The organism is Glycomyces xiaoerkulensis (assembly GCF_002798405.1).
Lineage (GTDB): Bacteria > Actinomycetota > Actinomycetes > Mycobacteriales > Micromonosporaceae > Glycomyces > Glycomyces xiaoerkulensis.
Map to the genome: position 1 here is coordinate 113,236 of NZ_PGGV01000027.1, position 57,368 is coordinate 170,603.

Genomic DNA, 57,368 nt, shown 5'->3' on the forward strand with positions numbered 1-57,368 from the left:
GACATGGTCGTCCAGATGCTCCGCCAGGCCGGCGCCGAAGTCGACGACTCCGAACCGGACCGCTGGCGCGTCGCCCCGGGCGAGCTGCACGGCCGCGAATGGGTCATCGAGCCCGACCTCCAGAACGCCGCGCCGCTCCTGTGCGCCGCGGTGGCCGTCGGCGGCCGCGTCACCGTCGTCGACTGGCCCACCGAGACCACGCAGGCCGGAGACCGGATCCGCGACATCCTGGTCGAACTCGGCTCCCGCGTCGAATGGAGCCGCGGCGGGCTCACCGTCGTCGGTGCTCCCAGCATCCTGACGGCCGACCTCGACCTGTCCGACGCCTCCGAACTGACCCCGTCGCTGGCGGCCCTGTTCGGCATCAACCGCGGGCCGTCCACGATCCGCGGCGTCGGCCACATCAGGGGCCACGAGACCGACCGCATCGCGGCCCTGGCCAAGGAGCTGACCAAGCTCGGGGCCGAGGTCACCGAGCACGACGACGGCCTCACCGTCTCCGGCCGCAACACCCGCCCGATGACCTGGGAGACCTACGCCGACCACCGCATGGCCCACGCCGGCGCCCTCGTCGGCCTGGTCACCCCCGACTTCCGGCTCTCGGACGTCGGCTGCGTGTCCAAGACCTGGCCCGAGTTCGCCAGCGTCTGGGAGCAGACGATCCTCGCCCGCGGCAACGCCTACGGAGCCGAGGCGTAGTGCCGGCGCGGGACTGGGACGAGGACGACGTGCGGGTGCGCCCCGGCCGCCGCTCCCGCCCCAGGACCAAGATCCGCCCCAAGCACGAGAACGCCCGCGAGGGATTCGTCACCGCCGTCGACCGCGGCCGCTACACCTGCCTGGTCGACGGCACCACCGTCGTGGCCATGAAGGCCCGCGAGCTCGGCAGGCAGTCGATCGTCGTCGGCGACCGGGCCGCGCTCGTCGGCGACCTGTCCGGCGGCCCCGGCACCCTCGCCCGGATCGTGCGGATCGCCCCCCGCCACGGCCAACTGCGCCGCTCGGCCGACGACGAGAGCGCCGCCGAACGGGTCGTGGTCGCCAACGTCGACCAACTCGTCATCGTCGCCAGCCTCATCGACCCGCCCCTGCGGTACGGCTTCGTCGACCGCTGCCTGGTGGCCGCCTTCGACGCCGACGTGGCCCCGGTGCTGTGCCTGACCAAGACCGACCTGGCCGCCGACCGGCTCCCCGAAGTCGAGCGCTACTACGCCGGCCTCGACCTCACCCTGGTCACCACCCGGCCCGACGAGCCGCTCGACCGGCTCCTGGAGCTCCTGGACGGCCGGCAGAACGTCTTCTTCGGACACTCCGGGGTCGGCAAGTCGACCCTGGTCAACCGGCTCGTGCCCGGCGCCGACCGGGCCGTGGGCGAGGTCCGCGCCATCGGCAAGGGCTCGCACACCTCCACCAGCGTCGTCGCCCTCGGTCTGCCCGGCGGCGGCTGGGTTATCGACACCCCGGGCGTCCGCTCGTTCGGGCTTGCCCACGTCACCCCCGACTCCGTCCTCCGGGCCTTCCCCGAGCTCGAGGAGATCGCCGCCGACTGCCCGAGGGGCTGCACCCACACCCCCGAGATCGGCGACTGCGCGCTCGACGCCGAGATCGGCGACGCCGACCCCCGGGCGGGGCGCCTGGCCTCCTACCGCCGCATGCTGGGCTCGCTGGCCGAGGCCGACGCCAGGGACTGAGTAGGATCGAACGCATGGCCTCCTCCTACAACGACGACCTCGGGCTCGCACATATGCTCGCCGACAGCGCGTCCCGGATCGCCACCGAACGGTTCCGCGCCTCGGACCTGCGGATCTCCACCAAACCGGACATGACCGAGGTCTCCGACGCCGACACCACCATCGAGGAGGTCGTCCGCTCCACGCTCACCCGGGCGCGCCCCCGCGACGGCGTCTTCGGCGAGGAGTTCGGCGACAACCCGGGCGCCTCGGGCCGCAAATGGGTCGTCGACCCGATCGACGGCACCCGCAACTACGTACGCGGCGTCCCGATCTGGGCCACCCTGATCGCCCTGTTCGACCGCGGCGAGCCGGTCGTCGGCGTCGTCAGCGCGCCCGTGCTCGGCCGCCGCTGGTGGGCGATGAAGGGAGCCGGCGCGTTCGCCGGCCGCGACCAGCGATCGGGCAAGAAGATCCGGGTCTCCGGGATCTCCAAGCTCGGCAACGCCTCGGTGAGCATCTCCTCGATCACCGGCTGGACCAAGGTGGACCGGCAGGGCGCGATGCTGGCGATGCTGCACGAGGCCTGGCGGGAACGCGGCTTCGGCGACTTCTACTCCTACTGCCTGCTGGCCGAGGGATGCGTCGACATCGCGGCCGAGCCCGAGGTGGCGGTGTGGGACCTGGCACCGCTGGCGCTCCTGGTCGAGGAGGCCGGCGGGACCTTCACCGACCTCAAGGGACGACCGGGGCCGGACGGCGGCAGCGCGCTGGCGACCAACGGCCTGCTGCACGAGCCGTCGCTGGAACGCATCGGCCTCCGCTGACCCGGCCCCTTCGACCGGCTACCGGTCGGCGAGGAACCGGAGGTGCTCGCCGCGCTGGTGGACGCCGCCTCCTTCGTGCTTGTTCCACGGCCACACGGTGATCCGCTTGTCCCCCTGCCAGCGGTTGTAGGCGGCGAAGACGGTCGAGGGCGGGCAGACGTCGTCCATCAGGCCCACCGAGTACAGCGCCGGGGCCGTGCCGCGGGCGGCGAAGTTGACGCCGTCGAAGTACGACAGGGTCCCGAAGACCTCCTCCTCGCGCATCCGCTGACCGGCGAGGAACTCCACCAGCTCCTGGTAGGGGTAGCCGTCGGTGATCTCGACCGCGCGCCGGAAGTGGGTCAGGAACGGCACGTCGATCAGCGCCCCGGCCAGGTCCTCGCGCAGGCCGCCGACGGCCTGGGTGATGCCGCCGCCCTGGCTGCCGCCGGCGACGACGATCCGGTCGGGGTCGATCGCCTCGTGGCCCTTGGCCACGTCGACCGCGCGGTAGGCGTCGGTGAAGACGCGCCGGTAGTAGTAGTGCTCGGGCGACTCGACGCCCTGGGTCATCCAGCCGCCGCGTGTCGGCCCGGTGCCGCCGTAGGGGTCGCCGGTGTCGCCGGGCTGCCAGTTGCCGTAGCCCTGGCCGCGGGTGTCCATCACCAGGTGCGCCCACCCGGCGGAGGGGTACATCGTGTGCGCCCACGGCACCGAGCGCCCGCCGGAGTATCCGATGTACTCGACCACGCACGGCAGGGGGCGGTCGGCGCCGCGGGGCAGCACCAGCCACCCCTTGATGGGGTGGCCGGCGAAGCCCGCGAAGGTGAGGTCGAGGACCTCGACGGCGGTCAGGCCGGTGTCGACCGGTTCGAGGCGGACGTCGAGGCCGTGGGAGGCGGCCTCGCTGAGCGTCTGCTTCCAGAATTCGTCGAAGTCGGAAGGTTCGAGCACGTCGGGGCGGTAGGAGCGGAGCTGCTCGAGCGGGAGGTCGAAAAGTGCCATGTGGCGTTTTTAGCACATCTGTCATCAGAAAGCTACACGCGTAAACATCAGGAGTCTCCTCAGACTCCGTCGCAACCGATTCGGCCGAGGGTATTGCAAGCGATTTCATGCAAACGGTATTATCTTCGTATATCTAGATGCCTAAATATATGGGCGTCTCTCCCTCAGCCTCGAAAGGTTCATCAATGGAGCAGAACATTTTCAAAGGCAAATACTCCCGGCGCGGCTTCTGGAAGGTCGCCGGGCTAACCGCGGCCGGCGCCGGTGCCGCCACCGGCGGCCTGCTGGCCGCCCAGCACGCGAACGCCCTCCAGACCGGAACGTGGTACTACATCGAATCCCGGCACTCCGGTCTGGTCCTCGACGTCCTCAACGCGAGCACCGACCCGGGCGCCGAGATCATCCAGTACAACAACACCGGCGGGAGCCACCAGCAGTTCCGGTTCCTCGACTCCGGGGACGGCTACTACCGCATCCAGGCCCGCCACTCCGGCCAGGTCCTGGACGTGTGGGAGTGGAACGCCGACAACGGCGCCACCATCGCCCAGTACGACGACGTCGGCGGCGAGAACCAGCAGTGGCAGGTCGACGAGAGCGGCGGCTACGCCACCTTCGTCAACCGCTTCTCCGGCAAGGCACTCGACGTGTGGGAGTGGTCGACCGAACCGGGCGACCGGATCTCCCAGTACGACCCCACCGGCGACGCCAACCAGCAATTCCAGTTGGTCCCGGTCGACGACGACGGCGGCGGCGGAGATCCGAGCCCCGGCGGCCTGGAGGGCTGGGCCACCCAGAACGGCGGCACCACCGGCGGCGGCAACGCCTCGCCCCAGACCGTCACGTCGGCCTCGGCGCTGGTCTCGGCGATCAGCGGCAGTTCCCCGAAGGTCATCCGCGTTAGTGGATCGATCAACCTCTCGGGCATGAACGACGTCGGCTCCAATACGACCATCATCGGCGACTCCGGGGCCACGATCACCGGCGGCGGCTTCGACGTCGACGGGGTCAGCAACGTCATCATCCAGAACCTGACGTTCGACGACTGGGGCGACGACGCGATCAACGTCCAGGAGGGCTCGACGAACGTGTGGATCGACCACAACACGTTCGGCGTCGGCGACGACGGCTCGGTCGACATCAAGCGCGAGTCCGACTTCATCACCGTGTCCTGGAACCGGTTCAACGGCAGCCAGAAGAACATGCTGCTGGGCCACTCCGACGGGCACACCGCCGACATCGGGCACCTGCGGGTGAGCTACCACCACAACTACTTCAACGGCACCAACTCGCGCAATCCGCGGGTCCGCTTCGGCGACCCGGTGCACGTCTACAACAACTACTACCGCAACGTGGACAGCTACGGCGTCGCGACCACCATGGACGCCGGAGTGCTCTTCGAGGGCAACTACATCGAGAACACCGACACCCCGACCGAGGTCGGTTACGCGGCCAGCGACCCCGGCCGGATCGTGTCGCGGAACAACCACCTGGTGAACTCGGGCACGCCCGACAACAGCGGCTCGGTCGGCGGAGTGCCTTACGGCTACTCCCTCGACACGCCGTCGCAGATCAACTCCATCGTCAGCGGCGGCGCGGGCGCGAGCTGACCCTCGCGGCCCCCGGATCGGGCCGGCCGGAGCCGCACCGGACTCCGGCCGGCCCGGCGCGGTCAGAACCGGATCGTCGGACGCTCGGGAGGGTCGCATTCCTCCGAACGGGGCGCAGGCCGGTCCAGCCGGAGCGTCGGCCGCCCGTCGAAGGCCCCGATCCACGCCTCCGCGCCGCATCGCTCACCGTCGGCCACCCGGCGCACCAGATCGCCGATCCGGTCGCCGAGAGCGTCCATGGCCTCCCGGTCGCTGGCCACCTCCGCGGGCGTGGCCTGCTTCCGGACCAGCAGCACGCGGACTGCGATCAGCGCGAGCTTGTACCGGTCCGACTCGAAGCTCGCCGGGCCCGACCGCGGGTCCGGATCGATCCAGTCCGGCGTCTGCGCGGGCTCCATCGGCGGCCGGTAGCCGTTGACGCTGAATCCGTCGCAGTCGAGCGCGTACACCGCCGCGTCGGGCGCGTGGCTCCACAGGAAGTTCTTCGAGGACACGTCGCCGATGACGATGTCCCGGTCGTGCAGCGCCCGGAACAGGCGGGCGTAGGCGCGCGCGATCGCCAGCCGGCCGTCCCGGTCGGGCAGGTCGAGATCGCTCCACTTCAGCTTCGGGGGGTGGGTCAGGTACTGCAGCTCCCTGAGCCCCGGTTGCCCGCCGATGACTCCCGTGAACCGCTCCGGCGCCTCGGACATGAGCATCCCGCTGAACCGCCCTTCGTGCGCCACCACGGCGGTGGGCCAGGCGGTGGAGGCCAGCAGCAGTTCCCGGTCGCCCTCGGGCATCGGGTCGTCGCGGACCCGCCGGATGAGGCGTTCGAGCTCCTCGACGTCGCACCGCGAGGGGTCGAGGTACTCCTTGTACAGCACGCCGTCGAAGCGCTCGGTCCGGTAGACCTTGCCCTGGCCGCCTTCGCCGATCTTGGTGAGCGCCCCGAGCTCGTCCCGGCCGACCGGGCGGTCACCGGCGGTCATCGGGCACACCCCAGACAATGACCGCGCAGCGGTCGCGCGCCGCTTCGCCGGAGTCGAGGAGGCCGAGGGTCCGGAGCGGGCCGGGTGCGGGCCGTCCCCGCATCCGGGCCAGACCCGACGGGTCCGCCCCGCCGCCGATCATCAGCGTCTGGTCCGGCCGGAGCCGCTCGCTGTAGAAGTGCAGCTCGGGTTCGCCCGGCCGGTTGCGGATCCCGTAGGTCGTCGGCGAGTACATCCGCGGCAGTTCGCTGTGGAGCCCGGCACCGCAGACCGCCGCGCCGATCGGTCCCATCAGCCCGACCGACCAGTCGAGGCCACCGTCCGGGTCCGCCGAGGCGCAGAGCGCCGCGCACGCCAGCGCCGACTCGTCGAATCCGGGCCGATCGGCCAGTCGGCGCAGCACCCTGGTCCAGACCACCTTGATCCACTCGTCGGGCCGTTCGGTGGGCGGATACCGGTCCACGACCTCGAGCATCTCCTCGGTCCACAGCTCGGCGTCCCGGTCCGGCGCCTCCTCCCCCACCGGCCCGGCCACGGCGGCGACGAAGTGCGGGCCGGCTTCCACGGCCGCCACCCGCACGGCCCGGGGTCGGCCCGCGGCGGCGGAGTCCGGTCCGCGCCTCGCCGCCGCCCGGAACTCGATGCCGCCGGCCCGCGCCGCCCGCAGTTCGAGGTCGCGGGCGAGCGGCGGTCCGTCGGGCGAGGGAGGCCGGGTCCGCAGCGACGCCGCCCGGCCGGCGTCGCGGCCGGCCCCGGCCCAGAGCGCGGCGGCCGAGCGGTCGTCGTCGAACGAGCGGGACCGCAGTTGCACGTGCCGCATGAACTGCGACGGTTCGGGCGGCCCGGCTGCCCACTGCCGGGCGAAGTAGTCGCTGGCCTCCTCGGACTCCATCAGGCCGCCGATGCCGTCGCTGGCGAGCACCAGCACCTCGCCGAGCCGCAGGTGCCCTTGGAAGCACCGGTAGTGGCGGTCGAGTTCGTGGGACGGCATCGGGTCGACCGCGTTGGAGAACTCCTCGTCGCCGTCGGGCGCCAGCAGCTCCTCGAAGCCGCCGGTACCGAGCACGTAGGCCGGGCTGTCGCCGACCTTGCCCACCCAGAACCGGTAGCGGCCCTCGGCGTCCGGTTCGGTCGCGACCGCGGCGGCGGTCAGCGTCGTCCGCGGGCCGCCGAGCTTCTCGAGGCCGCGGTTGGCGTCGGCGAACACTCCCCTGCCGTCGCCGATGGCTTCGTCGCCGTTGAGTTCGATCCTCGCGGTCAGTCCCCCGATCACGGTGGCGACCGCGGTTTCGGAGGCGAGGTGGCTGTCGGGCACCGAGCCGACGCCGTCGGCCACCGCGGCCAGGGCCCACCTCCCGGCCGCGCCGGCCATCGAGGCGTCCTGCCTGCCGGTGCCCTCGTACCGGTGCTGCGCGCCGCGGACGGAGCAGGCGATGACCTCGATGTGGCCGGCGCCGCCGTGGTCGAGGACGGAGTCGGGGTAGTGCGGGTCGGGGTCGAGCCCCCACACGGCCTCGGCGGCTTTGGCTCGGCGCCCCACGGTGTCCGGAATCCACGGTCCGTCGACGTCGCCCCACGGCGGAGGCGGCTGGACCGTCGTCGGGAGGTTGCGTTCCCCGGTCACTGGCGGCTCCTAGATCTCGTCTGCTTTCAGTTCGGTGTAGCCGGGCACCTGGTCGGGGACGCGCAGCCGCACGTCGCCGTCCTCGGTGACCGTCGTGGCCGACTGGACGATGGACTTGGTCAGCGCGGAGGCGAACTCCCGGAGCGCCTCGCCGTGGCTGAGCGAGGCGTCGGCCTTGAACGATTTGAAGGTCCCTATCGAGCTGACGGTGTCCTCGTCGACGTCGCCGTGGCCGAATGCGACGATGTTCGGGCGCGGTTTCCAGGCGGGGTCGGTGAGGCGGTCGAACGACGCCTGCCAGTCGCCGGCGTTCGGCAGGCCGTCGGACAGGAAGAAGACGGCCGGGCGGTAGACCTTGCAGCCGCTGCTCTTGAGCCGGTTCACATCGGATTCGATGGTCTGCTTCAGGAGGGTGAACGCGGCCTCGTAGTTGGTGCTGGACTTGACGGTGAGTCCCTGCATCTCGGTCACCTCGCTGAGGTCGGACAGCTCCAGGAGGACCTCGGCGTCCTCGGAGAAGCCGATGACGCAGAAGCGGGCCTTGTCGGCGACTACCGGGTCGCGGCCGACCTGCTGGTGGAGGTCGATCAGGCCGTTGTTGAGGTCGTCGATGACGTCGGTCATGGAGGCCGATTCGTCGCAGACGACGTAAAAGGGCAGTATCTGCTCCATACGTGCGGGTTCCTTTCTATCGGGCGGTTATCGGCGTCCGAAGGGCCAGCGGCTCCTCCGGGTGGTCTTCGATTGCCGTGCGGGCAGCCGTCGTGCTCCGAGCAGGCGGGCCAGTTCGTCGACGGCACGGGTGAGGTCGGCGACGGTCCGGGTGAGCTGCCGATTGGTGTCGTCGATGGTCCGGAACTGCGCCAGCATGGTCCGGTCGACACCGATCTCGACGGTGTCGGCCAGTTCGGTGGTGACGGCCCGGCCGGCCTGGTCGAGCCGGTCGGTGAGTCCCGCGAGTCCCTCGACGACCCGCTCGGCGACCCGTTCGGCGGCGGCCTCCTGCGAGTCGCGGACCTGCAGGGCGAGGTTGAGGCGGTGGCGTTCGCCCGCACCGACGGCGTCGGTGACGGTGCGGCCGACCTCGGTGAGGACGGTCGCGGTCCGTTCGTAGTGGTCGGTGGTGGTGTCGTGGAGGTCGGCCGCGATCCGGCGGGCCAGGTCGGCCGACTGGCGGTGCTGATCGGCGAGGCGCTGTTCGATGTCGGCGAGGGCGGCGCGGAGGTCCCCGGCGGCCGAGGTGATGGCGCCGGCGCCGTCGGCGATCTCGGCGACGGTGGCCCGGAAGGCGCCTCCGGCGGCGCCGAGGTCGCTCAGTTCGGCGCTGACGCGGTCGGCCGACTCGGTGAGTTCGCCGGTGAGTTCGGCGGCGCGGTCGGTGATCCGGCGCAGTCGGTCGGCCGCGGATTCGGGCGTTTCCGGCGGACGGCTTCGCAGGTGGAGAGCGGCGTCGGTGAGGGCCGCGTCGAGGCGGTCGCGCAGCCGGGCCTCGCTCCGGGCGGCTTCGGCCTCGAGCTTCCGGTGCTTGAGCTCGATGCCGACCGACACCGCGATGATGCCGGCGATGCTCAGCAGGACCAGCACCGCCATGTTGCCGAAGCTGAACCAGATCGTCCCGTCGAAGCCGCCGAGCCATTGGCGGAAGAACGACTGGGCGCCGGGTTCGGCGCCGCCCTCGAGCATTCGCCCGTAGGCGCCGGCCGCCTGGTGGATGCCCCACCAGGTGCACAGCAGCGGGATGAAGACCAGAGTCACCCGCGCCGCGTACCACCATCTGAGCGGGCTGGTCCCCTCGCGGACCACGGCGTCGAGCACGACGTTGGCGAACGCCTCGTGCAGGCGGATCTCGCTCCAGGGTCCGGGCGGTTCGGGCCCGCGGAGCGCGGCGGCCAGGGAGTTGAGCTGGCGGGCGCGCTGTTGGAGTTCGTCTCGTCCGGCCAGCGCTTCGAGCTCGTCGGCGACGTCCCGGGCCTCGGGGGTTCCCGGGCCGTATCGGGTGGTCGCCGGGGCGGGTGCGGTGGCGGCGGAGCTCGTCTGGGACATGGCGTTCCAATCGGGTGAAGGGCGAGGCTCAGGCGACCAGGAGGTAGAGCTCGATCTGGAGGGTCCCGGTCGATATCGCCTCCTTGCCGCTGGAGGTCCAGAAGTGGCGGGTCGGCGCGTCGCCGAACAGGTCGGGGTAGGCCTCGGCCATGACCTCGTTGGCGGCTGCGGCGATGCTGCCGCCGTAGCCGGGGTCGGAGGCCCCGCCGAAGGTCAGCATGAAACCGACTCGGGAGCCGTCCTGGATGAGCGGTTCGAAGTGCTCGGCCACATCGTCGACCAGGTCGCGTTCGGCGGATTCCGAACCGTCGACGAGGCCGGCCGCGTCGCTGTCGACGTAGAAGACGAGGGGTTCGGGTTCGACGCCCGGGTCGGCGGTGGGTTCCGGGGTCGGCGAGGGGGTGGGGCTCGGTGAGGGGGCGGGCGCGGTCTCCTCCGGCCCGTCGTCCAGGGCGGCGGCGGGGAAGTCGGAGACCACGACGATGGTGATGATGAACAGCAGCAGTGCCAGGTCGGCGAAGAGCCATCCGGCGAGCGAGACCGGGCTCTGCGACTCGACCCGGCGTGAGGCGCGGGGTCTTAAGGCCAAGGGGCACCTCGCACGGGAAGGTTTCAACGGACGATGAAGCTGCTAATACTACCAAGACCCGTCGAAACCGTCAGACCCGTCGGAAGGGGCGCGGAAGCGTCCGGGATCCGCGCCCGGGCTCACGCCCAGGGGAGGGCGAGTTCGGAGAACAGCCTGCCCTCCTTCGCCGCCCGCTCCACGGCCGCGTCGGCGCCGTCCAGGACGGTCACCGGGTCGGCGCCGACCCGCTCGAGATGGGCGTCGTCGACCAGGGGCGGGACCGGGTCGTTGAGGACCCTCTCGAGCACGCCGGTGAAGGTCTTGGAGCGCCGCAGGCCGCTGATGAGCCCCACGCCCCGCTGGCGGTGCAGCAGCAGGTTGTCGAACAGGTCGGTGCGCCCGTACTGCTTCGGCTCGGCGTCGCCGGGGAGGCTCAGCCGGTCGGTCGGGTACTCCAGCCAGGCCTCGCCCTCGGTGCCGCGCACGTAGATGTCGCCTTCGAGCTTGCGGTCCCCGCACAGGGTCACCGCCACGGTGATCGACACCCCGCCCTTGTTGGACCCGCGCCACACCGCGGTGTCGTCGACCTCGATCCGGTCGCGGCAGCGCAGCCGCTCCAGCTCGATCTCGCCGTCGAGCGGCCAGTCGCCCGCGATCGCCAGGGCCTGCTGGGTGGCGTGCGCGAACGGGTTCGCCAGCGCGCCGTCGGCGACGAGCGTCCCGTCGAGCTCGCGCTTCCCGGCCCAGGCCGAACGCCGGTAGTAGGAGTCGGGGCGCTGCCAGGAGCCGGCGACGCCGACCGCTTCGAGGGTGCCGATGCGGCCGGATTCCATCGCGTCGCGCAGGGCGGTGAAGGCGTGCGAGCCGAGGGCCTGGAAGCCGACCTGGACGGCGCGGCCGGTCCCGATCATCTCGGCGTAGAGCCGCTCGTACTCCTCCAGCGAGGCCACGGGCGGCTTCTCGAGGTAGAGGTCGCAGCCGTGGCGCATGGCGTCGGTGGCGATGGGCAGGTGGGTGGGGGGCGGGGTGGCGATGACGACGATGTCGGGGTCGGCATCCTCAAGCATGCGCCGGTAGTCGTCGAAGACCGCCGCGTCGCCGATGGGAACGTCGGGGTCCTCGCTGACTTCGGCGGTGTCGCAGAGTCCGACGAGCTCGAGTTCGCCGCGGCGGCGCTTGGGTTCGAGGTTTCGCCGGTGGTGCAGGCCGTAGCCGTTCGCTCCGACGATGGCGATGCGGGGGATGGTCAGGTCCATTCAGGCATTCTCCAAGGTTCGGGCCACTCCGTGCCGGTCCAGGGCGTCCAGCCAGGCCGCTGCGGCCCGGCGCACTTCGTGATTGGAGGCTACCGGTTCGGGGACGACCGCGCGAAGGCCGAGTACGGCTTCCACGCGGGCGTCGGCGTCGCCGCCTGCCGCGTCGAGGCGCTCCCGCAGTTCGTGCGCCAGCGGGTCGTCGAGCGGCAGGGGTGTGCCGTCGTCGGCGGTTCCGCCGCAGAAGCGGATCCAGGCCGCCAGCGGCAGGGCGATGAGTTCGGTCTCCCGTCCGAGGTCGGCGATGGTGGCGAACAGGCGCTGCGGGAGCTTCTGGCTGCCGTCCATGGCGACCTGGAGGCAGCGGTGCCGGATGCCGGGGTTGGCGAAGCGTTCGAGGACGCTCCGGCCGTAGGCGATGGCGTCCTGGCCTTTCGGTGGCGTGAGGCTGGGCGCGATCTGTTCGGCGATGAGGCGTTCGGCGACCGCGCGCGCCCCGGGCAGTCGGAGGGTCTCGCTGATGGTCTCGGCTCCGGCGAGCGCGCCGAGGTAGGCGAGGGTGGAGTGGACGCCGTTGAGGGTGCGCAGCTTCAGCCGCTCCCAGGCGGCGACGTCGCTGGTGAAGGTGGCGTCCCAGTCGGGTCGGGGTCCGGCGAAGTCGTCCTCGATGACCCACTGGGTGAACGGTTCGGCCTCGACGGCGGCGCGGTCGGACAGGCCGAGGGCCCGTTCGGCCCGCTCGTAGGTGTCGGGTGTGGAGGCGGGGACGATGCGGTCGACCATGCTGGAGGGGAAGGTGACGTGGTCGTCGGCCCAGGCCCGGGCGTCGGCCCCGAGCAGCGGTTCGACTGCCGCGCGGGTGGTCTTGCCGTTGTCGGGGAGGTTGTCGCAGCACAGGATCGTGAGCGGCTCGCCGCCGCGCGCGGCCCGGCGGGCGATGCCGTCGGCCAGGATCGTCGGCACGCCGTCGGGGTCGCGGTAGGCCTTCTCGGTGACGGTGAGGGTGACGACGACGATGTCGTCGGAGGCGATCAGGTCGAGGGCGCGCTCGCGTTCGCCGGCGAGGTGGAGGGTGTCGACGATGGAGCCGACGACGCGCAGGTTCGCGCCGTCGGGGCCGAGGGTGGCGACGGTGTAGAGGCCGTCCTGGGCGGCGAGGGCGTCGACTACCTCGCGGGAGCGCGGTGCGGCGCAGATGATCCCCCAGTCGGTGCCGTCGGTGTAGACGGCCTGGTGGGCGCGGTGGAAGGCGCCCGCACCGAGGTGGAGGATCCGGGCCCGGGCGGGGCGGGTGTGCGGGAGGCGCACGTCGCCGGGCACCTGGTCCAGGGTGGCGTCGGTCAGGAGCGGTTTTCTCAGCGCAGCCATGCGACTCCGTCGGGGTAGCGGTAGGCGGCGATCGATTCGTCCTTCAAGGTGACCGAGTATCCGGGCTGCGTGGGCGGCCGGTAGCGGCCGTCGACGACGGTGACCGGGTCGGTGTAGTGCTCGTGCAGGTGGTCGACGTATTCGATCATGCGGCCTTCGAGGGTCTTGCCGATGCGGAGGTATTCGAACATCCCGAGGTGCTGGACGTATTCGCACAGGCCGACGCCGCCGGAGTGGGGGCAGACCTCGATGCCGTGCTTGGCGGCCATGAGGAGGGTGGCCAGGACCTCGGGGATGCCGCCGACGCGGCAGGCGTCGATCTGGCAGACGCGGATGGCCCCGGCCTGCAGCAGTTGCTTGAAGATGACGCGGTTGGCGGCGACCTCGCCGGTGGCGACCCGGATCGGGTCGACGGCCCGCGCGATCGCGGCGTGGCCGAGGATGTCGTCGGGGTGGGTGGGCTCTTCGATCCAGTACGGGTCGAAGGCGGCCAGTCGGCGCATGTTCTCGACCGCTTCGGGGACCGACCAGATCTGGTTGGCGTCCATCATCAGCAGCCGGTCGGGGCCCAGGACGTCGCGGATGATGCCGGCGCGGCGGACGTCGTCGGCGATGTCGGCCGAGCCGACCTTCATCTTGGCGGCGGTCCAGCCTTCGGCTACGGCCTGCTCGGTGAGGGAGCGGACCTTGTCGTCGGGGTAGCCGAGCCAGCCGACCGAGGTGGTGTAGGCGGGGAAGCCGTCCCGCTCGAGGGTCTGGAGGCGCTCTTCGTAGCCCTTGCGGCCTTCGTCGAGGAGGGACTCGGCCTCGGCGGGGGTGAGCTCGTCGATGATGTGGCGGTAGTCGATCTGGGCGGCCAGTTCGGCGGAGTCCATTTCGGCCAGGAGTTGCCACATGGGTTTGCCCTCGAGTTTGGCGCGCAGGTCCCACACGGCGTTGACGATGGCGCCGACGGCCATGTGGGTCGCGCCCTTCTCGGGGCCGAGCCAGCGGATCTGGGGTTCCTGGACGATCGTGCGCCAGAACTCGACGGGGTGGGCGAAGATCTCCTCGACGGTCTTGCCGACGACCAGGTGGGCGTAGGCGCGGCAAGCGGCGGCGCAGATCTCGTTGCCGCGGCCGCCGGTGAAGGTGAATCCGGTGCCGGTGGGGCCGCCGTCGGTGTGCAGTTCGACGTAGCAGGCCGAGTAGTCGGCGCGGTTGATCGAGTCGGAGCCGTCGGCCTCGGCCGCGGTCGGGAAGCGGACGTCGTGGACTTCGAGCCGTTCGATCTTGGTCGGCATCTACTTTTCCAATCCGTAGATCTTGCGCGGCAGGTGGTAGGCGAGGTCTACGGCGACTTCGCCGGCTTCATCGTCGGTCATGCGGTGCTCGGCGACGAGGCGGGCCAGGAACGAGGCGTCGATGCGGCGGGCCACGTCGTGCCGCGCGGGGATGGAGCAGAAGGCCCGGGTGTCGTCGACGAAGCCGGCGGTGTTGTAGAACCCGGCGGTCTCGTGGACGGCCTCGCGGAAGCGGCGGATGCCCTCGGGGGAGTCCAGGAACCACCAGGGGGCGCCGATGAAGACCGACGGGTAGCCGCCGGCGAGCGGGGCCAGTTCGCGGCTGAAGGAGGTCTCGTCGAGGGTGTAGACGACCATCCGGAAGCGCGGGTCGTTGCCGAAGGCGTCGAGCAGGGGTTTGAGGTCCCGGGTGTAGGTGGTGTGGTCCGGGATGTCGCCGCCGACGTCGCGGCCCCAGCCTTTGTGGAGCCAGTCGTTGTGGTTGCGCCACGATCCGGGGTGGAGCTGCATGACCAGGCCGTCCTCGACGCTCATGCGGGCGAATTCGACCAGCATCAGCGCGGGGAAGAGCGCCGCGTCCGCCGCTTCGGTCTTGCCCTGGAGGGCCTTGTCGAAGATCTCGGCGGCCTTGGCCGGGTCGTCGACCGTCATGGCCGTCCGGTTGCCGTGGTCGGAGCAGGTGGCGCCGGCGGCGATGAAGTCCTGGCGGCGGGCGCGCAGGGCTTCGAGGAAGCCGTCGAAGGTGGAGGTGTCGATCCCGGTGATCTCGCCGAGTTTCGCGACGCGGTCGGCCCAGCCGGGCCAGTCGGGTTCGACCAGGTTGTCGGGCCGGAAGGTGGTGACGACCTTGCCGCCCCGGCCGCCCCACTTGCGGCCGTCCTGGGCCGGCAGGGCTTCGAGTTCGGCGTGGGGGTCGAGCGAGTCGATCGGGGACTCGGTGGTGGCGAGCACTTCGAGGTTGAACCGGTCGAACAGGGCGCGGGGCCTGAAGTCGGGTTCGGTGAGGCGGGCCGAGAGGTGGTCGTAGAACTCGTCGGCGGTCTCGCCGCTGAGCGGCTTGTAGATCCCGAAGACCTCGGCGAAGGTGTAGTCGAGCCAGAGCTTCGAGGGCGTGCCGCGGAACAGGTGGTAGTTCTCGGCGAAGCGGCGCCAGATGACCCGGCCGTCGGTCTCGGAGGGGCTGCCGTCGGCCGAGGGCACGCCGAGCTGGTCGGGGGTGTAGCCCTGGCTGTAGAGCATGCGGGTGAGGTAGTGGTCGGGCACGACGAACAGCCGGGCGGGGTCGGGGAACGGCCGGTTCTCCGACAGCAGGCGCGGGTTGACGTGGCCGTGGGGGCTCACCAGCGGGAGGTCGGCGGTGCGCTGGTGCAGCTTGCGGGCGATGGCTCGGGTGCGTTCGTCGGCCGGGAAGAGCCGGTCGGGGTGCAGTGTCACGGTAGCTCCTACTGGTTTTTGAACAGGTCGGCGACAGCAACCGGTTGCCCGGTCGCGATGGAGGCATTCGAGGCCAGGCCGGCCGCCAGGGCGTTCACGCCGTCCCGGGCGGTCGCGGAGCGGTCGTGCGGGTCGCTCTCGCCGTCGAAGAGGACCGCGAGCATCCGCTGGTCGCCGCCGCCGTGGCCCTTGCGCTGGTACTCGCCGACGTCGATCGACCGCGGCTTGGTCCAGAAGGGGTGGACGGTCAGCTCGTACCGGCCCTCCTCGGGGGCCTCGTGCGAGCCGTGGACTGAGGCGCCGTTGGGGCCCTTGAGGTCGGGGTTGACGTGGTCGTTCTCGACCACGAGCAGTTCCAGCCGGCCCTGGGTCCCGTTGAAGTGGACCCGGTAGCCCTCCCAGGGCGAGTAGGCGGTGAGCCGGTAGGACAGCGTGGCCCCCGATTCGTAGTCGACCAGGGCCATCATGTCGTCGTAGATGGTGGCGCCGGGCGCGAAGACGTTCTGGTCGCGCAGGTAGCCGTCCTCGGATTCGGCGTCGAGGTAGAGCTCCTTGAGCCCGGGGTTGTCGTCGAGGTGGAGCGCGAACGGGTCGTCGGCCGAACCGGCGGCGCCGGTGGCACGCTCGTAGCCGCGGTCGTGGCCGGTGCGGCGGCCGTTCTCGCCGTAGAAGGCGAGCTTCCCTTTAGCAAACGCTTGCATCGGCGCGGAGTCGAGCCACCAGTTCACCAGGTCGAAGTGGTGGCCGGACTTGTGGACCAGCAGGCCGCCGGACTTGTCGGCGAGCCGGTGCCAGCGGCGGAAGTAGTCGGCGCCGTGCCGGGTGTCGAGCAGCCAGTCGAAGCCGACCGAGATGATCTCGCCGACCGCGCCTTCGCGGAGGAGGTCGGCGACCTTTTCGTGCAAAGGGTTGTACCGGTAGTTGAAGGTGACGGTGACGCTGCCGGCGCTGCGCCGCTCGGCCTCGAGGATCGCCGCGGCGTGCTCGCCGGTGGTGGTCAGCGGCTTCTCGCAGATGACGTCGAGGTCCCGCGCGAGGGCGGCGAGGATGTACTCGTGGTGGTGGGCGTCGACGCAGGTGACGATGACGGTCTGGGGCTTCGCCTCCTCGAGCATCCGCTCGAAATCCGTTGCGGCGTAGAGGTCCGGGGCGGGGGCCCCGGCGGCCTCGACCGCCTCGGCGTGGACGCCGAGCCGGTGGCGGTTGGTGTCCGCCAGCGCGACCAGCCGCGCCTTGCCGGAGCGCTCGACGACGGCGTCGACGAACATCTTCGCGCGTGCGCCAGTGCCGACCAGAGCATAGCGATGCGGCGTGACTGACATGTGACTCCTTCGTCTGCGAGGTTCTGGTAAACGCTATCGAACGCGGACGGCGAATACAAGGCCCAGGGATCGATGCAATCGATTGCCGAGCATGCTAGCAGCAACGACGCCCGGGCCTCTACGGGCATCGGACCTCGCCGCATCCGCAGCGGATCGGCCCCGAAGGTGGAGCCTTACCTCCATTCCTTGATAAACTCGTGTTCATCTTAGTTAGATCTGATCTAACTAAGATGAACACGAGTTTCTGAGGATCGGAGTACATGGAGTTTCGCGGGCGCGCGGCGGATCTGGGACTGCTGGCCGGACAGCTCCGAGCGGTCGAAGCCGGATCAGGCACCACCCGCGGCAGGGCCGTGGTCATGACCGGACGCCGCCGGGTCGGCAAATCCCGCCTCGCCCAGGAATTCTGCGACCGTTCGGGCAGACCTCATCTGGTGTTCCAGGCGACCCGGGGCCGCAGCCCCGGGGCCGAACGCGCGGCCTTCGGGAAATCGCTGACCGCATCGGCGCTGCCCGGCCTGCCCGAGGACGCCGAGAGCCGGCCCGCCGACTGGAACGCCGCACTGACACTCCTGGCGGCGGCCGCTCCGGACGACGTCCCCAGCATCGCCGTCCTGGACGAGATCCCCTGGCTCATGGAGCAGGACAAGGAGTTCGAAGGCGCACTCCAGACCGTCTGGGACCGCCACCTCTCGCGGAAGCCCATCCTGCTGATCCTCATCGGCAGCGACCACGGCCTCATGGAATCGCTGCAGAGCTACGAGCGGCCCTTCTTCGGCCGGGCCGCGAAGATGAACGTCCGTCCGCTCCACTTGGCCGACGTCCGGGAATTGACCGGCCTGCCTTCCGCCGAAGCGGTCGACGCCCTGCTCATCACCGGCGGCCTTCCGGAGGTGGTGGAGTCCTGGGACTCCGGCATGAGCAGGCGCGACTTCCTGTCGGAGGCGCTCTCGCACCCGCTGACACCACTCCTGGCATCGGGAGAGCTGTCGCTGCTCGGAGAGTTCCCCGAGCCGTCCCGGTCGAGGGCGATCCTCCGCGCCGTCGGCACCGGGGAACGGACCTTCACCGCGATCGCCACCGAAGCCGGCGGGGACGGTCCGCTCCCGGCCGGCACGCTCGCTCCGCTGCTCGCCTCCTTGCAGGAGAAGCAGGTCCTGGAATCGGATCTGCCGCTCTCGACCAAAGCCGACACCAAGAACAAGCGGTACCGCATCGGCGACACGTACCTGCGGTTCTGGCTGCGCTTCCTGGAGGGCGCCATCCCGTTCGTCGAGCGCGGCAGGAGCGACATTCCGATCGGCCGCATCGAGCGCTCCTGGACCACCTGGCGCGGCCGGGCGGTCGAACCGCTGATCCGCTCCTCCCTGCTCACCCTGCTTCCCGACTCCGGATGGGAGGAGACCGGTGCGGTGGGCGGATGGTGGAACCGGCAGAACAACCCCGAGATCGATCTGGTCGGCGCCGACGCCGGGCCGGTGGCCAAGCGGGTCGACTTCCTCGGCTCGGTCAAGTGGCTCGAGAACGAGACCTTCGGCTGGAAGGACCTCAACCGGCTCGCGGCCGACGCCCGGGCGGTTCCGGGAGCGACCGGCGAGACACCGCTGGTGGCGGTGACCCTCAACGGCGCCGATCCCGACCTCCCGCTCGCGGCGCACTGGGGCCCGGACGATCTGGTCCGGGCCTGGCGCACGGCCTGAGCGCCCGCCGCCCTCAGGCCTCCGACGAGGCCTCGGCGAACGGCGGCTTGACCACACGCACCGGCAGGCGGCGGCCCCGCACGTCGAGCTCGAGTTCGGCGCCGGGCCGGTACCCGGTCTCCAGCAGGGCCAGGGCGATGCCCCGCTTCAGCGAGGGCGCGAACGTGCCCGAGGTGGACCGTCCCACCTCGCGGTCGCCGTCGAGGACGGCCATGTCCGCGCGCGGCACGCCCTTGGCGAGGGCCTCCAGGCCCCACAGGCGCCGCGCCGGGCGGGCCTCGCGCTCGGCGACCAGGGCCGGCTTGCCCCAGAACTCGGGCTTGTCCCAGCCGACGGCCCAGCTCAGCCGGGCCTGCACGGGCGTGATCTCGCGGCCGAGGTCCTGGCCGTGCAGCGGAAAGCCCATCTCCAGGCGGAGCGTGTCGCGCGCGCCCAGCCCGCAGGGGCGGGCGCCGGCGGCGAGCATCCCGTCCCACAGGTCCCCGGCGGCCTCGGCGGGCGCGACGAGCTCGAAACCGGTCTCGCCGGTGTAGCCGGAGCGGCACACCAGCACCGCCGCACCGTCGACGATCCGTTCGGCGAGGGTCATGAACCGGTGCTCGTGCGGCAGCCCCAGGTACTCCATCACGCGGGGCGAGTCCGGGCCCTGGACGGCCAGCACCGCCAGCGACCGGTGGGCGTCGCGGACCTCGATCCCGGGCGGCGCGGCGTCGGTCAGGCGCCGGGCCACCTCGGCGGCGTTGGCGGCGTTGGGGACCAGCAGGACCTCGTCGTCGGCGAGCCGGTAGGCGATGAGGTCGTCGACCACGCCGCCGGCGGCGTCGCAGCACAGCGTGTACTGGGCGCCGCCGGCGCCGATCCGGTCGAGGTCGTTGGTCAGGCACCGGTTGACGAACGCGACCGCGCCGGCCCCGGTCACCCACACCTTCCCCAGGTGCGAGACGTCGAAGACGCCCACCGAGGTGCGCACCGCCCCGTGCTCGGCCAGCACCCCGGAGGCGTACTGCAGCGGCATCCGCCACCCGGCGAACGGGGCGAGCTTCGCTCCCTGCTCCAGGTGGCGCGGGTGCAGCGGGGAGACCAGAAGTGACGGCGCAGGCTCGGACATGGCTTAGACGATATCGTGATCGTCCCAGCCCGTAGGATCGGTCCGTTTGCACCCGCACACGTAAGGATTGACCATGACCGAGCTTGTCCACGGATCGGGCGATATAGCCGGGGCGCGGGCCGAGGTGATCGTCGTCGGCGTCCACGCCGGTGACGAGGCCCCGGTCGTCCCCGGCAGCGCCGCCGGCGTCGACGCCGCCTTCGGCGGTCGGCTGGCCGAGACGCTCGCCGCCTTCGACAACACCGGCAAGACCGGCGCCCTCACGCGCCTGCCGGCGCCCGCCGACCTGCCCGCGAAGCTGGTGTACGCCGTGGGCCTGGGCGGGGCCGCGGAGGTGGACGACGAGACCCTGCGCCGCGCCGCGGGCTCGGCCGTGCGCGCGGCCTTCGGCCGCGAGAACGTCGCCATCGCCCTGGAGGGCGACCCCGTCGCGACCGCGACCGGCGCGGCGCTCGGCGCCTACAAGTTCGACGGCTTCAAGACCGAGGGCGGGGGCGACGGCCCGCCGGAGTCGATCGCCGTCTACGGCGCCACCGAAGCCGACGCCGAGCGCGCGGCGATCCTCGCCGAGGGCGTGGCGATGACCAAGAGCTGGGTCAGCACCCCCGCCAACCTGCTGCGCCCGCCGACCTTCGCCGCCGAGATCGAGCGCGCCGCCGCCGAGGCCGGGATCGAGGCCGAGGTCCTCGACCCCGAGGCGCTCTCGGCGGGCGGCTACGGCGGCATCCTCGCCGTCGGCGGCGGCTCGGCGGCCGGGCCGCGGATGGTGCGCCTGTCCTACCGGCCCGAGGGCGCGGCCAAGCACGTCGTCCTGGCGGGCAAGGGGATCACCTTCGACACCGGCGGCATCTCCCTCAAGCCGCCGGCGGGCATGTGGGACATGAAGTCCGACATGGCCGGGGCCGCCGCCGTGGTCGGCGCGACCGTCGCCGCCGCGAAGCTGGGGCTGGGCGTCAACGTCACCTGCCTGGTGGGGCTGGCCGAGAACATGCCCTCCGGCTCGGCCTACCGGCCCTCCGATGTGATCACCGCCCGCAACGGCAAGACCATCGAGGTGCTCAACACCGACGCCGAGGGCCGGATGGTCCTGGCCGACGTGCTCTCCCGCGCCGCCGAGGACGAGCCGGACGCCGTCTACGACGTGGCGACGCTGACCGGCGGGCAGGTCATAGCGCTGGGCCGGCGCACCTTCGGGCTGATGGGCCGCGAGGCCGAGACCGAGCGGGTCGCCCGCGCGGCCGAGGCGGTCGGCGAGTCCGGCTGGCCGATGCCGTTCCCCGAGGACCTGGTGGCGCTCATGGACTCCCCGATCGCCGACGTCTCCCAGTGCGCCTCCGGGCTCAAGCGCGACGGCCACATGATCCAGGGCGGGATCTTCCTGTCGAAGTTCGTGCCCGACGACCTCCCGTGGGCGCACATCGACATCGCCGGACCGGCCGACTCCGGCGAAGCCTACGGCTACACCGCCAAGGGCCCGACCGGCGTTCCGGTGCGGACACTGGTGGCGCTGCTGGAGGGGTTCGAAGGCTAGACCGGCGCCGCACCGCCCCGCCCGCGGGCCGGAATCGGGCCCTCACGACCATGTGGCGGGACGGTGCGGCGAACGTTGTGCAACCGTTATCCGGCCGTTTACGTGCGGCGCTGCCGCTCGAGCTTGCGCCGCTTGTCGAAATCGCGCTTCCGCTGGGGGTAACCGGTCTTCGCGACCTCGTAGACGGGGATGCTGTGCTTCTGCCCCAAGGCGAAAGCACCGGAGGGGCCGTCCACGCGCCGCCGCGTCCACTCGCCGTCGTGGGCGATGAGCATGACCGTCGTCTCGGTGACCGTGGTGCGGGGCTCTATATAGGCCTCCACGCCGGTCCGGGACTTGATGAACTCGGTCAGGTGCCGCTGGTCCACGTTGTCGGAGGCCCTGTCCAGCGTGCCATTGTTCTTCTTCTTTCTGCGTGCAAACCAGCCCACTGCGGCTCCTTCCGCACCGTTGAGGTGTCGAGTGTCAAGCGTACACACGACCTACCGAACCTGTGTCCAGCCGCACACGGGCCTGACTTTCGGAAGCCGACGACAGGGAGTTCAATGGTGTTGCACACTCCAATCCATCGGGTCTGGTCGACTGCGAGCCGCCCCCGGTGGAAGGATGGACCGCGTACCTAAGCATCGTTAAGTGGGGAGACCAATGAGCGACCCGAACGCAGGATACGACGTAGTGATCCTGGGTGGCGGCAGCGGCGGCTACGCCTGCGCATTCCGCGCGGCGGCGCTGGGCCTGTCCGTGGCCCTGATCGAGAAGGACAAGGTCGGCGGCACCTGCCTGCACCGCGGGTGCATCCCCACGAAAGCGCTGCTGCACGCCGGCGAAGTCGCCGACACCGCGCGCGGCTCCGAGCAGTTCGGCGTCCTGGCCGACTTCAAGGGCGTCGACATGAAGGCGGTCAACAAGTACAAGGACGACATCGTCTCCAAGCTGTACAAGGGCGTCCAGGGCCTGTTCAAGGCCCACCGGATCGAGGTCATCAGCGGCGCCGGCAAGCTGGTGGGGCCGAACAAGGTCCAGGTCGACGACGGGCAGACCGTCACCGGCCGCAACATCGTCCTCGCCACCGGCTCCTACTCCAAGACCCTCCCCGGCCTGGAGATCGACGGCGACAAGGTCATCGCCTCCGAGCACGCGCTGGAGCTCACCGAGCTGCCCGGCAAGGCCATCGTCATCGGCGGCGGCGTCATCGGCGCCGAGTTCGCCTCCGCCTGGAAGTCCCTGGGCGTCGAGGTCGAGATCGTCGAAGGTCTCCCCCGCCTCCTCGCCGCCGAGGACGCCGACACCTCCAAGCAGATCGAACGGGCCTTCCGCAAGCGCGGCATCAAGTTCCACACCGGCAAGTTCTTCGAGAAGCTCGAGCGGACCGCCGACGGCGTCCAGGTGACCGTCCAGGGCGGCACCGTCATCGACGGCGACCTGGTGCTGGTCGCGGTCGGCCGCGGCCCGGTCTCCGAGGGCCTGGGCTACGACGAGCAGGGCATCGAGCTCGACCGCGGCTTCGTGCCCACCAACGACCACCTGCAGACCAACGTGCCGAACGTCTACGCCGTCGGCGACCTCGTCCCCGGCGTCCAGCTCGCCCACCGCGGATTCCTGCAGGGCATCTTCGTCGCCGAGCACATCGCCGGGATGAACCCGGTGCCGATCGACGAGGCCGGCATCCCCCGCGTGACCTTCACCGAGCCCGAGGTCGCCTCGATGGGTCTGAACGAGGACGTCGCCAAGGAGCGGTACGGGGCCGACCGCATCAAGACCGTCAACTACAACCTGGCCGGCAACGGCAAGTCGAACATCCTCAAGACGCAGGGGTTCATCAAGCTCGTCTCCGTCGAAGACGGACCCATCGTCGGGGTGCACATGCTGGGCGCCCGGATCTCCGAGCAGATCGGCGAGGCCGAGCTCATCTACAACTGGGAGGGCTACGCCTCCGACGTCGCGCAGCTCATCCACATGCACCCCACCCAGAACGAAGCGATCGGCGAAGCGGCGATGGCGCTGGCAGGCAAGCCGCTGCACGTCCACGACTAGGTCTCTCTACAGCCAAGACAGGAGCTGAACAGAACGATGCCGACATCGGTAACGATGCCCGCCCTCGGTGAGTCCGTCACCGAGGGGACCGTGACGCAGTGGTTGAAGAAGGAAGGCGACACCGTCGAGGTCGACGAGCCGCTCCTGGAGGTGTCGACCGACAAGGTCGACACCGAGGTGCCTTCGCCGGCGGCCGGAGTGGTGGTCAAGATCGTGGCCCCGGAGGACTCCGAGGTGGAGGTCGGCGGCGAGCTGGCCGTCATCGGCGACTCGTCCGAGGCCGGTGAGGCCCCGGCGGCGCCGGCGCCCGCCGAACCGGCCGCGCAGGAATCCGAGCCCGAGCCCGAGCAGCCCGCGGCACAGCCCGAGCCCGAGCGGCCCGAGCCCGCCGCGGCGGCGTCCTCCTCGGGCGGCGCCGAGGGCACCGAGGTGCCGCTGCCCGAACTGGGCGAGTCGGTCACCGAGGGCACGGTCACCGCCTGGCTGAAGTCGATCGGCGACACCGTCGAAGTCGACGAGCCGCTCCTGGAGATCTCGACCGACAAGGTCGACACCGAGATCCCGTCGCCGGCGGCCGGGACGCTGCTGGAGATCCGGGTGAGCGAGGACGAGACCGCCGAGGTCGGCACCGTGCTGGCGGTCGTCGGCAGCGGCACGGCCGCCCCCGCCGCCTCGAGCGAACCCGAACCCGAGCCGGAGCCCGCCGCCGAGCCCGAGCAGCCCGCAGCCCAGCCCGAGCCCGAGGCTCCGGCCGCCGCCAAACCGGCGCCGCCGGCCCCCGAGCCGTCCCGGCCCGCCGCCGAGACCGCCACCGCCCCGTCCGCGGGACCGGCCCCGACCAGGCCGGCCAGCTCGTACGTCACGCCGCTGGTGCGGAAGCTGGCCTCCGAGAACGACGTGAACCTCGACGAGGTCACCGGTTCCGGCGTCGGCGGCCGCATCCGCAAGCAGGACGTGCAGGAGGTCATCGACCGGCGCAAGGCCGCCGAGCCGGCCGCGAAGGAGGAGGCCCCGGCCCCGGCCGCCCCGGCCGAGGTCAGCCCCCTGCGCGGCCGCACCGAGAAGATGAGCCGCCTGCGCCAGTCGGCCGCCAAGGCCCTCCTCGAGTCGATGCAGACGATGGCTCAGCTCACCACGGTGCGCGAGGTCGACGTGACCAAGGTGGCGAAGCTGCGCGCGGCCAAGAAGGACGAGTTCCTGGAGCGGCACGGCGACAAGCTGTCGTTCCTGCCGTTCTTCTCGATCGCCGCGATCGAGGCGCTCAAGCAGTACCCGGTCATCAACGCCTCCATGAACATGGAGGAGAAGACGATCACCTACCCGGAGGCCGAGAACGTGGGCTTCGCGGTGGACACGCCGAAGGGCCTGCTGGTTCCGGTCGTCAAGAACGCCGGGGACCTGAACATCCCGGGCCTGGCCAAGCGGATCGCCGAGGTCGCGGACAAGGCCCGCAACGGCAAGCTGGCCCCGGACGACCTCACCGGCGGGACGTTCACGATCACCAACACCGGCTCGGTGGGCGCGCTGTTCGACACGCCGATCGTGCCGCTGGGCCAGTCGGCGATCCTCGGCACGGCCGCGATCGTCAAGCGGCCCCGCGTCATCGACGACCCGGACCTCGGCGAGATCGTCGCGGTGCGCTCGGTCATGAACCTGACGCTGAGCTACGACCACCGCCTGATCGACGGCGCCGACGCCGCCCGCTTCCTGGCGGCGATCACGAAGCGCATCGAGGAGGCCAACTTCGAGCACCAGCTCGGCCTCTGAGCGAAGCGACCCGAGCGGGTGGCGCGGCCGGCGAGTCCGGCCGCGCCACCCGCTTTCCGCATCCGGCCGAAGGTGCTTATCATCAGAGTTCCCCTGTTGGAGCCCCGTCCCCGGGCCTGCAACCTTCGGAGACCTGATGACGAACCGCCCGACCTTAAGATTTCCCTCGCCCCCCGGTCCGCCCGCGCCGCCCCGGCCGCCGAGCCCTCCCCCGGCACCGGCACCACCGTCGCCGCCTCCCCCGCACGTGCTCCCCTGGTGGCTGGTGATCGGATACGAGCAGCCGGGACCGGTCTACGGCTGCTCCGATCCCGGCTGCGCAGTAGCCGAGATCGCCCCGACCGACCTCTACTGCCGCACCCACGGGCACTTCCTTCCCGCCGCGACCTGGCCGCTCGGCCGGGCCCGTTTCGTGGTCGCGAACGCCGCCCGGATCGCCGTCTGCGCAGGATTCCTGCTGACGGCGCTGCTCGATTCGCCGATCCCCGCCTGGGTGGTGGGCCTCGCCGTGGCGACGGTCGCGATCGCCGCTCCACTGCGCGTGTACCCGGCGACCAGGGCCTTCGCCGCCTCCTGCTGGACCCTGGTGGCCCTCGCGGCGGCGACGCAGACCCGGAACCTCGAAGGATTCCTCACCGCGCTCGGCGTGGCGCTGCCGACGGTGTGGTTCCTGTACTCGGCCGCCCTGTCGTGGGGCGTCGACCACTGGCGCCCCCGGATCGCGGCGGCCGACCGAGGCGCCGGATACGTCGCCGCGTCGCTCTCGTTCGCACTGCCGGCGCTGGTGGTGAGCCTGCAGGGGTTCCCCGCGCTGCGCATCGCGGCGGCGGTCGGCCTCGTCGGCGCGGCGGCGGGCGCGGTGACGGTCGGGATCGTCAGCGGCGGCATGCGCATCGACACCGTCGTCTCCGCGCAGCTCCCCTATCCGCCGCGGCCGCCGCGGTTGAACTGGACCCTGCCGCCGAAACAGCCCGCGGCGACGGCGGCGGGGCCGTTCGACCGGCTCGGGCTGGCGCTGAGCCGGTTCGCGCACGGCTCGCTGCGGGTGAGCGCGATCGCGGCGCGGACGGCCGCCGACGGGACCCGCCTGTTCCTCCACCTGCTGGCGATCGTCGTAATCGGACTCGTGAACTGGCTCGTCCGCGTCGTGGTGCGGACCTGGCGCCGGATGGTCCGCACGCTCACGACCGCCTGCAGGACACTGTGGTGGGCGCTGTGGATCACCGCCGCCGCCACCGTCCGGTCGTTCCGGGTGCTCGTGCTGCCGGTGGCGCTCTTCGCGGCCGCCGGGATCGCCGTCCTCCGCTGGGCCGACCACGTCCACCGCTACCTCATCGACGGCGCGATCGCCGACCTGGCCGGATTGGGGGCGACGGCCGCGATCGCGCTCCTGGCGCTCACGGCGGCGTGGATGCTGCTGAGCGCCAACCCGTTGGTCGGGTCGGTCCGCTCGGCGACGCACTCTGCGGAGAACGCCGGAGCGAACGGCGTGGTGCTGACGACCGTCGGCGGGTGGACCATCGGGTTGCCGGGGCTGCTCGGCTTCGGCCCGATCCGGGTCGGGTGGCTCACGATCGGGGCGACCGTCCTGCTGGTCGCGGCCTTCCTGTCCCTGCTGGCGAGGCGGCGTCGGTCGCCGTAGCACGGTGCGGTCCCGGGCGCCCCCGGAGGCCGCGTTCACCCTGCCGTAAACTCGCCTCCAGTGTCCTCGTTGATCCCGCAGCCGCCCTTTTGCAGCCCCGCGCGAAAGTTAGGAACTCGAATGCCGATCGAGTACAACGAGATGCTCGCGATGCTGATGGAGATCCGCCCCGGTTTCGCCACCGAACTCTACGAGTCGAGTGACGGCCCCGACCTGCCGGAGTACGACAGCGTCGAGATCGACCGCCGGACGCTCGAGGCCCCCGGTCGGCCCGACGAGCTCCGGGTCTGCGCGCTCGCGGCCTACTCCAAGGACGGCGAGCGCGTGCTCGGGGTCCTGTTCGACGCCCTGCTGGAGCCGGATCCGAACCAGGCCGAGTGCTGGCTGCAGTTCATCGCCGACGCGCAGCGGGCCCTGAGTTGCATGGTGACGTTCGTGGTGCTGTGCCGCGACGCGGAGATCGCCAGGTGGGCGCTGTCGTACAGCAGCATCGGCGACGTGGGCTGCTACGTTCTGCCCGTGGTCATTCCATCTTTGCTCGCGAACGCCTAGAATCAAGGACGGTCCTCGCCGCCGACCCCACCACGGCTGCGAGGGCCGTAATCGTGTTGCGGCCCGCCTTCCGGGCCGCGAGACTGGCCGCATGTCCAGATTCGGCACACCGGTCCCCTACGACGCCACGGCGGTGCGCCTGGAGCATTCGGCGCTGCCGGCTCCGGTGCGGGAGCGGATCGCCAAGGAGCTCGGCGCCGAGCCGGTCGAGGTCCGGCCGGCCGGGGGCGGCTTCACCGGGGGTTTCGCGGCGCTGGTGCGCTCCGGTTCCGGCGCCGAGCTGTTCGTGAAGGCGGCCGGGCCGGACATGCCGTTCGTGGTCGGCGCCTACCGCCTCGAGGCGGAGGTGAATCCGGCGCTGCCGGAGGGCGTCCCGGTGCCGAGGCTCCGTTTCGCCGCCGAGGTCGAGGGCTGGACGGTGCTGGGTTTCGAGGCGGTCCGGGGCCGGGCGCCGCGGCTCCCGGTGGCCACCCGAGACCTGGATCTGATGCTGCGGGCCTGGGCCGAGGCGTCCGAGCGGCTCGCGCCGGTGCCGCAGTCGCTGCTGGACCTGGGTTTCGGTCCGGGGCCGATGGGCGAGGCGCTGCACCGGTTCGCCGGGGTCGCCTCGGGCGAGGTCGAGCCGTTCCCGGTTCCGCCGGCGCTGGAGGGACGCATCGACGAACTGGCCGAACTGGAGTCCCGGCTCGAGGAGGTGCTCCGGGCCGACGAGGTGATCCACTTCGATCTGCGGACGGACAACATGATCGTCGGCGCCGACCGGGCCTGGATCTGCGACTGGAACGGGATCGGCGTCCACGCGGCATGGTTCGACACGGCGAATTTCCTGGTGGTCCCCTACGGCGACGGCCACGATGCCGACCGGCTGCTGCGGTACCACCCCACCGCGGTCGGGGTGGCCGACGAGCAGATCGACACGGTGCTGGCGGCGGTGACGGGCTACTACCTGGCCCAGGGGCGGCTCGATCCGATCGAAGGGGCCTCGCCGTACCTCCGCGAGCACCAGTGGTGGTGCGGGCTGGCCGCCGCCGACTGGCTCGCCGGCCGCCGCGGCTGGCGCTGACTACTATGCGGGAAGCGACTCCCAATCAACGGGACGCTGCCGTAGTCTGCCCGAATGACCGAAGAGACCGCGACTTATACCCACGGGCACCACGAGTCCGTCCTGCGCTCGCACCGGTGGCGGACGGCCGAGAACTCGGCGGCGTACCTCCTGCCCCACCTGGAGCCCGGCCACCGGGTGCTCGACGTGGGCTGCGGCCCCGGCACGATCACGGCGGACCTGGCCGGGATCGTCGCAGGCGGCCGGGTGGCGGCGGTCGACCGCGCTGAGTCCATTCTCGACCAGGCGGCGGCGGTGGCGGCCGAGCGCGGGCTGGACAACGTGGCGTTCGCCGAGGCCGACGTCCACGACTTGCCCTACGGCGACGGCGCCTTCGACGCGGTCCACGCCCACCAGGTGCTGCAGCACGTGAGCGACCCGGTCCGGGCCCTGCGCGAGATGCGCCGGGTGACCCGCCCCGGCGGCGTGGTCGCGGCCCGCGACTCCGACTACGCGGCGTTCCTCTGGTACCCCGAATCGCCGGGGCTGACCGATTGGCTCGACCTCTATGGGCGCGTGGCCCGAGCCAACGGCGGCGAGCCCGACGCCGGCCGGCGGCTGAAGTCGTGGGCCCTGCGGGCCGGGTTCCCCGAGCCCGCCGTCGAGGCCACCTCCGCCACTTGGACGTTCAGCGTCCCCGAGGACCGCGCCTGGTGGGGCGGGCTCTGGGCCGACCGCGCCCTGCACTCCGACTTCGCGACCCGGGCCCTGGAGCAGGGCCACGCCACCCGCGGGGAGCTCGAGGCGATCGCCGCGGCCTGGCGCGAGTGGGCCGCCGACCCCGAAGCCTGCATCGTGATCCCGCACGGCCAGATCCTCTGCCGCGCAGCACTTCCGTGAGACGGTCCGGACCGCCCCGCGCGCACGTACCCGGTCCCCGCGTGATCCGATCGCCCTCGGCTGAACCGTGTCCTCAGTCCGGCGGCGGTCGTTATCCACCCGACGGATAGACGAAGGGAGCCCCGGACATGACGGCATCAGACGATCCGGATCTGAATCAGATCTTGGCGTACCTGTTCGAATTCCGGCCCGAAAGCGCGGTCGACTTCTACAAGCGGACGCTCGGGCAGCCGCTGCCGGAGTTCGACATCGTCGACCCGGGAACCATCCGGATCCAGTCCCCCGAAAGGCCCGAGCTCGACCGCAAGCTGCCGCTGGCGATCCTCCTCCGCGACGGAGACCCGGTGTACGGCATGCTGTTCGACGTGCTCCGGGGCGCGAGCGACGATCAGGCGATGCTGTGGCTGCCCGCGATCGGCAGCGCCCAGGACTCCTACCAGTGCCCCGTGGCGCTCGTGGTGCCGTGCCTGGACCGGGCCACCGCCAAGTGGGCGCTCGCGTACTCCAAGTGGGAGGACCAGGGCTGCTACGCGCTGCCGCTCCTGATTCCCAGTCCGGAGGACCTCATCGGCGCCAAGCGGTGACGCGCCGCTCTCCCGCGGTGCGGCGATGCCGCACGGGCGGGCCCGGAGAGGGCGAGCGGGCATGCCCGCTCGCCCTGGCGCTCCCCCGCAACATTCATACCTGTGGATCACCATGAGCACAGGCATCAACACGAGCAGTTCACCCGACGGGTTCGCCCGAGCCCGATCCCCTGGCCGACGCGATAACCGCTGCAGCGAACCCGCATACCGCTCGACCTCCGTCGTGGACGGCTACATGCGTTCCGGAGCCTCGATACCGAGAAGTCCGAGTCCGTGGGCCAGTGTGCCCTGGGTCAATCGGACCAGGGACAGGCGGTTGCCCCGTGCACTGGCCGTCTCGGCGTTCAAGACCGGGTTGGCCTCGTAGAAACCGGTGAAGGTCCGGGCGAGGCGGTAGAGGTACACGCAAAGGCGGTGGGGTTCGAATTCGGCCATTGTCTCGGCGAGGGCGGCGCCGTAGGCGTCGAGGTGGAGGGCGAGCGCTCGTTCCTCGTTCGACATCGGAAGTGAGTCGTCGACTTCGACCGCGACGTCGCCCGACTTGCGGAGGATCGAGGCCAGGCGGGTGTGGGCGTACTGCAGGTAGACGCCCGTGTCGCCAGTGAGGGCGACCATCTTGTCGGTGTCGAAGGCGTAGTCCTTGATCCGCGAGTTGGACAGGTCGGCGTACTTGACCGCACCGATCCCGGTGACTGCAGCGAGTTCAGCGAGATCCGCCCGGTCGGCTCCGGCGTTCTTCTCCCCGATCACCTTGCCCGCCTTCTCCACCGCGTCGTCGAGCAGGCTCATCAGGCGCACCGTGCTTCCGGAGCGGGTCTTGAACGGTTTCCCGTCCGGACCGAGGACGGTCCCGAAGGGGACGTGGGCGGCCTCGACGTCGCCGGTCAGCCATCCGGCGCGCCGCGCGGCGGCGAAGAGCTGCTTGAAGTGCAGGGCCTGGCGTGCGTCCACGACGTAGAGGATCTGGTCCGCCTTCAGATCCCGCACGCGGTGGCGCAGCGCGGCGAGGTCGGTGGCGGCGTAGCCGAATCCGCCGTCGGCCTTGCGCAGGATCATGGGAACCGGTTCACCGTCCGGTCCCGTGATGTCGTCGAAGAAGACGCAGAGCGCTCCTTCGGACTCGACGGCTATCCCGGCGGTGACCAGTTCATCGACGACGTCGTTCAGTTGGTCGTTGTAGGTGGATTCCCCGGCGTTGTCGTCCTCGGTCAGACTGACGCCGAGCCGCTCGTAGATGGCGTCGAAGGCGTCGGTGGAGACCTTGACCAGGTCGCTCCAGACCGCTGCGCTGGTCTCGTCGCCGGTTTGCAGGGCGACGACGCGGGAGCGGGCGCGGTCGGCGAAGTCCTCGTCGGCGTCGAAGGCGGCGCGGGCCTCCTTGTAGAGCCGGTCCAGCGCGGCGATGTTCGCGGTCGGATCGGCGTCGTCGACCTCGTGCCATTCTGCTTCGGGGTGCTCGGTGAGGTACTGGATGAGCATCCCGAACTGGGTGCCCCAGTCGCCCAGGTGGTTCTGGCGGATCACCGTCGCGCCCTGCGCCTCGGCCAGGCGGGCCAGGGCGTCGCCGATGATGGTGGTGCGCAGGTGCCCGACGTGCATCTCCTTGGCGATGTTCGGTCCCGAGTAGTCGACGACGATCGTCTTGCCCGCCAATGGCGAGCCGACCCCCAGGCCCTCTGCGGCGCCGCGAGAGGCGATCTGGTCCCAGATCGCAGTATCGGTGAGGTCGAGATTGACGAATCCGGGTCCGGAGACCTCTGCGCCGGCGATCACGCCTGCTCCGTCGAGGGCTTCGGCCACGGCGCCGCCGATCTCGCGCGGGTTGCGACCCGACTCCTTGGCTACCGGGAGGGCGGCGTTGGACTGGTAGTCCGCGAAGTCGCTGCGTCGCACCAGTGGCTCCGTCCCGCCGGTCTCGGGCAGGACTCGTCGAATGGCGTCGGCCACGGCGGTCTCGACGGCCTCGACGAGCGGAGTCACTGATTGCGCGTTCACGGATGTCTTCCTTCGGATCGGATGGATGGCCGCGAGAGCGGCGGATTGTTTCCGCAGGTAAGAGTAGCCGAAGCTAGATCGAGCCGGTTGGTGCGGGCCATGCAAGGAGATTGCCGGTAGCCGGGCGCCGATGCTTGTACACTTCGCCGCCTACTTGGGACAGGACGCCGAGCCCGAGGAGTTCGGCCACGATGCTTCGTGCGAGATGCTCCAGATGCGCGCCGGGCTGATAGCCGAGATGATCCTTGCCGGCGGCTCCGGAGGAGTGCACCAGGAGAGCGGATCGAATGTCGTCACAGGTGATGGTCTGCTTGTGGGCGAGCATGACCGAAGCGAGGACCGCGATGGCTCGCACTGCGGCATGCTGGTCTCGCCGATACCGATGCAGGTGCCCGCTGAGGAAAAGATGGGGTCCGGTCAGCGCTCCGAGGATGAGTCGGAATTTGAACTCTCGCGAGTTGAGGTAGGCATCGGTGGGGATCACCACCGGCACTCTCAGTTTCGCCTGGTCCGGGCCGCTGAAGGGCACGAGCGATACTGCGGCGGATAGCTCCGTTGCGGTCGCGGTCAGTTTCACCTCATGCGCGACTTCGTTGTCGAGGCGGAGGCGGTGACGGCGATGCAGGTCAGTGACGGCTTGGGCAAGGTACTGCTTTGTCTGCTCGGGGAGGTCGGTGCCCACGACGTAGAGGAGATCGAGGTCGGAGGTGGGTGAGCCGATTCCGGTCGCCTGGGAGCCGTAGACGATGGCATAGCCGCATTCGGGCAGCACTACCCGACCGATCTCGACTGCGTCCTCGGTCAGTTTCGCGAGGTCAGGCATCGGTGTCCTCTCCTGCCGTGAACTCAATGAGGTAGACGCCCGCAGGCAGGTGGACTGAGCCGTCGCGGCACTGGTTGGCCGCTATGAACGTCGCGACATCGGGTTCAGTGCGACGATCGTTCAAGATCAGCGGATGGGACTTGGCGTGGACGTGGAGAAACCAGCCGCGGGCGGCGTCGGCATCGGGAGCCAACGCGATACCGTCGAAGTGTCGGACCTGTAGTGTTCCGCGCCCATCCCGCTCTGCCCTGGTGAGGGCATCGAGCAGGATTTGGCGACTGAATGAGCGGTCGCCACCAGGGTGCGGAGCGAGGCGTTCCCACAGCCGCGAGACGACTCGCTGTTCTGGTGAATCGGAGTCGAAGAATTCGATGAGCAGATGCCCGCCGGGCTTGAGGAGGCGCACGATTCGGTCGATGAGGCGGCGGGCGGCGGCGACGGCACGACTCCTATCGAGGTGCGGGGTGATGCCGTCGGTATCGAGGCTCTCGAAGTAGGCCATGATCGGGTACGACAGCGACCAGAATGCGCCTATGACGTCAAACGACGCCGGTTCGAAACCGGTCACAGCGTCGGGGAGATCGGCGAGGACGGTTCGAGAGTCGGGGAATCGTTCGGTGAAGGCAACGATCATGGCTTGGCTGGAGTCCACACCGCACAGGCTCGCCGCGTACGGCGCGAGTGCAGCGGTGACCCGGCCGGTGCCGCAGCCCAGATCGCAGACATCCAGTCCAGGCGTCGAGGGATCGCCGTAGCACCTGCGCATCACCTCGGCTGCGAGGTCGACGTCACTGGCATTCCCGAACACATGCGGGAGGAGGAGCTCATCGTAGCGCCCCTGCTGGGAGTAGACGTCGCGGAAGTCCGCTTCGGTCATCGGACCGTCTCCTTTTCGTTTGCGGACCGGTAGAGATCGACGACTAGTGCGTCGAGGTGGTCGAGCAGCTCGGTCATGTGCGCCTCGGTCAAGCGCGAGTTCAGGCTGGTGAACCGCAGGACCTGAACGGTCGCTCCAGGATCGATGCGGCCCAGGTCGTCGGTGAGCGTGAAGGTGTGGAGGAACCAGCGCCGGTCTTGCAGGAGCGCGGTGTGGAGCTCCGCGTTGAATGCGTTGATCCTCTCGACGTTGTCCGAGTTCGGGTCGACTCCGATAGGCAGGTAGCAGAAGGCGACAGCGGCCATATCGGGATCGTTCAGCCGGACCAGCCGAGGATGGGCATCGACCAGATCGGCGAAGTGGCGAGCGAGCCTGACACGCTCCTCAGCGATCCGGGCGAGCCCGGGCCGACCATGGGACCGCATCATCGCCCACAGCTTCAGCGACCCCCAACTCTTCGTGCCAAGGAAGGGCGTGACCTGTCCTAGCGCGAAATCTTCTTGCATGATCAGGTCGGAGAACGTCGAGACGGTCTTCAGTGACTCCGGTCTGCGCACCAGCAGCGCGGAGAGGCTGTAGGGAATCGCCATAACCTTGTGCGGGTCGACGGTGATGCTGTCGAACTGTTCGATGCCCGTGAGTCGGTGCCGTAGCCGCTCGGAGAACGCCATTGGCAGGCCCCAGCAGGCGTCGGCGTGGAGCCAGATGTCCGGACCGGCGCTCCTGACGAGTCGGGCAACCTCGCCGAGCCGATCGATCGTCTGGGTTCGTGAGTCACCCGCGTAGGCAACGACCGCCATGATCCGGCCGACGTTTTCGGCCAGGGCGTCCGAAAGCGCATTGAGGTCGTATCGGAAGCCGCTGGTGGGAACTTCGATCGTGTGAACGCCGGTGCCGATCCAGGTGCAGGCGGCCCGGACGCTGTAATGCCCGATCCCCGCCGGGACGATGATCGAGAACCGTCCGGCATCCTCTACGCCCTCATTCATGGTGCCGGGGGCGCGCTGCTCGCGGGCAAGCATCATGGCGATCGTGTTCGACATGGTGCCACCGGTGGTCATCGCGCCGCCGACCTCCCAGACCGATTCGAGCGCCTCAAGCGGCTGGTTCTCAAACCCGAGCGCATCTCGCAACCAGCGCAGAACCGCGATCTCGACGAACGTCGCGGCCGGGGCGTCGAACCGCTGGTTGATGAGGTTCTGCTGGGAGAACATTGCCAGGACCCCCGCAGCCAGTGCAGCCGGGTCGTCACCCGTATCCCCGAAACCGCAGAACTGAGGGTGCGCTTCGTTCTTGCACCAGGGCAACAGCCTCTCGACGATCTCGGCCGTGACCGCCTCTGCGCCGACTTCGGCTTCGGGGAGCCCGTCAACGAGCTCATCGCGCAGCCTAAGCGGATGGATCGGCTCTGCCAGCGCCGGTGCATCGCGCTTGAACCGGACGGCGGAGTCGATGGCTCTGTGGAGGAGCCGGCAGAGAGCGTGCATGTCGGAACCGCGTTGAGCCGGGATGGCGGGGAGACCGGTCATAGTGATCGCCTGCCTTTCAAGGAGCGGTCTGTCCGCCCTTCAGGAGTTGGTATCCGAGCTTCGCATCGCGGCTGAGCTCGATGGTCGGCCTCACACTGCTCTATCTCTGCCCTGGCACTGCCCCAACTCGCGAACGTGCCTGCGCCGAGTGGCAATCGGCCAGACTCGGTGTCACGATGACCGTGTGATTGCGGAACTCAACGGCAAGCCGATCGAGCCGAGTGCGCTCAGCGGCCTAGCCCTCTACAACTACGGCCACTTCACCTCGCTGACCGCCGATCGCGGCAAGGTACGGGGGCTCGGGCTGCACCTCGACCGCCTGCAACGGGACTGCCGAGCCGTCCACGGATGCGACCTGGACCGCGACGAGGCCCGACGGCTCATTGGGCGGGTGGCCGTCCAGGTTGACGGAGCCTCGGTGCTGCGGGTGACCGTGTTCGATCCCGCCCTCGATCTCGGGCATCCGGGAGAGGACCTACGCCCTCAGTGCTTGGTCACTTCCCGCCGCGCGCCGACGAACGCGCCAGGCCCGATCGCGCTGTCGGTCGCTGAGTACGTCCGAGACTGGCCTGAGGTCAAACACGTCGGCCTGTTCGCCACCGTGGCACTGCGCCGCGCAGCACAGCTCGACGGCTACGACGACGTCGCCTTCCACGACGGCCAGGGTCGGTTGTCCGAAGGAGCGACCTGGAACCTGGGTTTCATCGACGTGGACGGGACGGTCATCCTGCCCGATCAACCCTCCCTGCCGGGGGTGACGCTCCAGCTCCTGTGCGAGGCGCTTGACAAGCATGGCATCGGATGGCGCGAGCGCACGATCAGAGTCGACGACGCGTCGGCCATGACAGCGGGGTTCGTCACCAACGCCGCCGTTGGTGTACGACCCGTGTCGGTGTTCAACGGAAGCGTGCTCGACGCCCACCACCCGCTCCTGGCCGACTTGCGACGGCAGTACTCCGAGATTACCGCAGAAGCAATCTGACAGCTCTGGAGGAAACGGTCGAACTATCAACTCGGTACGCTAAAGAGTATTCCCCAAAACCTCCTCGGAGTACCACGTGGTCACGATCGAACAATGGACCGGGCAGCACGCCGCCGCGCTGCGTCGTGCGCTTCGTTTGAGCATCCGCGAGTTCGCCAAGCTGCTCGGCATCAATGAACGCACCGTTTCCAAATGGGAGGAACGTGGGGCCGCGGTCGTACTGCGTCCGATCAACCAATCCGGTCTGGACACCGCACTTGAGAGTTCAGACCGGCACGCGCAGCAGCGGTTCGCTACCATTATCGCCAGCGAGGGGGGTGCGCTGGCCCTCGGCACCGAATCACCCGCACTCCCCCATACGAACACGATCATCCGCCACACCGGCGACGGCAAGTCGATGGCCCACGTTCCGGCAGGGGTCTACCTCTCCGGAGATCGCGACGCACCTGTGTGGCTGGCGGAGTTCTACATCGATGTCTATCCAGTGACGAATACCGAGTACGCCAATTTCGCCCAGGCCACCGGACATCCGGCTCCGAACCATTGGAATGGTCGGCACCCTCCTGCCGAGCTCGCAGAGCACCCGGTCGTCCACGTCACTCACCTTGACGCCGCCGCCTATGCCTCTTGGGCGGGTAAGCAGTCCCCAACCGCGATGCAGTGGGAGAAGGCGGCGCGCGGGGAGGAAGGCAACCGGTACCCCTGGGGGAACCAGGCCACCGCCGCGAAGTGCAACACCCGCGAATCCGGCCTCGGTTGCACCACCCCGGTCAACTGCTACCACTCCGGCACGAGCGCGTACGGGGTCTACGATCTCGCCGGCAACGTATGGGAATGGACTGCCTCGGAAACCACACCGGGCCGCTTCATACTCAAAGGATCAGCCTTCACCAGCCCGTTCATCATGGCCGAGGCCGCCGCCGTCAACGACGCCGCCGAAACGATGAGCGACGACGACACTGGATTCCGCTGCACTGTTCCCGGCCCGACGGTACCGGAACCCGGATAACACCTTTCGGCCGAAACCGACGTGTCGATGATCTCACCGATCGTAGCGGCCGAGCGACCCCACAGCCCCGGCGACTGGAAAGTCCTGAGCTGGGACCCGGATGCTCGCGGCAATGTCGAGACTTAGCCCCCGCTTCACCGCTCGTAGCCGACACCTGCACCAGATACTTGACAATATCTGTCAAGTAGCTATAGGTTGATCCAATGCTGAATATCGACCCCGACGACCTCGAGCAGGAGCTTCTGGCCCTGGTCGAACGGCGACTGCTCGACCCTCTCGAGATTCTGCTGGGCTCGCCGGATCTCGCGGCGCCTTTGCGCGAGCATCTGAAGGCGCAGACCGCGGATTGGGCCCGTGATCTTCTGGGGGCCGACGACGCCGCCGCGACGGGCACGGCCAGCAGACTGCTCGCTGTCCTGTTCGGCGGCGACGAATTCTCTCCGCCCGACTCTTGGTGGCTGACCTCCTTCGGCCGGATCGTCGCACTCAGGATCGGCTATCCGGGACGGCCGACGATCGCACCGGTCGAAGCCGCCGCCATGCTGGGCATCACCCGCCAAGGCGTCCACGATCTGATTCGGCGGGGCAAACTCGTCAAAGCCGCCGACGGAAAGCTCGTCACCGCTTCGGTGCAGAACCGCCTCAAGGCGGGCGACTGATGCTGGCCGTCACGGAATACGGCGGTCATGGCCGCGATCTCCTCCTGTTGCACGGCACCGGCGGAACCGGCCAGGACTGGGCCAGGGTCGCCGAACACCTCGTCGACGAGTTCTCCGTCGTCGCGGTCGACCTTCCGGGGCACGGCCGCTCACCCGCGCCTGCGCGCTGGACCTTCCCCGAGGTCCTGGGCGAACTGGCCCGGATCGACCTGGACCGCCCAGCCGTCGCCGGCATGTCGCTGGGTGGGATACTCGCCGTCCATTGGGGCGCGCTCCACCCGGAATGCCCTGCCGCGGTGAGCTTCGACGGCCATCGAGCACCTGTCACGGATGTGGCCAACTACCGCGGCCTTTCTCTGGACCGCACTATTGCCCTCAGGTCGGAACTGAAGGCGTCCTTCGACGCCATGCTCTCGATGTTCCCTGCTCAGCAACCCATGTTCGAGCAGATCTCCGAGGCGATGGACGCCGATGACGTCATCCCATTGCTGCAGGACACGCGCGTGCCGACCACAGTGGTCGTCTCGACGCTCGATCTTCCCGGCACTGAGATGTACCACGAGATCCTCGCCGCGTTTCGAGCCGGGCTGAACGACGACCTCGCGCACGCGGCCAGCGTGAACGACCTGGTGCACATCAAGGCGCTCCCGACGACCCACGCCATGCACCTCGAAGCACCTCGGGAGATGGCTGAGCTGATCCGTCAGGCGGCCGTCCCCAGGTAACCCCACATGCCGAAACGTCGTCGATGCTCTCGCCGCACAGTCGCCGATGAGCAGGATCGCGGCCAGGGCATGCCACCGGCCCCCGGCAACCGCGGGTCGGGGACGGCCTCGAGAAAGGGGCTCAGGTCAGCGATCCGGGCCGCATCGAGCGGACACAGTTTCGCCAGCACGGCTGGGATCGGAGCGGATACATCGGCAGACACGGGCAGCTTTCACGGTCGTTGGACTTCAGCACCACAATGATCATGAACACCATGTTTGCTTTGCTATGCGCCCCAATCGGTCACAACCTGGACCTCTCAATGATCGCGGAACCTGAAACTGCGTTCTTGGTGATCAGGGACAGCAGCCCGTCCGCGCCGCCACCGCCGGTCCCTCGGCTTGGACGTTACCGACGAGCGTCTCGGCGTTCCACACGTCAATCACGTCGGCGCCCAAGAGTAACCACCGACTACGAAGGTCCGAGAACCACTCGACAGCAACCCACGACGACCTTCACACGCACCTTGAACTTCACCGCTGATCTCATCCGTGCCCACCGTCGAGCCATCCGCTCGCGCTGGCGGGCTATCGATCCAGGCCAGCAAGCGTTACCGACCCTCACCTACCTCCACCAGGGCCACACCTACGAGCAGTTGGCCCCCGGATTCGGCATCTCCCGGGCCACCGCCGCCCAGCGCGTGCACGAAGTCATCGACCTGCTCTCGGCCCAGGCCCCACGGCTTCGAGCCGCCCTGAGCCGAGCCAAACGCTCGGGTCGGGGCTTCGTGATCATCGACAGCACCCTCATTCGCACCGACCGGTTGGCCGCCGACCGCCCGTATTACCAGTTCAAGCACCGATCGCATAGGATGAACCTGCAGGCGGTGGCCGATGCGGACGGGAACCTGCTGTGGGTCTCGGGGGCGATCCGCGGCTCAATCCACGACACCGCCGCAGCCCGGATCTGGCAGCTCCCGCGCCTGCTGCGCGAGCACGACCTGTTCGCCTTGGCGATAAGGGGCATCAGGGCCTGGACCACGACCTGGTGGTCACGCCGTACAAGGGGAGGGGCAAGCCCGAGTTCCAGAAGTCCCAGAACCGGCTCCACGCTCGCCTGCGCGGGCCCGGCGAGCGAGCCTTCGCCGAACTCAAGAAATGGCGCATTCTGCGCAAACTCCGCTGCGGCCCCTTCCAGGCTACCCAGATCGCCCGCGCCATCGCCACCCTCAACGTTCAAGAGCGCCAATCACAATGAGAGAACCTCAATGTGTTTGCGACTGCTGTTGTACCAGGAGCTTCACTATTGCCGTACTACGGAACTCGCTTACAATGAGAGAGGTTCAGTGTTCACCAGACCGAACCCCCCTTCACTCAAGGTATCTCACTGCATTCAGGGCTCTCATGTCCATGTGTACAGGATGTGCACTGCTCGCACTGGACAGGAGCTTGACCGTGAACAATCTACAGATCAAGTCTGGCTGGAGGCCTTCGGACAAGGCACTCGTAAAGATCAGGACGTCACTCGACGCGCTTGACGAGAAGACCGCCGAGATGAGGACCGAAGCCAGCGGTCACGACGAACTCGACGCCGCCGTCTTCGATCTAGCCTTGGCCTACGAGGCAATTAACGACAGCATCCGACGCCAGCTCGAAGCCGAGGACTGGCGCGGGCTCATCAAAGCCGCCCTCGCAGCGCGCTGCCAACTTCGAGGTGGCGAGGTCACCCTGCAGACCGAAGAGGTCGCCGACGCAATCTGGGCTCCAGCCGACCTGATCGCGAACCAGACCCCCGAAACCTCCTCGAAGAGCACATCTGAGCCGTAGCTCCGCTGATGGATTCGGGCGTGGCGGTGTGGGGTTCGCCGCCGCTCCTCCGCAGCGCCGCCGCGTCCGACCTCGCTCCCTTCATGGTCGATAACGCTATCCGTGGCCCTCGCTCGACGACGGCTCGATATCGGTGGCCCGGTCTGCTGCCGGGCCACCGATGCCCGGCAGAGCTAATCGACTGTGGGCATCGGGGCCGGGGTCGCGTTCCGCATCCGGTCCTCGTCCCATTCGGAGCCGTCGTGCGACGCCGGAGCATCGGTCGGTGTATCCGGTGGCTCGTCCTGGCCGGACTGGGAGACCGCCGCGGTCCACACGCTGATCCCGGCGACGACGGCCGACACCGCGCCCGCCGCGATCAGCCATACTTTCTTGGACATGGATCGACCTTAACAATGTGGACCCGGAATGTCGTCTGCCCAAGATCAGACACTCGCCGTTGCGCGGACTGCCGCCGATGCGGGCGGAGATCATGGAATTCGGACGACATGCGTGTCGGTGGTTGACTCACCCGACAGCACGTGTAACAGTCCCGATACGCGCAGTGCGCGTACTTCCGATCCAACTCAATAGACAAGCCGGCGGGCCGCCACATCAGATTGCCGTCTTCGAGGCGGCCCGCCTCCAACCAGAGAGGAGAACCTCCCGTGGTAGGAGTCAGCCTACGCGAAAACCGCCTCGGCGCAACCGAGCAAAACGCCGTCGAGCGGCACGCCCACCGCCCCGGCCAGCGCCCCGAGCACCGGCACCGGCCAGGGGACACCTGGCAGATCGGCGGCCGCCAGCACGACCCGCACGACCCCGGCCCCTACGGCACCTCGCACTGGCGTCAGGACCACCGCACCGGACGCCACCGCCGCGGCGAGCTGCCCGACCCACTCCCGCCCGAACCGAGACCGGCGCCGCGCCCACGCCGCTACTGGGAACCGTCCGCCCCCGCCGATGACGACTACCTCGGCTGGGACCGCGAAGACGCCTGGGAAGCGTGGATCCGCGACTCCGAGCCGCTCGCTCGCGCCCACCACACCGCCGCCGAACGCGAATGCGGCCGCCAGATCGCGCTCCTGATCCGACTCATCCGCTGGATCCTCGCCGTCATCGCCTTCCACAGGGCATCCCGGGTTCCCGAGGAAGCGGCGCAGCCGGGCATCTCCGAACCGCACCACGAGACCCGCGCACCGGGCCGCACCGCGCACTGCGTCACCGGCTGGGAGGACCACTTCGACATGCTCCACGCTACCACCGTGATCGGAGGCGGCCTCCGATGACACTCAATCTCCACGAACGGAAGCGTCTCTTCCGGTCCCACGCGATCGCCGTGCTCCGCGGCGACCGCCGCGAGGCGAATCGCCTGGGACAGACGATCCAATCCGAGCACCACCTGGCCCACCAGATGTTCCTCTTCGCCGTCTTCACCGCTGCCGTCGCCGACCACTTCGGCGACGACCTCGACCGGTCAGCGCTCGCCCGGCTCATCGCCGGGCTCCGGGCCGACCGGCCCAACCTGCCGCAGCTCAAGACCGAGGCGCTCGTGCGGGTCCTCTACGGAGAAGGTCGGCTCTACCTCGATGTCCCGCAGGCCGACCACCCGGCCTCGATGTGGGCCGTGCTGAAAGCGCTCCTCGGCCCAGATCGGACCGACGAAGCCCTGGCCGACCTGTTCGACCGGGCCGACACCACCGGCCGCGAACTGGTCGCCGCCGTATTCGAATCCGAGGCCCTCTACGGCTACCGCGACGACCGCCGGGAGGAATACGCATGACCCCGGCGGAGCTGCACCGCGCCGCGATCACCGCGCTCGCCTTCGGCGACGAGGCCCGCCACCGGCGCCTGACGCAGCGGTTCGACCGCCACGATCCGGAGAGCGCCTTCGATCATCTGGAGGCGGTCGCCACCGTCTGCCTGGTCGACCGGTTCTGCGGCCCCGGACCGGTCGACCACCGGGTTCTCGCGGCGTTCCTGGACGAACTCCGGGCCACCGCGACCGGCACGGCGCCCCCACCGAACTTCCTCGAAGTGGAGGGTGCCATCCGCTCGGTCCTCGGAGAGCCGCACCTGAGCTCGGAGATTCCACCAGGCCGCCGCACCGAGGCGCTGGTGATCGTCCTGCGCTACCTGACCGACACCACGGCTGCGATCCGCGGTGACTTTGACGCCGTCATCGACCACGCCCGGGAGCTGTTGCAGGACCGCCTGCCCGCCTGAAGACCTTCGCCTCCCAAACCGGGGCCGGCCGCACGGTGGGAGCGACCGGCCCCGCCCCGAGATGTCATTCCGAGTCCTCACGTGATCGGTTTTCGGCTTCCTGACTCCGGGGATCTAAGATTCAGCCGAGTCTTTTCAGTGCTTTGAATTTCTGGAGCTGCCGCATGAGCAAATCGCCTTCCCCCGGCGCCTGGGTCGCGCCGGACGGGTCGTGGGCATCCTCAGCCGCCAACCGCAAGAGCATGCTGGGCAACCGGAACCGAGACACCTCCCCCGAGCTGGCACTGCGATCGCTGGTACATGCCGCCGGGTTGCGCTACCGGGTTGCGGCTAAGCCCCTCCGCGAGATGCGCCGGACCGCCGACCTCGTCTTCCGACCTGCGAAGGTCGCGGTGTTCATAGACGGGTGCTACTGGCACGGGTGCCCTGAGCACTTCGTGATGCCTAAGACCAACACCGACTACTGGCAAGGCAAGATCGGCCGCAACGTTGCTAGAGACCGTGACACCGACCACAGGCTCGAAGAGGCGGGTTGGGTCGTCCTGCGGTTCTGGGAGCACGAGCCTCCCGAGGACTGCGCCGGGGTGGTCTGCGACGTCGTCACCGCGCGCCGGTCCGGCCGATCTGTGGCTTAAGCAGAGTTCTGGTGCGGATGAGGCCAGATTGTCGGAGCCTGATCATATCCTCGGCTGACCGGTACGGCAGACTGTCTGCCCGGTGGGGGGTTCGACGGCTCCGCTCAAGAAAGGGGACTGTGTGGTGGCACAGCAGCACAAGCACCAATTCAAGGTCGTGGAGATCTGCGCCGGCGCCGGCGGGCAGTCGCTCGGACTTGATCGGGCGGGGTTCGGACACGAGCTGGCGGTGGAGCTGGACCCGAACGCGGCCAAGACGCTAATGCACAACCATGACGAATGGGATGTGCGGATCGGCGACGTAGCGGACCCCAAGGTCTGGAACCCGTCTGACTACGAAGGAGTTGACCTGCTCGCCGGAGGCGTGCCCTGTCCCCCGTTCAGCATCGCCGGCAAGCAGCTCGGTGCGAACGACGAGCGCGACCTCTTCGCTTGGGCAGTCGAGCTGTGCGGCAAGGTCCGCCCGAGGGCACTGCTGCTGGAGAACGTGCGCGGCCTGAGCACGAACCGCTTCACCGGCTATCGGCAGCACGTGCTCGACCGACTGAACGAGCACGGCTACATCGGCCAGTGGAAGCTGCTCCACGCCTCCGACTTCGGAGTCCCCCAGCTCCGGCCCCGCTTCGTCCTGGTGGCGCTCCCGGCCGAGCACGCACAGTACTTCCGATGGCCCGACTCGGGCGGGACTCCCCCGCCTACCGTCGGCGAGGCGCTGAAGGACCTCATGTCCGCGCGCGGATGGAGGGGCGCCGATGACTGGGCGCGAAAGGCCGACAGGATCGCGCCCACGATTGTCGGCGGGTCGAAGAAGCACGGCGGGGCCGATCTCGGACCTACCCGCGCTAAACAGGCGTGGGCCGCCATGGGTGTCGACGCGATGGGCGTGGCAGATGCGCCCCCGGAAGCAGGCTGGGAACCGCCCGAGATGGTGCCGGGCCCAAAACTGACCACCGAGATGGTCGCGAGGATCCAAGGCTGGAACGACCCCGGGGAATGGGAGTTCACCGGCAGGAAGACCAGCCGCTACCGCCAGATCGGAAACGCCTTCCCCCCGCCGGTCGCCGAAGCTGTGGGGTCTGCGATCGCGAGAGCACTCCGCAAGGAGGGGGAACCGCAGACGCTCATCGAATCGACCAGTACCGTCCTCGACCCAGTCTACAAACTACTGAGCAGTAGCTCGCGAGCGATGGCAGCTGACACCATCCTCCGCAGACTATCCAAGGCCGGGGTGCAGATGGATCAACCCGAGCTCGAGCGCCGACTGATTCACCTGAGCCATGATTTCGAGATCGTCGAGAAGCAGCGCCGCGACGGCGCCCGCACCTACCGGCTCAGCGAGTTCAAGGCTTTCCTGGGCCAGGAGGATCACGATCGCCAGGTGCTCTTCTCCAAACACCGCGCAAGGATCAGCTGACCGCTCCGGCGGACCTCCTTGTCACCTCCGGGGTTGAGCCAGCTGTCTCTAAGAGCATTTGCCGCCAGGAGGCTGCATTCGTTAGGAGCGGGCCCGGAGGATCTGCCCCAAGGGCGGTCGCAAGTCGCGGGAATCCAGGCTCGATTTCCTCGGCCGGAATGTCTAGGCGAAACGACTCCCATCTCCCGTGGGTGTGCGTGTCGGCTGGGGCGCTGGCAGAGATCAGTTCCTTGGAGACGGTTCCGATTGCGAGCATCTTCAACTGCCTGTCCAGTAGCACAGCAACCATCTGCCAGTCCGCGTCCCGCAACATGGTCTCGAACTCAGTGCGCGACAGGTAAATCGAAAGTCTATTTCGCCTTGTTGTGGACTTGACCTCGATATGAGACCGGTAGGACCCGCGACGTACCAGCAGGTCGTACCCCAGTCCATCACTGTAGGACGCGACGTGCTCGACTGATGCAGTCGTCGACTCCTCGATCAGCTTCGCCAGAGCCAGCTCGCCAGCGTCGCCGATTCGCTTCCTCTCCTCGGCGTCCACTCTCCCCCAGGCTGAGATCACACATGCGTAGGCCTCATCAAGGCTCAGGCCGAGCGCTTCCGCAGCGCGAACCGCATCAGCAGGAAGTTCGTCGGGGTCTCGGACGAGTAGGTCGGCGTCTCTGAACCATAGCGGGGCATCGCTGATCAGAGTCTGCTCCAGGACGGCATACTCGATTCGGCCGCAGGGAGGTCGAACTTGGAGCAGGCCAGACCTGGCCAACCAGTCGTAGGCAGTCTCGTACTGCGTGGCTGTGATGCCGCCGGACCCTCGGCCGGAAGTCAAGATCGCCCTGGCCCTGGCAACCCCGCTCGACGGCAGAAGTTCGAGCCAGCGGACTGCGGCGCGGAGGACCGGCTCAGGCGGGGTAGGCATGGAGGTGCCCCATCAGAGCTTTGATGTCATCAGGATTCAAGCCCCCGCTCACGGGCTCGTCCTCGCTGAGATCCCCGAGCTCCTTCACTGAAGGGTCATCGAGGATCCCGCCCATGAATCTCAGCTTGGTCTCCAGCCTTTGGGCGACGACCTCATCAATGGTCCCCTCTGAGGCGAGGATAGTGACCTTGGTCGTAGTGTCCTGCGGAAGGCCAAGGCGGTGAATTCTATCGAGGCTCTGGAGGAAACGTCCGGCGGCGAAGTCTCTGTCGATATAGACCGCGTCGTGACAGTCATGGTGGAGACTGATGCCTTCGCCGAGCGTGGCGGGATTCGAGAGGAGGACCATGCAGGCGGGATCTCTCCGAAACCTCCTGAGCTGCTCCTCCCGGTCCTCGGTGCCCCCGTGGACGACTGCCGGCGAGAACCTGGACATCATTCGCTCGAGCGTGTTCAAGCTGCGTATGAAAGTGGACCAGACCAGGGTCTTCCTACCCTGTTCGGCGTTTTCCGCGACGATGTGCAGTGCCTCAGCGAACTTCGGAGACATCTCGTAACTGGGCAGGTCCGCCATAAGATCGAACAGCCGCGACCCCTCTGGCTCCTTGAGCGGGGGCACTCGGTACTCGAGCGGTTCGTATCTAGTGGAACCCACAGACAGGAGCGCAGGGCTCGTAGCAGCCATCAGCAAATAGACGATCGTCCGTCCCAGGCTCTGGAAGTCGGCCTCGTAGCCAGCAGCCCTGGAGGAGAAGCGCCCCGTCAGCGCATCGTATACCTCCCGGTGGCGCGGAGGCATTTGGACGAGCCGCAATTTCGGCGATTCCATCGGTGGGAGCTGGAGCTCCTTCTTCGTGGTCCTGGTGAACAAGGGCTTCAGAACTCTGCTCGCTTTCGCCAGGTCGCCGCCCGCAACTGCCTGCACCACTTTCCTGCGCCCATAGCCGGGCCACACGAAGCCGAGCAGGCTTTCCAGGTCGCGGGCGCCGTTCGGCGCCGGAGTGCCGGTGAGAATGAGCCTGCGGCGAGCCAGCGGGCCGAGGGCTAGACATGCGGCCCCATATGTTCCGTCCGCACCGCGCTTCATACGGTGGGCCTCGTCGAGCAGCAGCATCGACGGAGCGTCTGACAGCCATTTCCCGAGCACTCCCAATGACCTGCTTATGCGCTCGTAGTTGACGAGAAGACCGTCCGCTGCCGGGTCGGGACGCCCGTCGAGCACCTTCATTCGCATTGGGTCAGGCAGGCATTCTTCGTTCTCACCGAGCCATGACTCGTATGAGGACTTCGGTCCGACGACCAGGATGCGCTCCACCACGCCCTGCTGGCGCAGCGCCTGAAACACCGCGAGGCCGACCCGCGTCTTCCCCGCTCCAGGGACCGAGAAGTTCGCGCCGTGCCGCAGCGACAGCAGCTTCGCAACATCTCTCCGCTGGAACGCGGTGAGCTTGTCGTCCCAGGCTGGCCCCAGAAGTATCGAGACCTGGTCCGGATCCACGGCTTCGTCGACTGAGCCTTCGAGTCGCCTGGTTACGCTCTGTGCGTCTGACGCTGAATCGGCGGCGAGGGCTTTGAGCGATGGGGACCACTCCACTCCGGGCTTGTCGGGCCAGCTGTTCAGGACGCCCAGATTGGCGAACAGGTCGTCGATCTCCACTTCGATCGAGGTAGGAGACCGCTGGATACAGCTGCTGAACCGGAGCGCCAACCGCCGCAGGTCCTCCTCGTACTCGGGTCTTGCCCTGAGCACGGCGTGAGAGGTGTCGTCACTGAATTCGAGGTGAAGGCTTCGATCCGCCATACGCACCGCTCCTAGGCGTTGTTCACCGATTCCAGCAGCCATTCGACTCCGGTTCCTGGGGTGTCGAAGGCTCTGCCCGCGTATTTGGCGAGACGGGCCAACTCGTCCCTGAGAGCAATGAGCGCATCGTCGAATGCCTCCTCGTCGAGCGCGCCCTTCGCACGCGCCTCCGCGAACTCAGCGGCGCACTGGCGAACATGGTCGGCGGCGTCGGTGAGCCGCTCGGGGACTACAATCTGGCGCTTTTTGAGCTGGGCGTTCTGTCCGGCCAGCTTCGCTGCATTGGAGAAGACCTTGCCTGCCTTGTCAAGGCGATTGCGGGACTCTCCTGCCGCTGCAGTTTCCCCACTGGGCGATCGGGTGGTGGCGAAGTCCTTCAGGAGCTGGTCTGTGAGGCTGCGCACCTTCTTGACCTGGGAGCTCTCCCCTGGAACCTCCACTTCAAGGCCGGGCACCTGCACGGGTTCCGACTCCTGGCTCTGGGGCCGCAGCTCTTCAGGCAGGCTCTCGGCCAGATAGCGTTCGTAGAAGTCTGGCTCAACGAGCCGCATGGAGGTCTTCGCGAAGTCGAGGAGGAGCGCCGCCAGTCTCGACTCTTTCAACCGCTCCGCCTCGTCGGGGTTGGTCTTGGCAAGTTTGGTGAAGTCGCGCTGGAGCTCACGGAGCTTCTCCTGATGGTCCTCGAAGTCGATCAACCGGAGGCTGGTCCCATCATCTGTGCGGCTGCGTTCGATCGCTTCCTGGATCAACTTGTAGACCCACCGGTCTTGCTGGAGGGTCTTGGTCTTGATACCGAACTCTCTCGCAATATCGTTCTCGTTGCGGCGCTTCTTGATCTCATCCTCTATGGCGAGGAGCCGATTGATGTAGGAGTACTCCCTGCGCTTGACGCTGCGCAGTTGGATCCGCAGCTCAACGTCGTTGATGTCGTTCTGGGAGGTGTCATCCGGCAGGACTCCGACCCGGATGTACTCCTTTCCAAGGTCCTTCAACGCAGCGCAGCGAGTGTTCCCGTCAACGAGGACCCCTTTCGGGGTGATGATCCCCGGGTCCCTCTGGTCGAAGGTCTCCAGCTGCTCCTTGAGCGCGATGTAGTCCGGGTCGGTCTTCTCGGGATCGGAAGGATTGCAGCGCAGCAGGTAATGCAGGTAGTCCTGGGCTTCCTCGCTCCAGGGGTCCGAATCGAGCACAGCGTCCCGCTTCGCATCCAACGTTCGCTGCGCACGAATCCTGTGGGTGTCGGGGTTGAAGTAGAGCACATTGAGAGGGATCGATATCACATGCAGGTGCTTCTCCTCGCCGCCCCGCCACGGGACGGTGATCTTTGCTCCATCATCCTGCCTGGCCTGTCTCAACCGCCCCTCGATGATCGATTCGATCTTGCCGCTCTGCACCGACTGACCCAGCTCGTCTCGCATGGCCCCTCCATGGGATGCATGTCTCCTCTACGTCCATGACATCATGTCAGGAGGCACTGACGTCCTATTGGGCCACTGCTGCATGAGCGTGGCGCGGACACCTGACGAAACGGAGCAGCTCGTGTCCGAACCTACTTGGAACGATCCTGACCTCAAGGCTGGTGTCATGGTGCGGGGTGCGCTGTGGCTCAAGCAGTTTGTCGGCGAAGGTAACATTTTCACAAAACACCAGGTCAGAGAGGCTTTCCCCGATACCTCCCAGGCCGACCGGCGCATCCGGGACCTGCGGAAGTTCGGCTGGGTGATCAATACCAACCAGCAGGACGCTTCGCTCACTCCTGAGGACCTGCGGCTCGTGCGGATCGGCGCTGCGGTCTGGGACAAGCGGGCGAGGGCTGAGGCCTCCAAAGGTTCGAAGAGGAAGACGCTCAGCGCGAAGGCTCGCCAAGAGACGTTCGCGCGTGACGACTACATGTGCAGGACCTGCGGGATTGCGGGCGGAGAAACCTATCCGGACGACCCTGTGCACTCCGCAGTCCTCTCGATTGCGAACCGCGAGGTCGTACGGCCGGACGGCGATGCCAACGAAATGCCAGTCACGCAGTGCAAACGCTGCAACTCCGGATCCAATGGCAAGGCGGCACGCCTCGACAGAGTCGAGGCTGCAGTCGACCGCCTTGAACCCACCCAGCAAGCCGAGTTCAAACAGTGGGTACACCAAGGGAAGCGCAGCTGGACCGACCTCGAGCGGGCGTGGAGCGCCTTCTGCGGCCTCCCTCCGGAGGCCCGAGCGCTCATTGAATCGCGGATCAAGGACGAGTAGCGGCAGACACTAACGTATCGAGGGCTCGCAGTGCTTCGGAACCGACGCGAAGGGCTCCTGATCTCGTGACTACGCTACTCATCGCCGGAGGACTTGGGTTCGCCGACGACCGGCGCAGGCTCGTCGGATACCTCACCGGGTCTGGCACGCCGCCACCAACCTCCGTCGATCTGTACTCCCTCGCCTTCTGCAGCACGCACAACGCGGACGGAGATGTACTCGTCTGCGAGCGGCACGGCGACCGCGAGTCCTTCAGCCAGTCTCCGGTGGTACTTGCCGCTGAGGACCAGGTAGCCCTCCTTGCGTAGCACGGTGCGTGAGCCGCCGTTGCCGCGGACGCGCTTCTGAGGGTCCAGTTGCTTGGCAACTGTGGCCACGCTGTTGCGGTGGACGATCATGCCCTCTGCTTCCCGGAACAACCGATGCGTGCGCTGTGTCCCGTGGATATGGTCAAAGATGTGATCGACCGTCTTCCTGGGGAGCTGGAGCAGCACGTTCGGCCGCAGAGGAGCATCCCTCCACAGCCAGCGGATGGAGCGTCTGCCCAGTTCGTTTAGTTGACTCTTCTGGTCTCGATTGCCCTTCGCCCTGCGTACCTCGTCGGTGGCTCGGATGAGCCCGAGCGACCAGACCGAGTCCTGGTCGCTGCCAGTGGCGACCAGCGCGATCTCATCGAACACCTCGGGAGGCAGCATCCATTCGCCTGACCGCTGACTCCACTTGGCGTCGACCTGGTGTGCGGCGATCCTGTAATCGGTCTTGACGCCGTCGGCGAACCCGAACTCACGCTGGGCGTTGATTTCGAACATGGTCCCGAAGTGCGTCTTCTCAGTCTTCATCAGCTGATCCCAGCGGTACCGGCCAGTCTGCTGCCCGAGATAGACCATGTCGTAGGTGCGCCGGATCGCTGCAGACCATTTCATTCCGTCAGGGTCCAGGCGGAGTATCTCCTGGGCGACGGCGTCCAGTGCAGCATCGGCTGAGGCAGTCGAATGGCTGGTAGGAATGCTCACAACCTGTAGCCTAGCGGAGACCCATGACTACTCAGAGGGACCACCACCTGCGGCTGGAGGGAGGAATGGCGATCTATCAGGAACTGACGGAGCTGGAGCGGGCCGGTTGGGATTCGCTGTGCGAGGGGACCGGCTCGGAGTTCTACGGCGGGCTCATGACCCCGGACGGGGTCATGGTGCTGGCCCACGGGTTCGCGCTGGACCGCGAGGCGGTGGTCGCTTCGCTCCGGGACGCACCCCCTTGGAGCGGCTACACCATCTCCGACGAGCGGCTGGTGCGCATCGGGGTGGACGCGGCCGCCCTGACCTACCGCGCTCGGGCCTGGCGCGACGACGACGGCGGGAGCTTCGTCGCGCTGATGTCGTCGGTCTACGTGCGCCACGACGGCTCCTGGCGGCTCGCGCTGTACCAGCAGACTCCGGTGCCCGCGCAAGGCTGATTCCGTTGACTCGGGCAACTGGTGGTGGTATACCTCACCCTACGCGCCGGTAATTTCGGTGCGCCCCTCACGATTGGAAGGTGCGCGGGCCGTGGACAGTGACGTCATCGTGGTCGGGGCCGGACTGGCCGGCCTGGTCGCCACCACCGAGCTGGTCCGGCTCGGCAAGCGCGTCATCCTGCTCGACCAGGAGGGCGAGCAGTCGCTCGGCGGGCAGGCGCACTGGTCGTTCGGCGGCCTGTTCCTGGTGGACTCCCCCGAGCAGCGGCGCATGGGCATCAAGGACTCCCCGGAGCTGGCCCGGCGGGACTGGCTGGGGTCGGCCGGGTTCGACCGGCCCGAGGACGAGTGGCCCCGGAAGTGGGCCGAGGCCTACGTGGAGTTCGCCGCCGAGGAGAAGCGCGCCTGGCTGCACGGCCTGGGGGTCCGGTTCTTCCCAGTGGTCGGCTGGGCCGAGCGGGGCGGGTACACCGCTGAGGGGCACGGGAACTCCGTGCCTCGGTTCCACATCACCTGGGGCACCGGCCCCGGGCTCGTCGAGCCGTTCGAGCGGTCGGTTCGCGAGGCCGCCGCGGACGGCCGCGTCCGGCTCGCCTTCCGGCACCGGGTCGACGAGTTGACCGTCTCCGGCGGGGCGGTCACGGGCGTGAGCGGCGCCGTGCTGGCCGACGACGCCTCGCCCCGCGGGGCGGCCACCAGCCGCGAGGTCGTCGACGATTTCGCCTTCTCGGCCGAATCGGTGGTCGTCACCTCCGGAGGGATCGGGGGAAACTTCGACCTGGTCCGCGAGCACTGGCCGAGCCGGATCGGGCCCGCGCCGCGGCGGCTCATCTCGGGCGTCCCCGCGCATGTGGACGGAAGGATGCTCGGCGTGGCCGAGTCCGCGGGCGCCAACTTCATCAACCGCGACCGCATGTGGCACTACACCGAGGGCATCGAGAACTGGGATCCGATCTGGCCGCACCACGGCATCCGGATCCTGCCGGGGCCGTCGTCGCTGTGGCTGGACGCGACCGGGAAGCGGCTGCCTTCGCCGCTGTTCCCCGGTTTCGACACGCTCGGAACGCTCGAGCACATCATGACCACCGGGCACGAGCACACCTGGTTCGTGCTCACGCAGCGGATCCTGGAGAAGGAGTTCGCGCTCTCGGGGTCGGAGCAGAACCCCGACCTGACCGGGAAGAATGTCCGGTTGCTTCTGAAGCGGGTGCTCCCCGGGGCGCCCGGGCCGGTCGAGGCGTTCAAGCGGCGCGGTGCCGACTTCGCCGTGGCCGACACCGTTCCCGAGCTCGTCGAGAACATGAATTCCATCACAGAGGACGACCTGCTCGATCCGGACGACGTCCGCGAGGCGGTCGCAGCCCGCGACGCCGAGATGGACAACCGGTTCACCAAGGACCTCCAGGTCACGGCCATGCGCGGCGCCCGCAATTACCGCGGCGACCGGCTCATCCGGGTCGCCTCCCCGCACCGGCTGCTCGACCCCAAGGCCGGCCCCCTCATCGGCGTGCGGCTCAACCTCCTCACCCGCAAGACCCTCGGCGGGCTGCAGACCGATCTGGACGGCCGGGTGCTGCGCCCGGACGGGAAGCCGCTCGCGGGCCTGTTCGCCGCCGGGGAGGCCGCCGGGTTCGGGGGCGGCGGCATGCACGGATACCGCTCGCTCGAGGGCACCTTCCTGGGCGGATGCCTGTTCTCCGGCCGCCGGGCCGCCCACGGCGCGGCCGGGCGGCGTTGATAGCTTCGGCCGCAGGAACAGCGGGCCTGTTCGCGAACGCCGAGGCCCGCAGCGCTGAAGCGCCTGTTGACGCGACCTGGCAAACTGAGGAAGTATCACCGGTCGGGAGCGGCTCAGCTATCATTCCAAGCCGCCCCCGCGACGCCGCCCGGCGACGCGGGAGGCTCCGGGAGCGCCTTCGGCGCCTCCCCCCAGTGCGCCCGCGGCATGGCCCACGAGCCACGGACCGGCACATCAACACGTGGATGGTTGAGCATGAGCGACTACGAACGCCGCGACCCGTACTCCCCCGTGGGGCGGCCTTCCGTGTCCTCCGGCCCCTCGGCCGGACAGCAGCAGGTTCCGGCCGGCCCGCCGCCGGTGCACGGCTCGGGCGCGCCCGGCGCTCACGGCCCGGCCGGCAACATCGGCCGCGCCTCGGTGGTCGGCGCGGTGCGCTCCAAGGGCCCCCAGGAGGTCAAGCCCCGGAAGAAGCGCATGTCAATGCGCCGCCGACGCGTGTACGCGGCGCTCATCCTGGTGGCGCTCATGTTCCTCGGCTCCGGCACCGTCGTCGGCGCGGCGTTCTTCCAGAGCGTGCCCGCGCCCGATGAACTGGAGTTCGGCGAGTCCACCACCTTCACCTACTCCGACGGCGAGAAGGCGATCGCCGGGTACGGGGAGTACACCCGCAAGCTCGTCGACACCTACGACGAACTCCCCCGCACCGTGGTGTGGTCGGTGCTGGCCCTGGAGGACAAGAGCTACTTCGAGCACGAGGGCGTCGACTACAAGGGGACCCTGCGCGCGCTGGTGAACAACGTCACCGGCGGCGACACGCAGGGCGCCTCGACGATCAGCCAGCAGTACGCGGGCATGGTCGCCGATATCCGCGACGACATCTCGTACGGCCGCAAGGCCCGCGAGGCCATCATGGCGATGAAGCTGGAGCAGGAGTACTCCAAGCAGGACATCCTGCTGCACTACCTCAATCTCAACTTCTACGGCCGCGGCTCCTACGGCATCGCCGCCGCCGCGGAGGTCTGGTTCGCCAAGAAGCTCGAGGAGCTCACCTGGGCCGAGGCGATGATGCTGAGCATGCAGGTCAAGGCCGGTGACGGCTCGTTCGACCCGCGACTGGTCGACGAGGAAGACAGCGCCCCGCTCGACCGCTGGACCCACGGCATGGAGACCCTCCTCAGCCTCGAGGAGCTCGACGGGGAGGAGAAGGCCGAGGTCGAGGAGCAGCTCGAAGAGGGCATGCCCAAGACCGAGGACCAGCTCGAGAACCCCGGTTCGTGGGGGCACGACAAGGCCTCGGGCTTCATCACCAACCCGACCGACGGCTACGTCTGGGACGAGCTGGAGAGCCGCTGGGGCCTGACACAAGAGGACTTCTACGGCGCCGAGGGCGGCACCGGCGGCTACACCGTGGCCCTCACGATCGATCCGCAGATCCAGAAGGAGGCCCAGCAGACCGCCGACCGGGGCGACCTCAAGCGGGTCAAGAACGACGACGACGAGTGGGTCGACGACGAGGGCAACGTGGTCGGCAGCCGGGCCGCCGCCGCCGAATACGAGAACGACGACGGTTTCTTCGAGTTCACCGATTCCAACGAGGACGCCGCGCTGTACGAGTACCACCCGTCCATGACCAGCTCCGTCGTCGCCGTCGAGCCCGGGACCGGCCGCGTGCTCGGATACTTCGGCGGCAGGAACGGCCTGGGCATCGACAAGGCCGGGCCGGAGAACCCGCACCCGCCGTCGTCGACGTTCAAGATGATCACCGCCGCCACGGCCATCAGGAACGGGGCTTCGATCGACTCGTGGTGGAACTCCGACTCCCCGCGCGAGTTCGAGACGCTCTCCGATTTCGAGGACCCGACGATCAGCAACGCCGGCGCCAACGAGAACACCGACCGGTCCCTGACCGACGCGGTGCGGGATTCCCGCAACACGCCGATGTACGCGATCGCCGAGAAGTACGGCGCGACCGCGATCCTGGAGACCGCGATCGACATGGGCCTGAGGACGATGCAGGACACCGGATCCGGCGACACCTACCGGTTCTACAAGGAGGACGACGGCTCGATCACCTACTCGCTGCACGGCGTGATCGAGAACGACGACGGCTCCTACGTGACCGACGAGAACGGCAACATCGACCAGTGGGCCTCGAAGAACGGCTACAACGACGACGGCTCCCCGGTCCGCACCCCGGTCGACACGAGCGTGCCGAACAGCCCGTTCTACTACCACCTGAGCTTCGGCCAGTACCCGACCACCGTGCTGGACATGGCCACGATGTACGCCACGATCGCCGCCGACGGCAAGTACAGCGAGACCCACTTCGTCGAGGCGGTCTACGACCGCGACGGCAACGAGGTCGAGCCGATCCGCGAGCTGCGCACCGACCAGGCGCTGGACGCCGGCATCGCCCGCGACCTGCAGTGGGTCGGCTCGGTCATCGACGGTTCCGGCGAGTCGATCAACCGGGACTACACCGGTAAGACCGGCACCTGGGAGGCCGCCGACGAGTACGGCGAGGGCGCCAACGCCCACACCTGGTACGTCGGTGCGATCCCGCAACTGAGCATCGCGACCTGGGTGGGTAACGCGACCGCCGAGTCGGCGCCGCTGCTGAACGAATGGGGCGGAACCGACCAGGTCTTCGGTTCGACGCTGAGCTACCCGGTCTGGTACCAGTTCATGTCCGGCGCGATCGAGGCCGAAGGCTACGAGCCGGTCCAGTGGGGCCAGCCGCCGCACGTGGGCAGCCCGATCACCGACGACATCGAGAACGGGGACGGCAAAATCGACGCCGACAGTCCCTACTGCCAGCAGAACCGGAACGATCCCAAGTGCGAGAAGAAGAACGGCGGCGGCAACGGCAACGGGGAGTGCGATCCGATCTCGGAGTGGTTCGGCCGCTGCGACAACGACGATGATGACGACGATGACGATGACGACGACTGAGCGGTCGTTACGGGACCGGGCGGGATTCTGCGAACACCGCGAACCGGCGGTGGACGGTAGCCTGGACCGCATCTATGGATGATCAGGACCGAACCCGGGAACCACGCTGGGGCTGCGGGTGCCTCATCGCGGTCGTCGCGCTCATCGTTATCGGCTTGGTCATCCTCCGCGTCGTGATCGGAGACGGATTCCTGGACGAATGGTCGTCCATGCACTGAACGTCGCTCGTTGCAGGAGCGGCCGCGGCAGTCAGGCGAAGGCGAACCCGTCGCCCCGGTAGGTGGGGACCTCCTCGACGCGCTGCCCGGCCGAGACCAGGTGGAGGGTGTTGACCCGCTCGCACAGCTCGCCGGCTTTGGCGTGGCGCATCCACACCCGCGAGCCCAGGCCGAGGCCGTCGGCGGCCTTGCCGCGCAGCGGGGTCTGGACCTCGCCGGCCCCTTCGGTCCCGATGTAGGACAGCCCGCGGGGGAAGGCGATCCGGGGGAGCCGGTCGCGCCCCGGTGCGCCGGAGGCGATCCAGCCGCCGCCGAGGGCGGTGACCATGCCGCCCCGGGGCCGCCGGACGACCGGCAGCGCGAAGAACGCCGCCGGCAGCGGCCGGATCGACCGGTAGCCGTCGAACAGCCCCGGGGCGTACAGGCCCGATCCGGCGGCGATCTCGGTGACCGACGGGTCGGTGGCGGTGGAGGCGACCGACCCGGTGCCGCCGCCGTTGACGAACTCGAGGTCGGCGGTCTCGCGGACGGCGGCGACCGTCTCGGCGCGGCGTCCGGCCAGTTCGGACCCCGACAGGCGCTGCACCAGCCGCACCAGCGGGTAGGCGAGGCCATTGGCGCGGAAGGCGTCCTGGACGCCGGCGATCTGGGCCTCGTAGCCCATGAGGCCCACCAGGGCGAGCCCGGGCCGCTGCTCGATCCGGTGGGCCATCTCGACCGCCTGGTCGGGGGTGCGGACCGGGGACCGGTGGGCACCGATGTGGACGCGGCCGCCGAGCAGTTCGAGCGACATGTCGACCTCCAGGCACAGCCGCAGCGGCCGCGACCGGCTCGGGGCGGCCTGCCGGGCGATGAAGTCGAGGTGCTCGACCGAGTCGACCATGATCGTCACCCGGGCCGCCAGCGCGTCGTCCCCGGCCAGGCGGCGCAGCGCGTCGGCGTCGGCGGTCGGGTAGGCCACGAGGACGTCGTCGAACTCCTCGGCCAGCCACAGCGCCTCGGGCAGGGTGTAGGCGAGGACGCCGCTGAAGCCCGGCTGGGCGAGCGCGCGCCGCATCAGGGCGCGGCAGCGCAGCGACTTGGAGGCCAGGCGGACGGGTTTGCCGATGGCGTTCCGGCGCAGGATGGCCGCGTTGGTGTCGAAGGCGCCGAGGTCGACGACGGCGAAGGGCGGCTGGAGGCCGGCGGTGGCGCGGTCGAGTTCGTCGAACCGCTCCTCGCGCGCCTCGGTGCCCGGAGCGCTCTGGTGGCCCATGCCCGGTTCCCTTCAGTTCGGAGGTGAGGTTCAATGAAACTACCGTTAAGTAGACCGACGTCACAACCGGAGGCCCCATGACCACCGCTCCCTGGCGGAACTGGGCCGGCACCGAGAGCGCCGCGCCGGTGCGGACGTCCCGTCCGGTCTGCGCCGACGAGGCCGCCGCGGCGGTGCGGGCCGCGGCCGAGGACGGGCTGCGGGTCAAGGCCGTGGGGTCGGGCCATTCGTTCAGCGGCGTCGCCGTCGCCGACGGGGTCCTGATGGACACGGGCGGCCTGGACGAGGTGGTCGAGGTCGATCCGGGGGCCGGGCTGG

General features: G+C 68.9%; 52 protein-coding genes and 1 pseudogene (2 of these 53 only partly in view). 30 read left to right on the forward strand and 23 right to left on the reverse strand.

The window, feature by feature from the left end:
* The 3 genes in view from aroA to hisN are tightly spaced (at most 14 nt apart) and all read left to right on the forward strand, a layout consistent with a single transcriptional unit that may run on beyond the window.
* Positions 1–699 carry the 3' portion of a 3-phosphoshikimate 1-carboxyvinyltransferase gene (gene aroA / locus CUT39_RS20720; protein WP_198587000.1) on the forward strand. 624 nt of this gene lie to the left of the window's left edge, so only the last 699 of its 1,323 coding nucleotides appear in the window; its start codon lies beyond the left edge, outside the window; its stop codon occupies positions 697–699.
* On the forward strand, positions 699–1,691 hold the full coding sequence (gene rsgA / locus CUT39_RS09225; protein WP_198587001.1) for a ribosome small subunit-dependent GTPase A: 993 nt from the start codon (positions 699–701) through the stop codon (positions 1,689–1,691). The genes aroA and rsgA overlap by 1 nt, the downstream gene beginning before the upstream one ends.
* Before the next feature lie 14 nt (positions 1,692–1,705).
* Positions 1,706–2,497, forward strand: a complete 792-nt coding sequence (gene hisN / locus CUT39_RS09230; protein WP_100445799.1) for a histidinol-phosphatase — start codon at positions 1,706–1,708, stop codon at positions 2,495–2,497.
* An 18-nt stretch (positions 2,498–2,515) separates the two neighbouring features.
* Here hisN and CUT39_RS09235 read toward each other — a convergent pair whose 3' ends face one another.
* Positions 2,516–3,481: an acetylxylan esterase gene (locus CUT39_RS09235; RefSeq protein WP_100445801.1), complete on the reverse strand. Its 966-nt coding sequence runs from the start codon at positions 3,479–3,481 to the stop codon at positions 2,516–2,518.
* A 185-nt stretch (positions 3,482–3,666) separates the two neighbouring features.
* On the opposite strand from CUT39_RS09235, the gene CUT39_RS09240 reads away from it, so the two are divergent.
* Positions 3,667–5,088: an RICIN domain-containing protein gene (locus tag CUT39_RS09240; protein WP_100445803.1), complete on the forward strand. Its 1,422-nt coding sequence runs from the start codon at positions 3,667–3,669 to the stop codon at positions 5,086–5,088.
* A gap of 62 nt (positions 5,089–5,150) precedes the next feature.
* On the opposite strand, the gene CUT39_RS09245 is transcribed toward CUT39_RS09240, so the two are convergent.
* The 10 genes from CUT39_RS09245 to CUT39_RS09290 all read right to left on the reverse strand — a co-directional run bounded on the left by CUT39_RS09245 (position 5,151) and on the right by CUT39_RS09290 (position 16,954).
* A complete protein-coding gene (locus tag CUT39_RS09245; protein WP_157930573.1) occupies positions 5,151–6,059 on the reverse strand; it encodes a hypothetical protein in 909 nt (302 codons plus the stop codon).
* Positions 6,046–7,683: a protein phosphatase 2C domain-containing protein gene (locus CUT39_RS09250; protein WP_100445807.1), complete on the reverse strand. Its 1,638-nt coding sequence runs from the start codon at positions 7,681–7,683 to the stop codon at positions 6,046–6,048. Before CUT39_RS09250 ends, CUT39_RS09245 begins: the two co-directional genes overlap by 14 nt.
* A gap of 9 nt (positions 7,684–7,692) precedes the next feature.
* Complete coding sequence (locus CUT39_RS09255) at positions 7,693–8,355, reverse strand: vWA domain-containing protein (protein WP_100445809.1); 663 nt, start codon at positions 8,353–8,355, stop codon at positions 7,693–7,695.
* Between the two features lie 27 nt (positions 8,356–8,382).
* Positions 8,383–9,726: a coiled-coil domain-containing protein gene (locus CUT39_RS09260; protein ID WP_100445811.1), complete on the reverse strand. Its 1,344-nt coding sequence runs from the start codon at positions 9,724–9,726 to the stop codon at positions 8,383–8,385.
* 28 nt (positions 9,727–9,754) lie between these two features.
* Entirely contained in the window at positions 9,755–10,315 is a 561-nt protein-coding gene (locus CUT39_RS09265; protein WP_100445813.1) for a hypothetical protein, read from the reverse strand.
* A gap of 119 nt (positions 10,316–10,434) precedes the next feature.
* Positions 10,435–11,550 carry a Gfo/Idh/MocA family protein gene (locus CUT39_RS09270; RefSeq protein ID WP_100445815.1) on the reverse strand — a complete coding sequence of 372 codons (1,116 nt, stop codon included), beginning with the start codon at positions 11,548–11,550 and terminating at the stop codon, positions 10,435–10,437.
* Positions 11,551–12,915 (reverse strand): mannitol dehydrogenase family protein, encoded by a 1,365-nt coding sequence (locus CUT39_RS09275; RefSeq protein WP_100445817.1) that lies wholly within the window; start codon positions 12,913–12,915, stop codon positions 11,551–11,553.
* Positions 12,903–14,198 (reverse strand): enolase C-terminal domain-like protein, encoded by a 1,296-nt coding sequence (locus CUT39_RS09280; RefSeq protein WP_100445819.1) that lies wholly within the window; start codon positions 14,196–14,198, stop codon positions 12,903–12,905. Before CUT39_RS09280 ends, CUT39_RS09275 begins: the two co-directional genes overlap by 13 nt.
* Positions 14,199–15,632: a glucuronate isomerase gene (gene uxaC / locus CUT39_RS09285; RefSeq protein WP_100445821.1), complete on the reverse strand. Its 1,434-nt coding sequence runs from the start codon at positions 15,630–15,632 to the stop codon at positions 14,199–14,201.
* Positions 15,633–15,640: 8 nt separating this feature from the next.
* On the reverse strand, positions 15,641–16,954 hold the full coding sequence (locus CUT39_RS09290) for a Gfo/Idh/MocA family oxidoreductase (protein ID WP_100445824.1): 1,314 nt from the start codon (positions 16,952–16,954) through the stop codon (positions 15,641–15,643).
* 260 nt (positions 16,955–17,214) lie between these two features.
* Between CUT39_RS09290 and CUT39_RS09295 the strand changes: the two genes are divergently transcribed.
* Positions 17,215–18,654: an ATP-binding protein gene (locus tag CUT39_RS09295; RefSeq protein WP_100445826.1), complete on the forward strand. Its 1,440-nt coding sequence runs from the start codon at positions 17,215–17,217 to the stop codon at positions 18,652–18,654.
* A gap of 13 nt (positions 18,655–18,667) precedes the next feature.
* Here the strand turns inward: CUT39_RS09295 and gcvT are convergent, their stop codons facing one another.
* Positions 18,668–19,762, reverse strand: coding sequence for a glycine cleavage system aminomethyltransferase GcvT (gcvT, locus tag CUT39_RS09300; RefSeq protein WP_100445828.1), 1,095 nt, complete (start codon positions 19,760–19,762; stop codon positions 18,668–18,670).
* 73 nt (positions 19,763–19,835) lie between these two features.
* On the opposite strand from gcvT, the gene CUT39_RS09305 reads away from it, so the two are divergent.
* Positions 19,836–21,293 carry a leucyl aminopeptidase gene (locus tag CUT39_RS09305; protein WP_100445830.1) on the forward strand — a complete coding sequence of 486 codons (1,458 nt, stop codon included), beginning with the start codon at positions 19,836–19,838 and terminating at the stop codon, positions 21,291–21,293.
* A gap of 98 nt (positions 21,294–21,391) precedes the next feature.
* On the opposite strand, the gene CUT39_RS09310 is transcribed toward CUT39_RS09305, so the two are convergent.
* Entirely contained in the window at positions 21,392–21,724 is a 333-nt protein-coding gene (locus CUT39_RS09310; protein WP_100445832.1) for an oxidoreductase, read from the reverse strand.
* 214 nt (positions 21,725–21,938) lie between these two features.
* Between CUT39_RS09310 and lpdA the strand changes: the two genes are divergently transcribed.
* The 7 genes from lpdA (at position 21,939) to CUT39_RS09345 (ending at position 29,814) form a co-directional block, all read left to right on the forward strand.
* Positions 21,939–23,327, forward strand: coding sequence for a dihydrolipoyl dehydrogenase (lpdA, locus tag CUT39_RS09315; protein ID WP_100445834.1), 1,389 nt, complete (start codon positions 21,939–21,941; stop codon positions 23,325–23,327).
* Positions 23,328–23,363: 36 nt separating this feature from the next.
* Positions 23,364–25,094 carry a 2-oxoglutarate dehydrogenase, E2 component, dihydrolipoamide succinyltransferase gene (gene sucB, locus CUT39_RS09320; RefSeq protein ID WP_100445836.1) on the forward strand — a complete coding sequence of 577 codons (1,731 nt, stop codon included), beginning with the start codon at positions 23,364–23,366 and terminating at the stop codon, positions 25,092–25,094.
* Positions 25,095–25,341: 247 nt separating this feature from the next.
* Positions 25,342–26,736: a hypothetical protein gene (locus CUT39_RS20725; RefSeq protein WP_198587002.1), complete on the forward strand. Its 1,395-nt coding sequence runs from the start codon at positions 25,342–25,344 to the stop codon at positions 26,734–26,736.
* 120 nt (positions 26,737–26,856) lie between these two features.
* Positions 26,857–27,288, forward strand: coding sequence for a hypothetical protein (locus CUT39_RS09330; protein WP_100445838.1), 432 nt, complete (start codon positions 26,857–26,859; stop codon positions 27,286–27,288).
* Positions 27,289–27,379: 91 nt separating this feature from the next.
* A complete protein-coding gene (locus CUT39_RS09335) occupies positions 27,380–28,351 on the forward strand; it encodes a phosphotransferase family protein (protein WP_100445840.1) in 972 nt (323 codons plus the stop codon).
* Between the two features lie 54 nt (positions 28,352–28,405).
* Positions 28,406–29,230: a methyltransferase domain-containing protein gene (locus CUT39_RS09340; RefSeq protein ID WP_100445842.1), complete on the forward strand. Its 825-nt coding sequence runs from the start codon at positions 28,406–28,408 to the stop codon at positions 29,228–29,230.
* Positions 29,231–29,358: 128 nt separating this feature from the next.
* A complete protein-coding gene (locus CUT39_RS09345) occupies positions 29,359–29,814 on the forward strand; it encodes a hypothetical protein (protein ID WP_100445844.1) in 456 nt (151 codons plus the stop codon).
* 231 nt (positions 29,815–30,045) lie between these two features.
* Here the strand turns inward: CUT39_RS09345 and argS are convergent, their stop codons facing one another.
* From argS to CUT39_RS09365, 4 genes are all read right to left on the reverse strand, one after another.
* Positions 30,046–31,809, reverse strand: coding sequence for an arginine--tRNA ligase (gene argS, locus CUT39_RS09350; RefSeq protein WP_100445846.1), 1,764 nt, complete (start codon positions 31,807–31,809; stop codon positions 30,046–30,048).
* A 73-nt stretch (positions 31,810–31,882) separates the two neighbouring features.
* Positions 31,883–32,632: a nucleotidyltransferase domain-containing protein gene (locus tag CUT39_RS09355; RefSeq protein WP_100445848.1), complete on the reverse strand. Its 750-nt coding sequence runs from the start codon at positions 32,630–32,632 to the stop codon at positions 31,883–31,885.
* Entirely contained in the window at positions 32,625–33,509 is an 885-nt protein-coding gene (locus tag CUT39_RS09360; protein WP_114149491.1) for a class I SAM-dependent methyltransferase, read from the reverse strand. The genes CUT39_RS09355 and CUT39_RS09360 overlap by 8 nt, the downstream gene beginning before the upstream one ends.
* Positions 33,506–35,038 (reverse strand): pyridoxal phosphate-dependent decarboxylase family protein, encoded by a 1,533-nt coding sequence (locus tag CUT39_RS09365; RefSeq protein ID WP_198587003.1) that lies wholly within the window; start codon positions 35,036–35,038, stop codon positions 33,506–33,508. Before CUT39_RS09365 ends, CUT39_RS09360 begins: the two co-directional genes overlap by 4 nt.
* A 184-nt stretch (positions 35,039–35,222) precedes the next feature.
* On the opposite strand from CUT39_RS09365, the gene CUT39_RS09370 reads away from it, so the two are divergent.
* The 6 genes and pseudogenes from CUT39_RS09370 to CUT39_RS09395 all read left to right on the forward strand — a co-directional run bounded on the left by CUT39_RS09370 (position 35,223) and on the right by CUT39_RS09395 (position 40,219).
* Complete coding sequence (locus tag CUT39_RS09370) at positions 35,223–36,020, forward strand: aminotransferase class IV (RefSeq protein WP_198587004.1); 798 nt, start codon at positions 35,223–35,225, stop codon at positions 36,018–36,020.
* Positions 36,021–36,096: 76 nt separating this feature from the next.
* Positions 36,097–37,029, forward strand: a complete 933-nt coding sequence (locus CUT39_RS09375) for an SUMF1/EgtB/PvdO family nonheme iron enzyme (RefSeq protein WP_198587005.1) — start codon at positions 36,097–36,099, stop codon at positions 37,027–37,029.
* Between the two features lie 203 nt (positions 37,030–37,232).
* Complete coding sequence (locus tag CUT39_RS09380) at positions 37,233–37,688, forward strand: DNA-binding protein (RefSeq protein WP_100445850.1); 456 nt, start codon at positions 37,233–37,235, stop codon at positions 37,686–37,688.
* The gene (locus tag CUT39_RS09385; protein ID WP_100445852.1) at positions 37,688–38,413 is read left to right on the forward strand and encodes an alpha/beta fold hydrolase; all 726 of its coding nucleotides are present in this window, start codon (positions 37,688–37,690) and stop codon (positions 38,411–38,413) included. Before CUT39_RS09380 ends, CUT39_RS09385 begins: the two co-directional genes overlap by 1 nt.
* A 506-nt stretch (positions 38,414–38,919) precedes the next feature.
* A pseudogene (locus tag CUT39_RS09390) lies at positions 38,920–39,650 on the forward strand (transposase family protein).
* A gap of 197 nt (positions 39,651–39,847) precedes the next feature.
* Entirely contained in the window at positions 39,848–40,219 is a 372-nt protein-coding gene (locus CUT39_RS09395; RefSeq protein WP_100445854.1) for a hypothetical protein, read from the forward strand.
* A gap of 173 nt (positions 40,220–40,392) precedes the next feature.
* Here the strand turns inward: CUT39_RS09395 and CUT39_RS09400 are convergent, their stop codons facing one another.
* Positions 40,393–40,599, reverse strand: a complete 207-nt coding sequence (locus CUT39_RS09400; RefSeq protein ID WP_100445856.1) for a hypothetical protein — start codon at positions 40,597–40,599, stop codon at positions 40,393–40,395.
* Positions 40,600–40,866: 267 nt separating this feature from the next.
* Here CUT39_RS09400 and CUT39_RS09405 point away from each other — a divergent pair, with 267 nt between their 5' ends.
* From CUT39_RS09405 to CUT39_RS09425, 5 genes are all read left to right on the forward strand, one after another.
* Positions 40,867–41,487 carry a hypothetical protein gene (locus CUT39_RS09405; protein WP_100445858.1) on the forward strand — a complete coding sequence of 207 codons (621 nt, stop codon included), beginning with the start codon at positions 40,867–40,869 and terminating at the stop codon, positions 41,485–41,487.
* Positions 41,484–41,981 carry a hypothetical protein gene (locus CUT39_RS09410; protein ID WP_100445860.1) on the forward strand — a complete coding sequence of 166 codons (498 nt, stop codon included), beginning with the start codon at positions 41,484–41,486 and terminating at the stop codon, positions 41,979–41,981. The genes CUT39_RS09405 and CUT39_RS09410 overlap by 4 nt, the downstream gene beginning before the upstream one ends.
* A complete protein-coding gene (locus CUT39_RS09415; RefSeq protein ID WP_100445862.1) occupies positions 41,978–42,424 on the forward strand; it encodes a hypothetical protein in 447 nt (148 codons plus the stop codon). The genes CUT39_RS09410 and CUT39_RS09415 overlap by 4 nt, the downstream gene beginning before the upstream one ends.
* A gap of 164 nt (positions 42,425–42,588) precedes the next feature.
* Complete coding sequence (locus CUT39_RS09420) at positions 42,589–43,059, forward strand: very short patch repair endonuclease (protein ID WP_100445864.1); 471 nt, start codon at positions 42,589–42,591, stop codon at positions 43,057–43,059.
* A gap of 124 nt (positions 43,060–43,183) precedes the next feature.
* Complete coding sequence (locus tag CUT39_RS09425) at positions 43,184–44,473, forward strand: DNA cytosine methyltransferase (RefSeq protein WP_232805680.1); 1,290 nt, start codon at positions 43,184–43,186, stop codon at positions 44,471–44,473.
* Here CUT39_RS09425 and CUT39_RS09430 read toward each other — a convergent pair.
* The 3 genes from CUT39_RS09430 to CUT39_RS09440 are packed head-to-tail and all read right to left on the reverse strand — an operon-like array spanning position 44,466 to position 48,608.
* The gene (locus CUT39_RS09430; protein ID WP_100445866.1) at positions 44,466–45,389 is read right to left on the reverse strand and encodes a DUF3883 domain-containing protein; all 924 of its coding nucleotides are present in this window, start codon (positions 45,387–45,389) and stop codon (positions 44,466–44,468) included. The two genes, CUT39_RS09425 and CUT39_RS09430, sit on opposite strands and share 8 nt — an antisense overlap.
* Entirely contained in the window at positions 45,373–47,190 is a 1,818-nt protein-coding gene (locus CUT39_RS09435; RefSeq protein ID WP_100445868.1) for a DEAD/DEAH box helicase, read from the reverse strand. The genes CUT39_RS09430 and CUT39_RS09435 overlap by 17 nt, the downstream gene beginning before the upstream one ends.
* An 11-nt stretch (positions 47,191–47,201) precedes the next feature.
* Complete coding sequence (locus tag CUT39_RS09440) at positions 47,202–48,608, reverse strand: ParB N-terminal domain-containing protein (protein ID WP_100445870.1); 1,407 nt, start codon at positions 48,606–48,608, stop codon at positions 47,202–47,204.
* 121 nt (positions 48,609–48,729) lie between these two features.
* Here CUT39_RS09440 and CUT39_RS09445 point away from each other — a divergent pair, with 121 nt between their 5' ends.
* The gene (locus tag CUT39_RS09445) at positions 48,730–49,431 is read left to right on the forward strand and encodes a hypothetical protein (protein WP_157930574.1); all 702 of its coding nucleotides are present in this window, start codon (positions 48,730–48,732) and stop codon (positions 49,429–49,431) included.
* A 74-nt stretch (positions 49,432–49,505) separates the two neighbouring features.
* Here the strand turns inward: CUT39_RS09445 and CUT39_RS09450 are convergent, their stop codons facing one another.
* Positions 49,506–50,444 (reverse strand): NaeI family type II restriction endonuclease, encoded by a 939-nt coding sequence (locus CUT39_RS09450; protein ID WP_198587006.1) that lies wholly within the window; start codon positions 50,442–50,444, stop codon positions 49,506–49,508.
* Between the two features lie 23 nt (positions 50,445–50,467).
* On the opposite strand from CUT39_RS09450, the gene CUT39_RS09455 reads away from it, so the two are divergent.
* The 4 genes from CUT39_RS09455 (at position 50,468) to CUT39_RS20225 (ending at position 55,795) form a co-directional block, all read left to right on the forward strand.
* A complete protein-coding gene (locus CUT39_RS09455) occupies positions 50,468–50,884 on the forward strand; it encodes a nuclear transport factor 2 family protein (protein ID WP_198587007.1) in 417 nt (138 codons plus the stop codon).
* 91 nt (positions 50,885–50,975) lie between these two features.
* A complete protein-coding gene (locus CUT39_RS09460; protein ID WP_100445876.1) occupies positions 50,976–52,622 on the forward strand; it encodes an FAD-binding dehydrogenase in 1,647 nt (548 codons plus the stop codon).
* 255 nt (positions 52,623–52,877) lie between these two features.
* Positions 52,878–55,577, forward strand: a complete 2,700-nt coding sequence (locus tag CUT39_RS09465; RefSeq protein WP_198587008.1) for a transglycosylase domain-containing protein — start codon at positions 52,878–52,880, stop codon at positions 55,575–55,577.
* Positions 55,578–55,651: 74 nt separating this feature from the next.
* Positions 55,652–55,795, forward strand: a complete 144-nt coding sequence (locus CUT39_RS20225) for a hypothetical protein (RefSeq protein ID WP_157930575.1) — start codon at positions 55,652–55,654, stop codon at positions 55,793–55,795.
* A 31-nt stretch (positions 55,796–55,826) separates the two neighbouring features.
* Here CUT39_RS20225 and CUT39_RS09470 read toward each other — a convergent pair whose 3' ends face one another.
* Positions 55,827–57,050, reverse strand: coding sequence for an amino acid deaminase/aldolase (locus CUT39_RS09470; protein WP_100445880.1), 1,224 nt, complete (start codon positions 57,048–57,050; stop codon positions 55,827–55,829).
* Positions 57,051–57,127: 77 nt separating this feature from the next.
* On the opposite strand from CUT39_RS09470, the gene CUT39_RS09475 reads away from it, so the two are divergent.
* A protein-coding gene (locus CUT39_RS09475; protein WP_100445882.1) for a D-arabinono-1,4-lactone oxidase crosses the window boundary here: on the forward strand, positions 57,128–57,368 show its 5' portion. It continues 1,067 nt past the right edge of the window; the window shows 241 of its 1,308 coding nt (coding positions 1–241); it begins with the start codon at positions 57,128–57,130; its stop codon lies beyond the right edge, outside the window.

Coding starts and splice junctions, on each gene's coding strand:
- gcvT (WP_100445828.1), bottom strand. CDS start 19,762: ATGTCCGAGCCTGCGCCGTCACTTCTGGTCTCCCCGCTGCACCCGCGC.
- CUT39_RS20225 (WP_157930575.1), top strand. CDS start 55,652: ATGGATGATCAGGACCGAACCCGGGAACCACGCTGGGGCTGCGGGTGC.
- CUT39_RS09340 (WP_100445842.1), top strand. CDS start 28,406: ATGACCGAAGAGACCGCGACTTATACCCACGGGCACCACGAGTCCGTC.
- CUT39_RS09400 (WP_100445856.1), bottom strand. CDS start 40,599: ATGTCCAAGAAAGTATGGCTGATCGCGGCGGGCGCGGTGTCGGCCGTC.
- CUT39_RS09235 (WP_100445801.1), bottom strand. CDS start 3,481: ATGGCACTTTTCGACCTCCCGCTCGAGCAGCTCCGCTCCTACCGCCCC.
- CUT39_RS09360 (WP_114149491.1), bottom strand. CDS start 33,509: ATGACCGAAGCGGACTTCCGCGACGTCTACTCCCAGCAGGGGCGCTAC.
- CUT39_RS09410 (WP_100445860.1), top strand. CDS start 41,484: ATGACACTCAATCTCCACGAACGGAAGCGTCTCTTCCGGTCCCACGCG.
- CUT39_RS09385 (WP_100445852.1), top strand. CDS start 37,688: ATGCTGGCCGTCACGGAATACGGCGGTCATGGCCGCGATCTCCTCCTG.
- CUT39_RS09420 (WP_100445864.1), top strand. CDS start 42,589: ATGAGCAAATCGCCTTCCCCCGGCGCCTGGGTCGCGCCGGACGGGTCG.
- CUT39_RS09435 (WP_100445868.1), bottom strand. CDS start 47,190: ATGGCGGATCGAAGCCTTCACCTCGAATTCAGTGACGACACCTCTCAC.
- lpdA (WP_100445834.1), top strand. CDS start 21,939: ATGAGCGACCCGAACGCAGGATACGACGTAGTGATCCTGGGTGGCGGC.
- CUT39_RS09240 (WP_100445803.1), top strand. CDS start 3,667: ATGGAGCAGAACATTTTCAAAGGCAAATACTCCCGGCGCGGCTTCTGG.
- CUT39_RS09345 (WP_100445844.1), top strand. CDS start 29,359: ATGACGGCATCAGACGATCCGGATCTGAATCAGATCTTGGCGTACCTG.
- CUT39_RS09355 (WP_100445848.1), bottom strand. CDS start 32,632: ATGCCTGACCTCGCGAAACTGACCGAGGACGCAGTCGAGATCGGTCGG.
- sucB (WP_100445836.1), top strand. CDS start 23,364: ATGCCGACATCGGTAACGATGCCCGCCCTCGGTGAGTCCGTCACCGAG.
- CUT39_RS09470 (WP_100445880.1), bottom strand. CDS start 57,050: ATGGGCCACCAGAGCGCTCCGGGCACCGAGGCGCGCGAGGAGCGGTTC.
- CUT39_RS09380 (WP_100445850.1), top strand. CDS start 37,233: ATGCTGAATATCGACCCCGACGACCTCGAGCAGGAGCTTCTGGCCCTG.
- CUT39_RS09455 (WP_198587007.1), top strand. CDS start 50,468: ATGACTACTCAGAGGGACCACCACCTGCGGCTGGAGGGAGGAATGGCG.
- CUT39_RS09330 (WP_100445838.1), top strand. CDS start 26,857: ATGCCGATCGAGTACAACGAGATGCTCGCGATGCTGATGGAGATCCGC.
- CUT39_RS09430 (WP_100445866.1), bottom strand. CDS start 45,389: ATGCCTACCCCGCCTGAGCCGGTCCTCCGCGCCGCAGTCCGCTGGCTC.
- CUT39_RS09275 (WP_100445817.1), bottom strand. CDS start 12,915: ATGGCTGCGCTGAGAAAACCGCTCCTGACCGACGCCACCCTGGACCAG.
- CUT39_RS09295 (WP_100445826.1), top strand. CDS start 17,215: ATGGAGTTTCGCGGGCGCGCGGCGGATCTGGGACTGCTGGCCGGACAG.
- hisN (WP_100445799.1), top strand. CDS start 1,706: ATGGCCTCCTCCTACAACGACGACCTCGGGCTCGCACATATGCTCGCC.
- CUT39_RS09305 (WP_100445830.1), top strand. CDS start 19,836: ATGACCGAGCTTGTCCACGGATCGGGCGATATAGCCGGGGCGCGGGCC.
- CUT39_RS09260 (WP_100445811.1), bottom strand. CDS start 9,726: ATGTCCCAGACGAGCTCCGCCGCCACCGCACCCGCCCCGGCGACCACC.
- CUT39_RS09415 (WP_100445862.1), top strand. CDS start 41,978: ATGACCCCGGCGGAGCTGCACCGCGCCGCGATCACCGCGCTCGCCTTC.
- CUT39_RS09365 (WP_198587003.1), bottom strand. CDS start 35,038: ATGACCGGTCTCCCCGCCATCCCGGCTCAACGCGGTTCCGACATGCAC.
- CUT39_RS09290 (WP_100445824.1), bottom strand. CDS start 16,954: ATGTCAGTCACGCCGCATCGCTATGCTCTGGTCGGCACTGGCGCACGC.
- CUT39_RS09335 (WP_100445840.1), top strand. CDS start 27,380: ATGTCCAGATTCGGCACACCGGTCCCCTACGACGCCACGGCGGTGCGC.
- CUT39_RS09270 (WP_100445815.1), bottom strand. CDS start 11,550: ATGGACCTGACCATCCCCCGCATCGCCATCGTCGGAGCGAACGGCTAC.
- CUT39_RS09440 (WP_100445870.1), bottom strand. CDS start 48,608: ATGCGAGACGAGCTGGGTCAGTCGGTGCAGAGCGGCAAGATCGAATCG.
- CUT39_RS09280 (WP_100445819.1), bottom strand. CDS start 14,198: ATGCCGACCAAGATCGAACGGCTCGAAGTCCACGACGTCCGCTTCCCG.
- CUT39_RS09465 (WP_198587008.1), top strand. CDS start 52,878: ATGAGCGACTACGAACGCCGCGACCCGTACTCCCCCGTGGGGCGGCCT.
- CUT39_RS09255 (WP_100445809.1), bottom strand. CDS start 8,355: ATGGAGCAGATACTGCCCTTTTACGTCGTCTGCGACGAATCGGCCTCC.
- CUT39_RS09245 (WP_157930573.1), bottom strand. CDS start 6,059: ATGACCGCCGGTGACCGCCCGGTCGGCCGGGACGAGCTCGGGGCGCTC.